54 protein-coding genes and 1 other annotated feature are annotated in these 57,671 nt (G+C 46.1%); of the genes, 19 read left to right on the top strand and 35 right to left on the bottom strand.

The window, feature by feature from the left end; all coding sequences use genetic code 11:
- Positions 1-96 precede the first annotated feature (96 nt).
- The 11 genes from ABEQ74_RS14490 to ABEQ74_RS14440 form a co-directional block, all read right to left on the bottom strand.
- Positions 97-1,317, bottom strand: coding sequence for an MFS transporter (locus tag ABEQ74_RS14490; protein ID WP_430122867.1), 1,221 nt, complete (start codon positions 1,315-1,317; stop codon positions 97-99).
- 26 nt (positions 1,318-1,343) lie between these two features.
- Positions 1,344-1,757 carry a hypothetical protein gene (locus ABEQ74_RS14485; RefSeq protein WP_430122866.1) on the bottom strand — a complete coding sequence of 138 codons (414 nt, stop codon included), beginning with the start codon at positions 1,755-1,757 and terminating at the stop codon, positions 1,344-1,346.
- Positions 1,758-1,870: 113 nt separating this feature from the next.
- Positions 1,871-4,378, bottom strand: a complete 2,508-nt coding sequence (locus tag ABEQ74_RS14480) for a WG repeat-containing protein (protein ID WP_430122865.1) — start codon at positions 4,376-4,378, stop codon at positions 1,871-1,873.
- Between the two features lie 176 nt (positions 4,379-4,554).
- On the bottom strand, positions 4,555-5,016 hold the full coding sequence (locus ABEQ74_RS14475) for a DUF2269 family protein (protein ID WP_430122864.1): 462 nt from the start codon (positions 5,014-5,016) through the stop codon (positions 4,555-4,557).
- Entirely contained in the window at positions 5,013-5,639 is a 627-nt protein-coding gene (locus ABEQ74_RS14470) for a TetR/AcrR family transcriptional regulator (RefSeq protein WP_430122863.1), read from the bottom strand. The genes ABEQ74_RS14475 and ABEQ74_RS14470 overlap by 4 nt, the downstream gene beginning before the upstream one ends.
- A 29-nt stretch (positions 5,640-5,668) precedes the next feature.
- Complete coding sequence (locus tag ABEQ74_RS14465; protein ID WP_430122922.1) at positions 5,669-6,121, bottom strand: DoxX family protein; 453 nt, start codon at positions 6,119-6,121, stop codon at positions 5,669-5,671.
- Between the two features lie 185 nt (positions 6,122-6,306).
- Entirely contained in the window at positions 6,307-7,554 is a 1,248-nt protein-coding gene (locus ABEQ74_RS14460; protein ID WP_076326062.1) for an MDR family MFS transporter, read from the bottom strand.
- A 342-nt stretch (positions 7,555-7,896) separates the two neighbouring features.
- Positions 7,897-8,301: an NUDIX hydrolase gene (locus ABEQ74_RS14455; protein WP_430122862.1), complete on the bottom strand. Its 405-nt coding sequence runs from the start codon at positions 8,299-8,301 to the stop codon at positions 7,897-7,899.
- Positions 8,302-8,328: 27 nt separating this feature from the next.
- Positions 8,329-8,793, bottom strand: a complete 465-nt coding sequence (locus ABEQ74_RS14450; RefSeq protein ID WP_430122861.1) for a DMT family transporter — start codon at positions 8,791-8,793, stop codon at positions 8,329-8,331.
- Positions 8,794-8,834: 41 nt separating this feature from the next.
- Entirely contained in the window at positions 8,835-9,536 is a 702-nt protein-coding gene (locus ABEQ74_RS14445) for a Crp/Fnr family transcriptional regulator (protein ID WP_430122860.1), read from the bottom strand.
- A 52-nt stretch (positions 9,537-9,588) separates the two neighbouring features.
- A complete protein-coding gene (locus tag ABEQ74_RS14440) occupies positions 9,589-10,014 on the bottom strand; it encodes a DMT family transporter (RefSeq protein WP_430122859.1) in 426 nt (141 codons plus the stop codon).
- Between the two features lie 381 nt (positions 10,015-10,395).
- Between ABEQ74_RS14440 and ABEQ74_RS14435 the strand changes: the two genes are divergently transcribed.
- On the top strand, positions 10,396-11,259 hold the full coding sequence (locus tag ABEQ74_RS14435; RefSeq protein WP_430122858.1) for a pentapeptide repeat-containing protein: 864 nt from the start codon (positions 10,396-10,398) through the stop codon (positions 11,257-11,259).
- Positions 11,260-11,405: 146 nt separating this feature from the next.
- Here ABEQ74_RS14435 and ABEQ74_RS14430 read toward each other — a convergent pair whose 3' ends face one another.
- The 4 genes from ABEQ74_RS14430 to ABEQ74_RS14415 form a co-directional block, all read right to left on the bottom strand.
- A complete protein-coding gene (locus ABEQ74_RS14430; protein ID WP_430122857.1) occupies positions 11,406-13,094 on the bottom strand; it encodes a glutamine--tRNA ligase/YqeY domain fusion protein in 1,689 nt (562 codons plus the stop codon).
- Positions 13,095-13,173: 79 nt separating this feature from the next.
- Positions 13,174-13,431 (bottom strand) — a binding site (T-box leader).
- Between the two features lie 91 nt (positions 13,432-13,522).
- Positions 13,523-14,011, bottom strand: coding sequence for a translation initiation factor IF-3 (infC, locus tag ABEQ74_RS14425; protein ID WP_430122856.1), 489 nt, complete (start codon positions 14,009-14,011; stop codon positions 13,523-13,525).
- A gap of 36 nt (positions 14,012-14,047) precedes the next feature.
- Complete coding sequence (locus ABEQ74_RS14420) at positions 14,048-14,812, bottom strand: metallophosphoesterase family protein (RefSeq protein WP_430122855.1); 765 nt, start codon at positions 14,810-14,812, stop codon at positions 14,048-14,050.
- A gap of 185 nt (positions 14,813-14,997) precedes the next feature.
- Entirely contained in the window at positions 14,998-15,441 is a 444-nt protein-coding gene (locus ABEQ74_RS14415; RefSeq protein WP_430122854.1) for a GNAT family N-acetyltransferase, read from the bottom strand.
- A 282-nt stretch (positions 15,442-15,723) separates the two neighbouring features.
- Between ABEQ74_RS14415 and ABEQ74_RS14410 the strand changes: the two genes are divergently transcribed.
- Together ABEQ74_RS14410 and ABEQ74_RS14405 are read left to right on the top strand one after the other, a co-directional pair.
- Positions 15,724-17,670 carry a GTP-binding protein gene (locus ABEQ74_RS14410; protein ID WP_430122853.1) on the top strand — a complete coding sequence of 649 codons (1,947 nt, stop codon included), beginning with the start codon at positions 15,724-15,726 and terminating at the stop codon, positions 17,668-17,670.
- Between the two features lie 228 nt (positions 17,671-17,898).
- Positions 17,899-18,768, top strand: a complete 870-nt coding sequence (locus tag ABEQ74_RS14405; protein WP_430122852.1) for a cation diffusion facilitator family transporter — start codon at positions 17,899-17,901, stop codon at positions 18,766-18,768.
- 85 nt (positions 18,769-18,853) lie between these two features.
- Here the strand turns inward: ABEQ74_RS14405 and ABEQ74_RS14400 are convergent, their stop codons facing one another.
- Together ABEQ74_RS14400 and ABEQ74_RS14395 are read right to left on the bottom strand one after the other, a co-directional pair.
- On the bottom strand, positions 18,854-19,966 hold the full coding sequence (locus ABEQ74_RS14400) for a hypothetical protein (RefSeq protein WP_430122921.1): 1,113 nt from the start codon (positions 19,964-19,966) through the stop codon (positions 18,854-18,856).
- 188 nt (positions 19,967-20,154) lie between these two features.
- Positions 20,155-20,763, bottom strand: a complete 609-nt coding sequence (locus ABEQ74_RS14395; RefSeq protein ID WP_430122920.1) for a sugar O-acetyltransferase — start codon at positions 20,761-20,763, stop codon at positions 20,155-20,157.
- Positions 20,764-20,890: 127 nt separating this feature from the next.
- On the opposite strand from ABEQ74_RS14395, the gene mraY reads away from it, so the two are divergent.
- Complete coding sequence (mraY, locus tag ABEQ74_RS14390) at positions 20,891-21,841, top strand: phospho-N-acetylmuramoyl-pentapeptide-transferase (protein WP_430122851.1); 951 nt, start codon at positions 20,891-20,893, stop codon at positions 21,839-21,841.
- Between the two features lie 88 nt (positions 21,842-21,929).
- On the opposite strand, the gene ABEQ74_RS14385 is transcribed toward mraY, so the two are convergent.
- Positions 21,930-22,871 (bottom strand): aminoglycoside phosphotransferase family protein, encoded by a 942-nt coding sequence (locus ABEQ74_RS14385; RefSeq protein ID WP_430122850.1) that lies wholly within the window; start codon positions 22,869-22,871, stop codon positions 21,930-21,932.
- A gap of 114 nt (positions 22,872-22,985) precedes the next feature.
- Complete coding sequence (locus ABEQ74_RS14380) at positions 22,986-23,300, bottom strand: DUF1904 family protein (protein ID WP_430122849.1); 315 nt, start codon at positions 23,298-23,300, stop codon at positions 22,986-22,988.
- Positions 23,301-23,541: 241 nt separating this feature from the next.
- On the opposite strand from ABEQ74_RS14380, the gene ABEQ74_RS14375 reads away from it, so the two are divergent.
- On the top strand, positions 23,542-24,456 hold the full coding sequence (locus ABEQ74_RS14375; RefSeq protein ID WP_430122848.1) for an aminoglycoside phosphotransferase family protein: 915 nt from the start codon (positions 23,542-23,544) through the stop codon (positions 24,454-24,456).
- A 93-nt stretch (positions 24,457-24,549) separates the two neighbouring features.
- Here ABEQ74_RS14375 and ABEQ74_RS14370 read toward each other — a convergent pair whose 3' ends face one another.
- Positions 24,550-24,951, bottom strand: a complete 402-nt coding sequence (locus tag ABEQ74_RS14370) for a hypothetical protein (protein ID WP_430122847.1) — start codon at positions 24,949-24,951, stop codon at positions 24,550-24,552.
- A 231-nt stretch (positions 24,952-25,182) separates the two neighbouring features.
- Between ABEQ74_RS14370 and ABEQ74_RS14365 the strand changes: the two genes are divergently transcribed.
- The gene (locus ABEQ74_RS14365; protein WP_430122846.1) at positions 25,183-26,403 is read left to right on the top strand and encodes an RNA polymerase sigma factor; all 1,221 of its coding nucleotides are present in this window, start codon (positions 25,183-25,185) and stop codon (positions 26,401-26,403) included.
- A gap of 37 nt (positions 26,404-26,440) precedes the next feature.
- Here ABEQ74_RS14365 and ABEQ74_RS14360 read toward each other — a convergent pair whose 3' ends face one another.
- Entirely contained in the window at positions 26,441-27,004 is a 564-nt protein-coding gene (locus ABEQ74_RS14360; protein ID WP_430122845.1) for a VanZ family protein, read from the bottom strand.
- Positions 27,001-27,903 carry a M15 family metallopeptidase gene (locus tag ABEQ74_RS14355; RefSeq protein WP_430122844.1) on the bottom strand — a complete coding sequence of 301 codons (903 nt, stop codon included), beginning with the start codon at positions 27,901-27,903 and terminating at the stop codon, positions 27,001-27,003. Before ABEQ74_RS14355 ends, ABEQ74_RS14360 begins: the two co-directional genes overlap by 4 nt.
- Before the next feature lie 185 nt (positions 27,904-28,088).
- Here ABEQ74_RS14355 and ABEQ74_RS14350 point away from each other — a divergent pair, with 185 nt between their 5' ends.
- A complete protein-coding gene (locus ABEQ74_RS14350; RefSeq protein WP_430122843.1) occupies positions 28,089-29,825 on the top strand; it encodes an ABC transporter ATP-binding protein in 1,737 nt (578 codons plus the stop codon).
- Positions 29,818-31,662: an ABC transporter ATP-binding protein gene (locus ABEQ74_RS14345; RefSeq protein WP_430122842.1), complete on the top strand. Its 1,845-nt coding sequence runs from the start codon at positions 29,818-29,820 to the stop codon at positions 31,660-31,662. Before ABEQ74_RS14350 ends, ABEQ74_RS14345 begins: the two co-directional genes overlap by 8 nt.
- 345 nt (positions 31,663-32,007) lie before the next feature.
- Here the strand turns inward: ABEQ74_RS14345 and ABEQ74_RS14340 are convergent, their stop codons facing one another.
- On the bottom strand, positions 32,008-32,856 hold the full coding sequence (locus tag ABEQ74_RS14340; RefSeq protein ID WP_430122841.1) for a GNAT family N-acetyltransferase: 849 nt from the start codon (positions 32,854-32,856) through the stop codon (positions 32,008-32,010).
- 113 nt (positions 32,857-32,969) lie between these two features.
- Complete coding sequence (locus ABEQ74_RS14335; protein WP_430122840.1) at positions 32,970-33,587, bottom strand: LysE/ArgO family amino acid transporter; 618 nt, start codon at positions 33,585-33,587, stop codon at positions 32,970-32,972.
- 142 nt (positions 33,588-33,729) lie between these two features.
- On the opposite strand from ABEQ74_RS14335, the gene ABEQ74_RS14330 reads away from it, so the two are divergent.
- The 5 genes from ABEQ74_RS14330 (at position 33,730) to qoxD (ending at position 39,953) form a co-directional block, all read left to right on the top strand.
- Positions 33,730-35,202, top strand: coding sequence for a PLP-dependent aminotransferase family protein (locus ABEQ74_RS14330; protein ID WP_430122839.1), 1,473 nt, complete (start codon positions 33,730-33,732; stop codon positions 35,200-35,202).
- 857 nt (positions 35,203-36,059) lie between these two features.
- Positions 36,060-37,064, top strand: a complete 1,005-nt coding sequence (gene qoxA, locus ABEQ74_RS14325) for a cytochrome aa3 quinol oxidase subunit II (RefSeq protein ID WP_430122838.1) — start codon at positions 36,060-36,062, stop codon at positions 37,062-37,064.
- Positions 37,065-37,127: 63 nt separating this feature from the next.
- A complete protein-coding gene (gene qoxB, locus ABEQ74_RS14320; protein WP_430122837.1) occupies positions 37,128-39,071 on the top strand; it encodes a cytochrome aa3 quinol oxidase subunit I in 1,944 nt (647 codons plus the stop codon).
- Entirely contained in the window at positions 39,068-39,664 is a 597-nt protein-coding gene (gene qoxC / locus ABEQ74_RS14315; protein WP_054402039.1) for a cytochrome aa3 quinol oxidase subunit III, read from the top strand. Before qoxB ends, qoxC begins: the two co-directional genes overlap by 4 nt.
- Position 39,665: 1 nt before the next feature.
- Positions 39,666-39,953, top strand: coding sequence for a cytochrome aa3 quinol oxidase subunit IV (gene qoxD, locus ABEQ74_RS14310; RefSeq protein ID WP_053493738.1), 288 nt, complete (start codon positions 39,666-39,668; stop codon positions 39,951-39,953).
- Positions 39,954-40,085: 132 nt separating this feature from the next.
- On the opposite strand, the gene ABEQ74_RS14305 is transcribed toward qoxD, so the two are convergent.
- The 5 genes from ABEQ74_RS14305 to ABEQ74_RS14285 all read right to left on the bottom strand — a co-directional run bounded on the left by ABEQ74_RS14305 (position 40,086) and on the right by ABEQ74_RS14285 (position 45,796).
- Positions 40,086-41,279 (bottom strand): cell wall-binding repeat-containing protein, encoded by a 1,194-nt coding sequence (locus tag ABEQ74_RS14305; RefSeq protein ID WP_430122836.1) that lies wholly within the window; start codon positions 41,277-41,279, stop codon positions 40,086-40,088.
- 42 nt (positions 41,280-41,321) lie between these two features.
- Positions 41,322-42,572: a DHH family phosphoesterase gene (locus tag ABEQ74_RS14300; protein ID WP_430122835.1), complete on the bottom strand. Its 1,251-nt coding sequence runs from the start codon at positions 42,570-42,572 to the stop codon at positions 41,322-41,324.
- Between the two features lie 170 nt (positions 42,573-42,742).
- Complete coding sequence (locus ABEQ74_RS14295; RefSeq protein WP_053494272.1) at positions 42,743-43,081, bottom strand: antibiotic biosynthesis monooxygenase; 339 nt, start codon at positions 43,079-43,081, stop codon at positions 42,743-42,745.
- A gap of 145 nt (positions 43,082-43,226) precedes the next feature.
- Entirely contained in the window at positions 43,227-43,613 is a 387-nt protein-coding gene (locus ABEQ74_RS14290) for a rhodanese-like domain-containing protein (protein WP_430122834.1), read from the bottom strand.
- A gap of 257 nt (positions 43,614-43,870) precedes the next feature.
- Entirely contained in the window at positions 43,871-45,796 is a 1,926-nt protein-coding gene (locus ABEQ74_RS14285; protein WP_430122833.1) for an LTA synthase family protein, read from the bottom strand.
- A 178-nt stretch (positions 45,797-45,974) separates the two neighbouring features.
- Between ABEQ74_RS14285 and ABEQ74_RS14280 the strand changes: the two genes are divergently transcribed.
- A complete protein-coding gene (locus tag ABEQ74_RS14280) occupies positions 45,975-46,892 on the top strand; it encodes an NAD-dependent epimerase/dehydratase family protein (protein ID WP_430122832.1) in 918 nt (305 codons plus the stop codon).
- A gap of 211 nt (positions 46,893-47,103) precedes the next feature.
- Here the strand turns inward: ABEQ74_RS14280 and ABEQ74_RS14275 are convergent, their stop codons facing one another.
- From ABEQ74_RS14275 to ABEQ74_RS14265, 3 genes are all read right to left on the bottom strand, one after another.
- Entirely contained in the window at positions 47,104-47,430 is a 327-nt protein-coding gene (locus tag ABEQ74_RS14275) for an AzlD domain-containing protein (RefSeq protein WP_430122831.1), read from the bottom strand.
- On the bottom strand, positions 47,421-48,158 hold the full coding sequence (locus tag ABEQ74_RS14270) for an AzlC family ABC transporter permease (RefSeq protein ID WP_430122830.1): 738 nt from the start codon (positions 48,156-48,158) through the stop codon (positions 47,421-47,423). Before ABEQ74_RS14270 ends, ABEQ74_RS14275 begins: the two co-directional genes overlap by 10 nt.
- 155 nt (positions 48,159-48,313) lie before the next feature.
- Positions 48,314-49,237 (bottom strand): DMT family transporter, encoded by a 924-nt coding sequence (locus ABEQ74_RS14265; RefSeq protein ID WP_430122829.1) that lies wholly within the window; start codon positions 49,235-49,237, stop codon positions 48,314-48,316.
- An 80-nt stretch (positions 49,238-49,317) separates the two neighbouring features.
- On the opposite strand from ABEQ74_RS14265, the gene ABEQ74_RS14260 reads away from it, so the two are divergent.
- Positions 49,318-50,670, top strand: coding sequence for a TrkH family potassium uptake protein (locus tag ABEQ74_RS14260; RefSeq protein WP_430122828.1), 1,353 nt, complete (start codon positions 49,318-49,320; stop codon positions 50,668-50,670).
- 95 nt (positions 50,671-50,765) lie between these two features.
- Here the strand turns inward: ABEQ74_RS14260 and ABEQ74_RS14255 are convergent, their stop codons facing one another.
- A complete protein-coding gene (locus ABEQ74_RS14255) occupies positions 50,766-51,041 on the bottom strand; it encodes a hypothetical protein (protein WP_430122827.1) in 276 nt (91 codons plus the stop codon).
- A gap of 157 nt (positions 51,042-51,198) precedes the next feature.
- Between ABEQ74_RS14255 and ABEQ74_RS14250 the strand changes: the two genes are divergently transcribed.
- From ABEQ74_RS14250 to ABEQ74_RS14235, 4 genes are all read left to right on the top strand, one after another.
- Positions 51,199-52,431, top strand: a complete 1,233-nt coding sequence (locus tag ABEQ74_RS14250) for an aminopeptidase (RefSeq protein ID WP_430122826.1) — start codon at positions 51,199-51,201, stop codon at positions 52,429-52,431.
- Between the two features lie 166 nt (positions 52,432-52,597).
- Complete coding sequence (locus ABEQ74_RS14245) at positions 52,598-53,827, top strand: aminopeptidase (RefSeq protein ID WP_430122825.1); 1,230 nt, start codon at positions 52,598-52,600, stop codon at positions 53,825-53,827.
- A gap of 205 nt (positions 53,828-54,032) precedes the next feature.
- The gene (locus ABEQ74_RS14240; RefSeq protein WP_430122824.1) at positions 54,033-54,623 is read left to right on the top strand and encodes an RNA polymerase sigma factor; all 591 of its coding nucleotides are present in this window, start codon (positions 54,033-54,035) and stop codon (positions 54,621-54,623) included.
- Entirely contained in the window at positions 54,601-55,425 is an 825-nt protein-coding gene (locus ABEQ74_RS14235) for a DUF4367 domain-containing protein (protein ID WP_430122823.1), read from the top strand. Before ABEQ74_RS14240 ends, ABEQ74_RS14235 begins: the two co-directional genes overlap by 23 nt.
- 83 nt (positions 55,426-55,508) lie before the next feature.
- On the opposite strand, the gene ABEQ74_RS14230 is transcribed toward ABEQ74_RS14235, so the two are convergent.
- Both ABEQ74_RS14230 and ABEQ74_RS14225 read right to left on the bottom strand, forming a co-directional pair.
- Complete coding sequence (locus tag ABEQ74_RS14230) at positions 55,509-56,006, bottom strand: hypothetical protein (protein ID WP_430122822.1); 498 nt, start codon at positions 56,004-56,006, stop codon at positions 55,509-55,511.
- Between the two features lie 155 nt (positions 56,007-56,161).
- Complete coding sequence (locus tag ABEQ74_RS14225) at positions 56,162-57,481, bottom strand: hemolysin family protein (protein ID WP_430122821.1); 1,320 nt, start codon at positions 57,479-57,481, stop codon at positions 56,162-56,164.
- Between the last annotated feature and the right edge of the window lie 190 nt (positions 57,482-57,671).

Raw genomic sequence — 57,671 nt, 5'->3', positions numbered from 1 at the left:
GTACATTTTGTCGCTAAAGTGGAAACGTCATTCGAGGGATATTTTGCATATTACGATGATCCATTTATGTTCAAATATGATGTTCGCCGGTTCTAATCAAGCCTCGCTTTTCCTGCTTTGATAAAGGATCCGGTTCACTTTCTCGGAGCTGAGCAGCATGATCAGGGCAAACAACAGAATGACGACGGGGAATAAACCTATCGATATTTGAGCCGCAACGATACCAAACAGTGGGGGTAAGATCGTGGTGCCGGTATAGGCAACAGCCATCTGATAACCCATGATTCTGGATGATTGAGCTTTGCCGAAGCGGGCTGGCGTTTCATGCAGCAAACAAGGGAATATGGGTGCAAGCCCGAGTCCGATAACAATGAGACCGATGAGAGAAAGATAGGAATGCAGCGGCAGCAACAACAGGACTGCACCGGTAATAGCCGTCACTTGTCCAGCACGGATGAGCGTCCGATTGTTCAACCTCAGCGTTACGAATCCTGTAATGAATCGGCCGAATGTGATGCCTCCATAATACATGGACACCCATACTGCTGCTGTTTCCGGGGACAGATCTCGGGTTCCTACGAGAAAGCTCGCGCCCCATAAACCGACGGTCGCTTCCACTCCGCAATAGAACAAAAACGCCAACAGGGTTATCTTTACCCCTCTAATTTGGAGCGGCTTTCCATGCTTCTGGACAATGGCTTCATCGTTGTTCGTTGATTCATTTCCCGTTTGTTCTTCAATCATGCCTTCGGGCTGCCGATGCTGACTTGCCACGATCCTCCAGAGTGGGAGCGTGAGCAGCAGGATGAAGACCAGAACGAACTGCAGCATGGATACGGTAAAATATCCGTCTCTCCATGTATCGTTAGCACCCATGGAATAGGACATGATAATCGGCCCTAACGTTGCGCCCACGCCCCAGAAGCAGTGCAGCCAGCTCATATGGTGGGCCTTATAATGGTTTGCTACATAGTGGTTCAGTCCCGTATCGACCGCGCCTGCGCCTAAACCCAGCGGAATCGCCAGCAGAATGAGCCAGAACAGCGATGGCGCATACGCAAAACCGAGCAGCGCACTCGCCGTCAACAAACAGCTGATAAGCGTAACCATACCCGTTCCGAAGCGTTCGATCACGCTCCCGCTAATCAAGCTGGATACAATCGTGCCTCCGGTTACGACCATCGACAGCAACCCTGCGGATTCGAAGGCAGCACCGATATCCGGCTGCATGGCCGGCCAGGCGACCCCGAGCAAGGAATCCGGAAGCCCTAAACTGATAAAGGCCAAATAAATAATTAGAAGAAAAAATGTTACCACAAATAAGGGTCCTTTCTACGCCGTGATCATTCAGACAATGGGATGATATAGGAAGTAATCTCCTTAATTTTGGCAGCATTAAGGGTGCTGCTAAACCGGTATACGTTACAAAATGCCAGGCGCTTCCGGTCATCGAATACAAGGATTCCGTCCGCTGCACCGGTGCTGCCGTGCGTTATCAGATGATGAATATGCAGTTCGGCTGTCTTGCCATACTTCACCTGACATAACGATTCAATCACTTGATCCTTCCCATGAACGATTCTTTCCCCAACGTAACTCATCTGAATCCCATCCGTGAAATTCTCATTCATAAATTGTGTATCCATGCCAGCCAAAGCGATGTGGAGTCTCTTCAGCAACTCCTTCTTCGGTGCGTTCCCGCAATCCTCCTCGCATGTGATAACGAAATCTTCTTTGCCTGCAATACCATCTGCCATAACCAAACCTCCTAATCCCAGCTGTGTATGTAAGGGAAGTTTTCCATTTATTTTAAACCTTGTTTGGTCATATGGAAAGACTATGCACGGCTTCTATTCCCGAAGATGAAAGGTTAGGGATGAAACGCCTTCCAGAACTCCCCTTCGGTATCAATCATGCCCTTGATCTGGGCAAAAGGAATTGTGAACGTCGGAAAACCCGCTGCGTAAGGGGCGATCTCATACGGTGCAAACACCAGATGTAATGCGTCCTCGGTTACATAGAAGGGCTGGTTTGCTGCAATTCCCTTATAGCTATCCGGGAATACATACGAATACTGCGGATCCTCTTGAATCTGCTTACCAACAATGCGGCTGAGCTCCTTCACATAATCGCTGCCCGGCTTAAACAAGTCCTTCAATTCATACATCCTGCCGTTCTCAAGATTGATCACGGCGTAAACTTTCGTTGGCATGCCGTGTGCGGCACCAGAGGGATAGTTATAACCGTTCAACTCCAGTTCAAGCAGTTTCTGCTTGTAGAAAATGACGTCAAAATCGCCTGTATAAGTATAATCAAGCTGTTGATTCGGAGGAATGAATTTCACCTGTGACATTTCTTTAAGCTTCGTATTCAGCGTGTGCTGAGCTGCTTGATCCCTCATTCCATCGATCTGTGGATAATAGACTAAGTAGTCCGGATTGGGTTTATACTTTTCTTCCATTACTTTATAAGGAGGATGCAGCGGAATCACCGTGTTCTGCTTCCATATGACATGACCCGACCGTTCCAGGTAAGACAGACGCTGATCAACCAGGGCCTTAATCAACCCTCCTGCTTCCAGCGTAAGCGAACCGCTGCCGTTCACTTGGGGATACCCCGGCGCCGGTCTGCCGGTTCGATCAATAAAATACGTCTGTTTCGCATCATAAACCGAGGCCAATCCATGCTTGTAATCAGAAACTTCCCGATATACAAAATCAGATAACCTCTTTCCGTCCCAATCTGCAATGGCATACATCGAACCAATATACGGCTGTTCAGGATTAATCGCACTCCCAAGCGCAAACCGGTCTTCATTCAAGTCCCGGATATCGTTATATTCCGGCTGGATTACCCACTCGCCCTGCTTATTAATGACGCCATACTTCGACTTGTAATCTTCTGCCGTGTTAACGATCGCTCTGTCATGATGAAAAGGAAATGCCGAAGTATAGGTCGGCGGAATGACGATGTTCCCCTGCTCATCGATATATCCGTATTTGCCAGTGCTATCCTTCTGAAAGGCCAGCAAGCCATCGCCAGGCGGTCCGACGTAGGCGAACGGATAATTGGCCAATCGGCGTCCATAGAGATCAATGAGCGCGTAAAGATTGTCTTTTATTTTCACAACAGCTTTGCCATTGACAAAATCATTCGCTTCCTCATATTGCGCTGGGATCACCTCTTGGCCCGCGGAATCGAGGTAGCCGTATCGGCTGTTCGCTCCATCTCCACTGCCATTATCAGTTACATAATAAACCGCCCTTCCTTCTCGAAGCCCTGCTATATACGGAAATCCTCGTCGTGTTAGCACTTCCCCTTGTTCGTTAATCATCTTAAAACCTTGATCATCGATCACGGTCGCTCGATGCTCCGAGAACGGGCTGATGGACTGATATATAGGCTTCACTACGAAACGGTCAGACCTGTCAATAAGGCCATACTTACCGTTCACGCCTACGATGGCAAGACCATTGTCCTGGAAATCCTGTGCATCATCATACTTTGGCTCAATGACCATACTTCCGCTGCGATCAATGTATCCCCACTTCGTTCCGTCCGTCGTCTTCACGGATGCCGGAAATAAACCGGCATGCTGCTGCGGCTGCCCTCTGCCTGCTAGCATCTCCTTGATTCGCCTCTCAAGATCCAGCAGCGTTTCACGCGCCGGGTAGGGTTCTGCGAACGTAAGTGCTTTGCGGACTGACACAAGGGCTGCCTCCGGCATCCCGGCCCGATATTGTGCATCCGCCAGGTAATACCAGTAATAAGAATAATCCGGATGTTCTTGCGTCAATCTCTCGTAGTACCTTACAACGACAGGGAAATAATAGGGGTATACATCCGGTGCAGTCACTAACGCCCCTTGGCTCCATCTGACGACCTCGACTCGATAAGCTTCGCCTGTATCGTGAATCCAAAGCGCGATTTCAGCCTGACCATCCGGACCCGAAGCACCCGGCATATCCGCAATATCGATATAACTGTAATATATATCAGCAGGTGCGATATCTTGAAGACCCTCTGGCGTCCAAGCGTAGATCGACAATTTTGACCAGATGGAACCGAGTTGCCAACCTACGATTAATTGATTCATACCTGGGTTCAACACAGGGGCCGCCGTCAATGAAGTAACCCCATATCCCTGCCCCAAGACGTTGGCAACGACCTCATATCCGCCATTGCGGTAAAGCAGCACAAATAAATAAAGATCATGATTCAATCGGGACACACCGACAATCTCTGGGATGTGATCTCCCGTGATGTCGACTGCGACAACTGCAGGATGTTCTGCAGGCTTATCGATTCGTACAAGTTCAGCACCGTGCGGCAGAAAGGCCATACCGATTTGTGCCAGCTGCTGATCATTAACGGACATTTGGGCACCCTCCCTTATTCAGAGCTTTCTCGCCTAATCGTATGCAGACGATGGTTAAATATGCACCTGCGGGCGGGGCGGAGAGCATTTCTTAAGTCCCATGTTTCCATTGGCGGATGACCGCAAAACAAAAAAACGGCCTGATCACGTTAGGCAATCAGATCGTTCTCTTCGCTTCAAAATGGTTTGCTGACCATGAAATACAAAATAACGACCGGCAGCAGCGTGGCTATCGTCCCGCCTACCGCCCAATACGCCGAAGCTCTTTTATAACCTGCTGTAATGACCCCATCCCTAATGGATTGTTTACTATGCCGAATCATCCCTTTTTGCAGCGGAATCAATAAACCAGCCCACAGGATCCCCGTCATACCAAACAGAATCAATGAAGCCATCAGCCAGCTCATTCCGCCCATTCCATATCCGGCTTGGACAGCCATCACAACGCCTGAAATGATGATCAGCAGCAAACCTGGCAGGGTAAATACCATATCGGCTGACATGACATTCTTAACCGTGTTATGGATTTCTGCCGGATCCCCTTTCAGATCAGCTCTTACTTTCCAGAATGCCGCCGTAATGATATTGCCGAGGAATAACACACATCCGGCGATGTGCAGAAATAACCACAATGTCATAAGCCATCCTTCCCCTCTTCCCGGTGCCCGGGCCGAAGAATGTCGATGATGAAATCCGCATATTCCTTCGTGCCGAATACATGACTATTTACGCCGATTAGTCCCCGCATCCGCAGTCCGAACGACAACAGCTCAAACAGCTCTGCCGTCCGTTCCGCATCGATGGATTCCGGTATGACCCCTGCTTCCTGACCTGTGACAATCCATGTCTTCGAAGTTTCTGTCGCTTCCCTATAGAAGCCAGCCACAATGTCGGCGATTTCGGGCTGATCGCTTTTTCCAATAAGGTACATGAAGATCAGGTTGCTCACATCGTCACGGCTTTCCAGTCTCGACATGCTGTTGGTAATGGCAGTCATCGGTCCGTCAAACTGTTTAATGTCCCCTTGCTTGTTCACTTCGCTCATAAACTGCTCGTTCTGCTCAGCAAGCTTAGCTCGTAATACGTGCACAAACAGCTCATCCTTACTTGAAACATAATGAAATATGGCCCCTTTGGACAAGCCCGAACGCTTCATGATGTCATTAAGGGTGGTTTGGCTGCAGCCTTGCTCCCTTATCAAGTCTTCTGTGGCTTCAAGAAGTATTCGCTTGGTTTGCTCTCGCCTTTCTTCCTGCTTCATCTAATAACTCCTCCTTGATGATAAGTTGGTTACCCCTGAGGTGGAAGCCAGCCCGCCATGAGAACCGCTGCCAGGAACACGATTTGCAGAACCGTTCTCAGCCCGATTGGAGTGACCGGCTTGCCGCCAAGTGACAAATGGCGATTCGCTGCGTATACATTGGCAGGAAACATGGCTATCAGCATCAGTGCGAGACCTGTTGATGCCAAAGCTGTGGTAGCCGGAATCAGGATTAGAATAGCGCCAGCAATCTCCAGCAGCCCGGTGAAGGTAACCATGAACGGGGCATTCGGTATTCCCGGGGGGATCATGGTGATTAGATCGGGTCGTCGTTTTCCCCAGTGGGCAGAAGCTGTTACCAAAAACATGACTGCAACCGCAAACCTGAGCGAAATGCCCCAGTCATTTACATACTCCCAGCCTGTAAAGCCCAGCGTCCGAAACAATAGTAGCGAAACCATCATCGCGACAAATGGGATCATCAACCTCACCAACCTTCCGAATTTCTTAACCTCATTATATATACCGACCATCGGTTTGTAAATGGAGAATTCCAAATTTATTCCTTTAGAGACTTCAGGCACATTCAGTATCTTATTAAAAAAGAGAGCAAGCGTGCGGCTGTATTACAACCAGGCTTGCCCTCTACTCTCATAACATAGGTCAGCTATGCTGCGCTTTTTTCTTCTACATACATTCGAAATAGCAGGATATACAGCGCCACACTGATTAATGCCGATAGCAAGATGATGCTGAATATACCCATAGGCGGCAGCCAAGTGGACAGAAATACCGTCATCGGAGCCAGAAATCTTCCGATCGTAAACTGTAAACTGTCAGCTCCCATATACTGTCCTCTTGCATGCTCTGGAGCATAACGGCTAATAAAGCTTTGCGTCACTGGGGAACGAGCCATTTCGCCGAAAGTAAAAATAATGGTTACAAAGAATAAGAACCAGATGTTCGTATTCAGCCCGAGTGCAAAAGTACCTACTCCGGATAACAAGGAAGATAGTACGAATACATCACGCTCCTTCCAATTCCGAAACCACTTGGTGACTGGCAGAATAAAGAGAACAAACAAGAGACCGTTGAGCCCAAGCACCCACCCTAATATCTCTGTGCTCGATAGCATAAGCGAATGTCCGTTCCAGGAGAACAGCGCCTGGGATGGTACATAATCGATCACATATACCGCCAAATACAAATCCAGCTGCATGATCGCCACAAGGGCAAAAATCCCCGCCAGTATGTACACCAGAAACACTTTATCTCGAAAAATGATGCCATATCCCTTCCACTGTTCCTTGAATACCTGAAGAATCGACCCCGTTGCCTTTACACTTTGGGCAGGCCCCGGCAGGGTTTCATGAACGATGAAGTAAATCGCGATGAAATAGATCAGCAATACGAAGGAACATGACCACAGAAGCTCTTGCCGATACTGAAAAAAGAAAATGGCTCCAAGTGCCGGACCAAGCACGGCACCCAAGTTGTTCGCTGTCGTAAACGTTGCAAATACTTGCCGCCTTTCTTGAACCGGAACCAGATCGGCTACCATCGCTGAGCTGGCAGGTCTATAGATGGCTCCCCCGAATCCGATGCCGATAAAAGCAGCATAATCGATCCAGTGCGAAGGCGATAAGGCGAACATCGCAAACATGACCGTCTGCAGCGACGCGCCAAGCAGCATGATGGGGCGACGTCCCAGCCGATCGGCTAAAGCACCGCCGAGTAAGCTGCCGATAATGCTGAATATCGGAGGAACCGTCATGAGGATTCCCGCGATATGATTGCCTAAAGCCGCTCCGAAATAAACCGTTATGAAGGGGAAGTACATCCAAAACAGCATATTGAACAGCGCTTCACCCAATAATCGAACCTTTAAATTGTTATCCCATAATCGTATTTGCACAAGACTCCCTCTCTCTATGTCGCAGCAGCACAAAAGTTAAAAATCGAACGATATATCACGTCCCCCGGCCGGGTATTACAAACTATAAAACATTTCCCTGGCAAAATATAGACTTATAATGAGCGCTGAGCTATACTAATAATATGAAAGCCGAATATCGACCGATTCAATTTAGATGGCCCACAAAACGAACATTTGTTCTAAATATGAAAGACGCTCCCGTGGGAGCGTCTTTTTTCGGTGCATGGATGTATTGATTTATCCTTCCGTTGGACCAGCATGGATATTGAATACGCTCGTTAGGTTGGTAGCCTGGACGCAGGATACTTTTCCCAATGGGGCTTAATCAGCCAGCTTCTTCAATTCATGCAGATGATCGAAGATCATCTGGCAAACCTCAGAGACCCGATCCCGATCCTTATACGTTAACCAAGCCAATTCTTCGATTTCCGAAGCCGCACTTAGCTCTCCTTCATACTCCGCCGTGTAACAGGACATCGTTACTCGAACGCCCTCCGATTTGCCGTGAGCGCCAGCACGGAAGCTGCCTGCATTCGCCGCGGTCTCCGGTTTGATTCGAACGGACAGCTCCTCCTTAATTTCCCGCACCAGCGTATCGATATCGGATTCTCCCGGTTCCCGTTTTCCTCCCGGCAAATAGTACGTATCCTTGCCCTTGGAACGAGCGCATAAGATACGACCCTCGACGATCTGAATCCAGGCAACTTTGTCAATCTCCTTTATCATAATGAATTCCTCCCTTGTCATATGAACTCAGTGAGAAGCTGTTTCCTGTTGTTCCTGCTTCCCGCCTAATTTGAATACCAATATCCCTCCGACAATTACAAGAACGCCGATCAGCTGATTCATGGTAAATGGTACCTTTTCGAGCCCTATCCATCCCATGGTATCAAACAGCAGTGCAAATCCGAGCTGCGAGGTCATGACAATGGATATAGCGAATGTGGCACCCAGCAGTTTTGTCGCCTGTACCAGGCATATCACCACACCGACCCCGATCAATCCGCTTATCCAATACCAGGGCTGCATGTTGTGAAAAGCGAAAGTTCCCTTACCTTCTACAGCAAGACTCATGCCGAACGAAGCGATAAAGCCCATCCCTAACACTAACGTCGTTGTAGACCAGGAGCCTGTCCTTTCATTAACCCTGTTATTAAAAATGTTTTGCAAACTAACCAAAGAACCTGCGAATAGCGCCAATATCAGTCCTGCTAACATATTCCATCTCCTTACTTCATGCCTTCATCATCATTGTGGTTTTATTCCTCGTAAATATTGCCTCCTGCTACATGTGTTAACGCATTCCGATCTTTAATTAGAATGTACCCTTTATGACGCTCAATCAGTCCTTCTTGACTGAATTTCAGAATTACCCGGTTCAAATGCCGGTAGCTGGTCCCTAACAAATTCGCGATATCGGTCAAGTTGAATGCGGCCGAGTAATCGGTAGCAAGTGTATCCGTCTCTCCATCCGAAACGGACAATAAATAGCTGGCCAGCCGTACCTCCACCGGATGGAGCAAATTGAAACTTAAGAAATTAGATTTAATATAGAATTTCCGTGTAACAATCCGAAGCAAGAACTGAAGCATAGGCGCATGGTCGTGTCCGTATTTACGAAGCCAGCGGTAAGGCACACCGATCATATAAACAGAGGAAACGGCCTGTACCGTATTGATCAACGGATTGCCTTGAATATATTCAATATCTCCGATTACCTCAAGCGGTGTTTTGAAAGATAGAACAAGCGCTTTCCCTTCCGCAGAGGTAGTGAAGATTTTGATCTTCCCTTGAACCAGAATATACAGCGTCTCGGCCGGTTCGCCTTGCGTACAGACGAGTTCTCCTTGTTCGAAGTGATACAGTACCACATACGGCAATACGTCATCATGGAAAACGGACTGTAGCTGGTTGCTCAGCAGAAAATGCTGCATAAGCTCCGCATTATGAATTTCCTTCACGCCCTCTCTCCTTTCCGATAAACCCTATACTCCTGTACCGCGTGTTTCGCTGTCATAGTTTCATAATCACAACACCGGCAATCATTATGCCGATCCCAATGAATTGAGGCAAGCTCATCCTCTTTTTCACTACGCCGAACCAACCATTGCTGTCAATCAGAAACGTCAAGAATAACTGGGCAATCAATAAAGCAGATATCGTGAGTGTAACACCTACATTCTGAATCGCTGTTACCTCACTGAAAATGATGGGAGCTCCCAAGGCTCCTCCGATTAGATAAAGCGGGTTCACTTTTCTAAATCCTTGTCTGCTTCCATCCCTGACGAACAGAAGAATAATGAAGGCCATTATAAATCCGGTTAACTGCGTAACCGTAGCCGCTTGCCAGGTGCCCATATCCTGACTAATCCGTGCATTAGCCACACCTTGAAGCGTAATGCAGGCACCAGCAACGAATGCAAATAAAATTCCTTTCATGTTTTACGTACTCCTTATCTAAATAGGTCTGTATACTATTAAAAGTGAATTTCCTTCATACAGGAAAGGACATATGTCCTGAATAGATACGAATTTCATTATATACTATCGGTCGGCTTCGCATGCAACATACAAATAAGCCGCCCAAACTTCCAGGTGGCTTAAAGGAATCGCCTATAGGCGATGATATATTCGGATTATTATGACCTATGTCTTTAGCTCGCTTAGCAAGGTCTATATTTTCTTATGTAATTCCATTCGCAAGGTAAAGAACACTTTAAACCAATATTGTATCTATGCTTCTATGTTCATTTTGTTTTAAAATAATGATAGATGTCACTTTATGGACGAACGCTGACTGGAAGGAGCACTTATTAACTTATGCAAGACAAACAACAACAAATTCCAGAAGCACAAGGCAGTAACCCATTACAAGCAGATTGCGCAAGCTGCTTTGGACTATGCTGCGTAGCTTTACCCTTCGCTGCTTCAACAGATTTCGCCATGGACAAAGATGGCGGAAGTCCTTGCCACCATTTGCAATCCGACTTTCGCTGCGGTGTGCACGGCAGCTTGAGGCAGCGAGGTATGAGAGGCTGTACCGTTTACGACTGCTTTGGGGCAGGCCAACAGGTATCGCAGGTTACTTATAACGGACGAGACTGGCGGCAGGCCCCTGAGACGGCAAAAGAAATGTTCGAGGTCTTCCCGATCATGCGGCAGCTTCACGAGCTGTTATGGTATCTGAACGAGGCTCTTACTTTACAACCCGCTCAAGACATTCATACCGATCTAAGATTATCGATGGAAGAGACAAAACGGTTGACCCAGCTTCCTCCTGAATCCCTGTTACAGCTGGATGTGGCTGCACACCGGGCAGAAGTGAATCAACTACTGCTCCGAACCAGTGAGCTTGTGCGGGAGGATGCACGCAAGAAGCACAAGGGGCCTCCAGTACGTCAGAAGATCGGAGGGCGCGGTGCAGACCTGATGGGAGCAAAGCTTAAAGGAGCAGATCTAAGATATGCAAGCCTAAGAGGAGCTTATCTCATTGCCGCCGACCTTAGAGGAGCAGATCTCCGGACTGCCGATCTGATCGGTGCTGATTTCAGGGATGCGGACCTGAGGGGGGCCAATCTAATGGACAGCCTCTTCCTTACTCAGTTCCAGGTTAACGCAGCGAAGGGAGACGCGAGCACCAAGTTGCCTCCATCTTTAAATCGACCTGAACATTGGACGAATTAATCCTCAATACATCAGTAACTAACAAATCACAGTACTGAATCACAGAAAACAGCCAGCTGCACAACCTTGCAGCCGGCTGTTTGGTATTTGCTGGTGAACGATAGCATCCACAATGGCACGAAAAGTTTTGGTTTACGAAATGTATCTTAACTTTCCATAGACCTCTTCCATGAATCCTTCAAAGAAACAATACGGTTAAATACCAGCTTGCTGTCTGTACTATATTTAGAATCCAAGCAGAAATAGCCATGTCTGATAAATTGGTATGTTTGATTCAAAGTGGCTTCCAGCATGGAGGGCTCCAACATGGCATTTTCGACTCGAATCAACGATGCAGGATTCAGCAGCTCCTTCCAGACATTATCCGACTCAGACAACTCGGCCGATTCTTTCAGCAGCTGGTCATACAAGTGAAGTTCTGCCGGAATCCCGTGCTTCGCTGACACCCAGTGCAGCGTTGCTTTCACCTTTCGCTCATTAAATCCGCTCCCGCTCTTGGTAGCCGGATCATACGTACAATGAATTTCTGTGATTTCGCCTGTCGAGCTGTTCTTCACGACATGTTCGCACTTGATAAAATAGGCCCCTTTCAAACGCACTTCCTTGCCAGGAGATAACCGATGAAATCCAGGAACAGGCTCCTCCATAAAGTCCTCTCGCTCGATGTACAGCTCTCTTGAAAAAGGTACCTCCCGCTGACCCATGGATGGATTATGCTCATTATTCGGTATGACAAGCTGCTCGGTCCAATCCTCAGGCATATTGGTCAAGATCACCTTCAGCGGCTTTATCACAGCCATCGCATTCTGACAGCACTCCTTCAAGTCTTCGCGGATGTAATGATCTAGCATGGCTGGGTCCACCATGCTGTTGCTGCGAAACACGCCAAGCTCAGCCAGAAAGCGCCGGATCCCCTCTGGTTTCACGCCTCGCCGTCTCAGGCCTCTTAAGGTAGGCAGTCTGGGATCATCCCATCCATCCACGAAACCTCCCTCCACTAATTCCCTAACATATCGTTTACTCGTTACCGATCCCGAAATATTCAATCTCCCGAATTCCCGCTGCTTCGGAGGCTCTGTCACTTCCAGCTCTGTAAGCACCCACTCGTATAACGGACGATGATCTCTGAACTCTGATGAGCATAGCGAATGGGTGATGCCTTCGATCCAATCCTGTATAGGGTGGGCAAAATCGTACATCGGATAAACACACCATGCTGTTCCCGTACGATAATGCTCTGCATGAATGATACGATACAGGACGGGATCTCTCAGATTCATATTGGGGGAAGCCATATCGATTTTGGCTCGGAGTACTTTTTCCGACGTTTGGAATACACCCGCGATCATTTGCTCGAACAACGACATATTTTCCTCTATACTGCGCTCTCTATATGGACTGTTCTTGCCTGCTTCGATCAGTGTCCCCCGGTATTCTGTCATCTGTTCAGGCGTAAGATCGCACACATAAGCTTTCCCTTTAGCAATTAGTTTCTTCGCCGCTTCAATAATTTGATGCGCATAGTCCGATCCGAAATAAACGTCCGTCTTCAGTCCGAGCCACTCGATATCCTCTTGAATAGCTTGCACATATTTCATATCTTCCTTCAGTGGATTTGTATCGTCAAACCGAAGATTAAATGTTCCTTGAAATCTTCTGGCGATCGAGTGATTAACGCAAATCGCATAAGCGCTGCCGATGTGCAAATAGCCGTTCGGTTCCGGCGGGAATCGCGTAGCTACAGGTCTGTTGTACACGCCTTTTTCTATATCCTCCTTGATGATCCTGGTCAAAAAATCCACCGTTTCTTCTCCTCTGTTTTTGTTTTCGCTCATGAAAATCCCTCCTCTTCAACTGTTGTAAATCGTCCTAACATTACGAAAAACAAAAAAATCCCGTCTCCAAGACATTAGTCTTGGGGACGAGATTGGTTTCGCGGTGCCACCCCTATTCGCCGATATTTCACAATACCAGCCTTGTCAGGTACGGCCATCACGCGATTGCTTATACCCTAGCTCTATAACAGGAGCTCCTGTCGCACCATCCCTAAACATAAGTTCCGATGCGCCGCTCAGAGGCTTGGTTCAATGAGTGACTTCCCACTCCTTTTCAGCTTACCGGAGCTCTCTGTGGGGATTCCTGTTCATCTACTCTTCTCTTCATGGCGTTTATAATTTGATCCATAGTATCATCTGAAATTTCAAATGTAAACCCTAATTCTTGATATAGCTTGAAAAGCCGGAGTGAAATCCGACACCACATATCAGATCGGCAACAGCTTCACGGTCGCCTGCTTGCCGCTGATCTGTAGGCCTGTCTCCTTCTTCCCTACCTCAGCCAAATCTTGAACGAGTTGTTCAAGCAGCTTACGGGCAGCCTCGCCTTCCTTGCCTTGTATGCGAATAACAGGCTGGACAGCTTTACCCGCTGCCAGCAGCTTACGCATTTGCGACAGCTTGGTATCGTAATCATGCTCCTCAATATGTGCGGACAAACGAAATTCCTTCACTTTAATCGGAGCGGATGAACCTTGCTGGCCCTTCTTCTCTTTAACCGCATCCTGCTTCGCTTGCCCCCGACTTACGAGCTTGCATGGCGGGGGACTGCTGAATAGCGAGGTACACACCAAATCTGCTTTGTGTTTCTTCGCCAGAGCAAGTGCCTCATCCTTCGAAATGACACCCAGATCTTCACCGTTTAGGCCGGTCAGCTCAACTTCGCGAGCCTTAATCTTTTCATTCATAATCAGCATAGTCAGATCCTCCTGATGAAAATAATATATCAAACATCATTTGTGCATGAGCGGAACAGAATGTGTTCTGTATTCCTGCTCGTCCGTGATCTCCAGACAGTTCAATTGCTTACCGTACACGCACGCTCCGTCTATGCCGATTTTATCCTCTCCATCACAGAACCAAATCTGCTCCGAGTCGTGCAAGTTCATCGTCGGCGTATGCCCGAAAACCACTGTTTTGTTAAGACCAGTTGGGTAATTATAGAATGGGTCGCGAATCCAGATGAAATCGTGGATAGACTGCTGTTTCCAGTCATCAACCCCCGGATTGATCCCTGCATGAACGAATATGTGAGTGTCTGTTTCATAATAGAGAGCTAGCGTATCAAGAAAGGAAATATGCTGCTCAAAGTTTTGTTTAATATAGGCTTTGCCTTCGTTATATCTGGCGCGATCCATTTCACCATCAATAAAATCAGCGCCGCAGTAGCTTTCAATCGTAGACCTAGCTCCATTGCGAATCCAGCGTGAATTCACTTCATCCGTATCCACCAAAATGGCATCCAGCATCATTTGATCATGATTTCCCCGAAGAGTGATGGCACCTTCATTCCGCAATTCCATCACTTGCTCCAAGACTTCCCTGCTCCTTGGCCCGCGATCTACATAATCCCCTAGCAAGATCAGTTGGTCATGAATTGGATTATACTCTACATCAGACAATAACTGATTGAACTCATCGTAGCAGCCATGAATATCGCTAATCGCTAATATTCGAATCGTTATCCCCTCCCCGTCACTTCTCACGAACCCGAACAATTCAAAGACATCGAATCCGAACCACTTTACTATTTAGGTATATTAGCACATTCTCATCCTTAATCGTATATATCTATAAAACGAGTAATGAAATGATTAGAGATGTTCGGAGCTCACATAGAATTGCGCTAAAAACCGTGCATTTCGCCATAGAAAAATGGTTGAACGCACGGTTTTAATTTTGACTATATAAAACTATATCTAGCCATGATGTCCCCCCAAGGGGCAATCCCGGCTTCTTTAAACCCTATTTCGGAATATAGTCTTTCCGCACGCTCATTCTCAGGTTTATAGCATAACATAATCTCGTGTGTTGAATCGGATGATGAGTTTCGAATCTCTTCGAGAACCAATCGAATCGCGGGTTTGGCATAATGCAATCCCTGGTACTTACCGTCGATCATAAACCGGTATATCCAGTAGTTATCTTCGCGGGGATGCAGGCCATACATCACAAATCCAATCATCTCTTCATCATGGTAAATCGCACGCGTCTTCAAACCCTCCATGAACTGAGCTTCCGCTATCGAGTATAGATTGGGAGCAATCCACTTCTCCTGTCCCGGTGTGGGTTTAAGACGTATGCAGTCCTCCCAATTGTCCTTATCTATGGTATGAAGTGTTATCAAATACAGGACTCCTTCATATATGGTATATTCCTTTATCCTAATCCAATGACGACCCGTTTTCACGGTATTAAATATCTAAACTCAAAAAAGTCGCCCCACAAATGCTAGAAGTGGATCAAGATAATGAATGAATATAAACGTTTATTACATATTCCGAGTCTCTTTAAGTGGATAAACTAGAAGTAACTTTATTTTATTTGGAGGCGATATGAATGCGGCAATTAAACCACAACAATCAACCGAAAGGACTACAACTAATGAAACGAATGAGGGTTAATATATATGAAGAAAATATTGAATATTGGAGTTTTGGCCCATGTTGATGCCGGTAAAACTACCTTAACTGAGCAAATCCTGTTTAGATCCGGCATTATTGATCAAGCGGGCTCCGTTGACCAAGGCAATACCATCACGGATTCGCTGGACATTGAACGGAGACGAGGAATCACGATAAAATCCGCTGCGGTATCCTTTGTGCTGGGCGATCTAAAAGTCAATCTGATCGATACACCAGGACATGCCGATTTCATCTCGGAGGTTGAGCATTCACTGAGTGTGCTGGATGGTGTCATTCTGGTGATTTCCGCGGTTGAGGGCGTACAGGCACAGACTCGGGTGCTTATGCAAACATTGAAAGAACAAGGGATTCCCACCCTTCTATTCATGAACAAGATCGATCGGATGGGTGCGAATTACCAAAATGTCTATACCATGATACGGAATCTGCTGGATGAACATATTTGCGAGATGAGCACTGTAAGTCAGGAAGGCCGTACAACCGCTCGGGTAAATGTCGCCGATCCCCATAAAGCCGGGTGGATCGAAATGTTGGCACTGGCCAATGACGATCTGCTGAACGACTATGCCCAGGATATTCCTATATCTCACGAGCGACTACAGGAGGAATTACACAGGCAAACCCGACAAGGTAAAGTGTACCCCCTATTTGCAGGATCAGCAGCCAAAGGGATCGGCATCGAGCCCCTGCTTCATGCGCTCGGAGAATGTTTCCCTGTTAATGACGCCTTGAAGCTTCAGCATGAATCGTTATCCGGACTTGTGTTCAAAGTAATCAAACTTCCGAATGGAGAACGGAACGTATACCTCCGGCTGTTCGCTGGCAGAATTCAGGCACGAGATGAGATTAAGGTGATAACGCAGAACGGAAACAGCACTATGTTCAAGGTAAAACACCTAAATGCTCTGGATCATGGCAAATCTATTCCGATGAATCAGATCGATGGCGGAGACATTGCGATTATCATTACCGATGAACTCAAGGTGGGCGACGTCATCGGTGCTGTATCCGACAGGATGAAGAGGATTCATTTTCAGAAGCCGCCGATTCAAGTCCAGGTCTCGGCCAAGAATTCCGCCGAAGATCATCAACTTCACACTGCCTTAAGCGATCTTACCGAAGAGGATCCGTTCTTACAATATATCCGGGATACGCAAACCAGGGAAAATATCATTCACGTCTTCGGTAAAGTCCAGCAAGAAATTCTGCTGGAAACCATCCAGCAGCAATATGGCATCGAAGCTGTTTTTTCAGCTCCACGGGTCATTTGTATCGAGAAGCCGTTAGATGTCGGAGAAGCTGTTGAATATATTGAGGAGTGTCCTTTTTATGCAACGGTAGGCTTGCGAGTTGAACCTGGTGAGAGCGGAAGCGGACTCCAATATCGTTTGGAAGCGGAACTGGGTTCTCTTCCCCTATCCTTTCAGAAAGCAATTAAAGACACGGTGATTGAGGTGCTTCAAGAGGGATTGTATGGATGGTCCGTGACTGATATTATCGTGACGCTGACGCATACCGGTTACGCAAGTCCAGTTTCGACGGCAAAGGATTTCCGCAGTCTGACCCCGCTTGTCCTCATGGCAGCGCTCAGCCAAGCCGGAACGGAAGTATATGAGCCCGTGAACAGAATCCAGTTTATTCTGCCGGAATCCAGCCTAAGCAAAGTGTTATCCAAACTGGCGGCTCTGGAAGGGACCTATCAAGAACCGATATTCCACAACAATGCTGTCCACGTTCATGGTACCATCCCTGTACGGACGACCGACTTGCTGAAAGCCGAAGCCCATTCTCTGACAAGCGGCGAGGGCATGCTCTCCGTTAAACCGGGTGGATACGTGAAGGTGCATGCCACCGCTCCTGTAAATAAACGGCGACAAGTCAATCCGCTCAATCGCGGTGAATATATGCTTTACTTGAACAAGATCATGTAGAAGTATACGGGTGTGTGCCTATAGCGGTGCCGAGAGAAGATCTCGCCCGCTATTTTTATGCGCCAACATCCCAACTCGTTTTATTATTTCTTAGTCTGGGGCAACTCTTTTTGCCCCTTGTCACTTATTGAGCAAGAGGAAACAACGTTGCTCTAGACCCACCCTTGCTCTGCTTGGTAATATAGTCAGGTACTATTTTTTGGGGTATGCGGAAGGAGTCGACAAGATGTGGAGCAACAACGTTATCATGATTTAAAATTGGGTGAAAAAGGTGCCATCATCAGCATCATTGCTTATGTCTGCTTATCAGTGATCAAATTATGGATTGGTTACATCGCTAACTCGGAGGCCCTGAAGGCGGACGGATTAAATAATGCTACAGACATCGTGGCCTCAGTTGCCGTATTGATCGGACTTCGATTATCGCAAAAACCTGCAGACCGGGATCATCCCTACGGTCACTGGAAAGCGGAAACGGTAGCCTCCTTAATCGCCTCTTTTATTATGATGGCTGTGGGGATCCAGGTCTTGTTCGGAGCTATATCTTCCGTATTCGAAGGAAACCATCAGTCGCCTGATCTTATATCCGCTTGGACCGGCATTGGCTGTGCCATCGTGATGTACTTTGTGTACAGGTACAATAAGCGCCTTGCTACCAAAATAAACAGTCAGGCTGTCATGGCGGCGGCAAAGGACAACCTTTCGGACGCTTGGGTAAGCATCGGTACCGTCATTGGAATCATCGGTGCCCAATTTCATCTTCCATGGCTCGATCCGCTTACCGCCGTGTTGGTAGGATTTCTAATATGTAAAACCGCCTGGGATATATTCCGCGATGCTTCGCATCATTTAACCGATGGATTCGATGAGAACATTGTCCAAGACTACAAAGAAACCGTCAAACAAGTATATGGAGTAGCAGGTGTCAAAGATATTCGAGCAAGAAACTATGGCAGCAACACCGTTGTTGATATTGTAATCCTTGTCACGTCGAATTTGGATATACGGGTCGCCCATGACATTTCTGACCAGGTAGAACATGAATTAAAAGAAAGACACGGCGTTTATGACGTACATGTCCATATTGAACCGAAATAAGCTTCTTCAAGTATCCATAATCATTACAAAGGTCCGACCACTTCTCTCATGGTCGGACCTTTCTTCGATTATTCAATATCTTCGATCATTTAATATCCTCGATCGACTGTTCAAGACTGCGCTTCAATTGCTCCAATGATTCATAACGATTAATGGTAACGCCTTGATTAAGGAGATATTTCTCCAAATTAGACTCCAGTTGGATGACGGCTTCATGAAGGGGGGCGAAGTCGTGCGGATCAAGCACGGATACCAGATCCGGCATTCCTGCGCCGAGATAATAACGCTGATAATCCAAGCTGGGTTCTAGCGAGGTTGGCCAGTATCCTCGTTCTGCATAGTACATAAAGCGTGCAATTTCTTCTTGGACACCCATCGAGCCAAAATAAGCAATCTGATAGTCTCTCACTTCACAAGCGGTTTTGAGCTTATCCAGGTTACCTTTTATTTCTTCAAAAAATCCTGTCATTCGTTCCGAATAAGATGGCGTCTTCGCTAACGCAGTTCTTTCTTTCATCCACAACGAAAGCATATTCTCAGTGAGATGTTCGCACGCAGCGCGAATACTTGCCGGCGTATCGGCCTGCATAATCGAATCGATCTGTTCCTTCAAAAGGGGTGGCTTAAGCGTAAAGTTCAAAATCTGGTTTATGTTCTTACCCCAGCCACTTTTGATGTAGGATCGATTTAGCAGCGCCAGGCAGGAAAGAACATGGATTAACACATCGCTTGCTGAAGTGTGATAATAGCTGATGTCTTCGTCCAGTTTGGCTTTGCTCAGCTTATATAAATGCAAATATGCATGTTGCAATTGTTCTTCTGCCCTATCCAGAAATAACTCCTGGTTCTTTGGCAGATCGATTATCGTTTGCTGCAGGCTCCGAAATCTTGCCAGATCCTCATCACTGCGTGAATACAGGAGGATGCTATCCGCAATAATAGAAGTTTTCGATTCTTGGTAGGCTGCCATGCGTTCGGCACGTTCCCAGCTGATCGGCCAGAAATCAAAGCTAATATCCTGCAAAATAAACTGAATACTCGCTTGATAACCTTTAGATGAAGCAGGTATGAAGTAAAAATCCAAGTCTGACCGCTCAGTAGCCGTACCTTGTGCATAAGACCCGTAATAGGCAACGATGGCAATCTCCTGAGGATAATGAGCTTTTATATGATCGACCAACGTATCAGCTACATTCATGACATTCAACAAACGGGGTCTCCCCTTTCAACTTCGGTTAGGTCTGCTTAATGATAACAGAACCCAACTGAACATCTTAAGGGAAACTTCAAATATAGTTGAAAATTACACTCTGCAACTGGGTTCAAGATACATTACTCTTTTGCCAGGGGTTATACTTAGCAATCACTCATATCATTGCAATACGATCAGTAATCATTAACGTCAAATTTTCTGTCTTTATAGTAGTATGGTCGATCCTCGTCCGTGATTGTTCTTAGAACCCTGCATGGATTTCCGGCTGCTACAACATGATCCGGCAAATCTTTGGTGACGACACTCCCTGATCCAATAACTACATTATGACCAATCGTTACACCCGGATTGACGACGGTATTAGCACCGATCCAGACACTATTCCCTATTGTGATGGGGATTCCGTATTCATAGCCGGAATTTCTGGAATCTGGATGAATAGGATGTCCAGCTGTGAGTATGGATACATTAGGACCGAACATTACGTTATCTCCTATGATGACTTTGCCTACATCTAAGATCGTACAATTATAGTTGGCCATAAAATTTTGCCCCACTTCAATATTCTTGCCGTAATCACAATAGAAGGGAGCTAATATATTGAGATTGGATCCAGCTTTGCCCAGAATGCTTCTAATGATGGAATCTATTTTCTCCCTCTCCTGGGGAGGACAGAGGTTATACTCATGAATCTTCTCTTTGTTCTCTAATTGTTCTTCTGCAAGTCCATCCATCCAGGCTTTATATGGAAGCCCTGCTAACATTCTTTCTTTATGGTTCATCATGATTTTCTAGTCTCCTTTGTAGTTACTTATATATTGGCTACTTATTATCAGAAGGAATAATTGTCTATTTAATCGAAATACAATAAAGTAAACACGATTTAAAATAGAAAGAGATGTGTATGCTATGAATGGAATTCTGGGGGTATCCGGTCTATCGTTCCTGCTAGTCGCATTATTCACGCCCCTGCTTATCTGGGGGCTGCGCACGTTGAAACTTACGCAGCCAATCCGTACCGAACTGCCTCCAGATCATCAAGCCAAACGCGGGACGCCATTAATGGCTGGTCTTATTTTACTGGTAGGTGTTGCAATGTCACTGCAGTTTCATCCTGCGCCACTTACCGTATTTTTATGCTCAACCTTTCTCTTGTTCAGCACCATCGGGTTTATGGACGATTTCAAAAAGGCAGCATGGCAGGACCCCTCCGGAATTTCAGGTCGCATGAAGCTTGTGCTTCAGTTCCTGTTTACCGGTGCATTACTATATGTTCTGTTTCATTCCTTCTCACTAACAAGTGATATTACGCTCTTCAATGGACTCCAGCTTCATCTGCCGGTTAGCGTGTACATCATCATTATGCTGCTGTTCATCGTGGGCTCGGCTAATGCAATCAACTTTACCGATGGTTTGGACGGACTATTGATTAATGTAGCCATACCCACCTACTTTTTCTTCTTCTTAATCTCTGAAAAACCAGAGGTTCAGATCTTCTCGCTGATTATGATCGGCTGTCTGCTCGGCTTGCTGCTCTATAATATTTATCCTGCCCGGGCTTTTATGGGTGATACAGGCTCCCTTGCCATTGGCGGTTCCCTTTCATTCTTAGCGGTTATTGAAAAAGTTGAAATTCTGATTCCTCTGCTGTTCCTTATCTATTTGGCGGAGCAATTTTCGGTGATCCTGCAGGTGTGGTATTACAAGCGGACCAAGCTGCGTCTGTTCCGGATGGCACCGATTCATTACCACTTCAGTCTCAAGTACGGCTGGAGCGAGAACAAAATCGTTATGATATTCGGCTTTGTCTCCTGGTTTATGGCCCTGCTCTGCTGGGTGCTGGCAAAATACGTGATGTAAAACAATGAGACAAGCAAGATATAAGCCTCCTGGCAGATGTACCGAACACTACCAGGAGGCTTATCTTTACATGTTGGACCCCACGCCCCTATTGGGTGAGCGCTATCTGTTCAAGTTCTTGTCGTAGACTGCTAAGCGTCGACCTACGTTCCTCGTCATTTAAGACATCATAGAGGAGCTGCTCCGTGAATTCCCAGACGTCTTCCAATCTTCGCCTACCTTGATAAAACTTCAGCGCCTCAAAGTTCACCTCGTAATAATGGTGCGTATCGGTATAAATCTTCATGAATTCTGAAAAGTAGGGTTTCTCTGCAAAAAACATCATATCAGCTTCGACCGGTGCTAGCTTCATCCCCTCCCAATCAATCAGCTTCAATTGCCGCCCAGCAGACATTAAATTCCATCCATGAATGTCGGTATGGCATAATGTCATTCGCAGATTGCGACCCTTTAGCTCTTCGGACAATGATTCGACTTCATCCATTAATTCCTTCAAGCGATCAGTATGATGAAACATCACTTCTCTAATGTCAAACGGCATATCCACATCCAGAATGCTTCTTAACGACCCAAGAAACGGGACATCAAAGCTTTCCTTCATGGCACTTGTCACCATCGGAATCTCTTCCCCATAGCGATGGAGTTCCGCGACTATTTCTGCCAGCTGCCTCACCTGATCCTTCGTCAGCTCATGATCTGCAATCGTGTCCCCAACGATATATTCATATAATAGATAAATTCCTTTATCATCCTCGCATTGATAACATCCGTCCTGTGTAAGTATTGGGACAGGGATTTTCCCCCTTAAAGCACTATGATCCTCAAGCCACAACAGGACAGGAACGTAATCATTAATCAGCGCAGTCCATTTTGGGGTGGATGCACGGCTTTTCTCATATACTTTCAAGAAATAGGTCTGTTTGTCAATTTGAACCCTGTATGCGAGCGCGGCCCATCCACCCTGCTGTGGTATAACTTCAGTATGCTCCAAGCCGTAAAAATCCTTTAATACTCGAGGTAACTGGTCCATAGATCCTCCATTCATGATACATAAAGTCTGGACGCGTTCTATCACATTATCATAATTTACTCCATATAAAAGAACAAGGATACCTATATATGCACCCTTGTTCTAGCTCGTTTTTTATTCTAATGGCCTGCCTTCTTTATAATAAAGATTCCGCTGAAGAATCACGAAGAAAATATGTACATTCCGATACCCGTGTTCCGACAGGATGTTATGAATGCAGGAAGCGATCGCATCATGAATTTCCTGAGATCTCTGGAACATCAGAATTTCTACAGATAATGGCGTATTCGTAATGATCTGATAAGGAAGCTGCTCGATTTTCACAATTTCCTTCGGGATTTGGACAATCTCCGCGAATTCATCAACAACTTTTGGCGTAAGTTCTTCAAGAAAGACTTCTGGAAATCCCTTAAAACGTAAATATGGCACTCTAATCCCTTCATTTCGTCGATTTATTGTCTAGTAGCTGTCATCAAGTGACTTTTGTCTCCTTATCTACTATACAATAATGTTTATGTGAAAGGAATCACTATGATTTAATATTCAAATTCATCTGAAGTTCTTGGTTATACTTATCAGTTCACTTGCTGTGTACGGAGCGAAGCTATAGACTTGATAAGTGTTCCACTTCATCCAACAAATATTTTAGCTTAAGGAGTTGAAACCTGATATGGGCCGTCAACTATGGGATGCGGATTGGGAAATTACTAAGCCATTAGTCCAGCAATTGATTCACCACCAATTTCCGCAACTTTCCTCCCTCCCGATCCAAGAAATTGGGAACGGATGGGACAATTCCGTCTTTCGTATCGGCGATGATTACGTGTTTCGTTTTCCCAGAAGACAAATAGCCGTCTCTTTATTAAGAACCGAAGCGAGAATTCTCCCCCAGCTTGAAAACTACATAACGATTCCTTATTCTAAGCCTCTCTTCTTCGGAGAAGAGAGCGAAGAGTATCCATTTCCCTTTCTCGGATATACCTATCTATCAGGAAAGTTTCCGATTGGCGTATCGGATGAAGCTCGGAAGCAATCGACAGTAACGCTCGCTCGCTTCCTGAAGAACCTGCATGCATTTCCAGTAACAACGGCGCAGCAGGAGGGGGTATTGTTTGATCAGCGCAATCTGACAGATCTCGCTGAACGCAAAGAAAAGATGCTGAGTTTTCTAACTCATCTTACCCTCTTTATTACTCAAGAGGAATTGAATGAAATCGCAGAATATCTGCATAGCATCACCCTGGATCGGGTGAAGCCTCAACATGTCCTTATCCATGGAGATCTCCACTTTAAAAACATGCTGGTCGACGATACCGGCAAGCTCACGGGAATCATTGATTGGGGTGACGTTAACATTGGGCATCCTGCCTGTGACCTGAGTATCGCGTACAGCTTCTTGCCCCCGGCATCAAGGCATGCTTTTTATGAGATTTATGGGGAAGTAGACGAAGAGACTCAGATACTGGCGCGGATGATCGCTGTATACATCCCCATGTTAATACTCATGCAGGCCATCAATGACAAAGAAGAAGCCATTGCATTGGAAGCTAAATTGATTATACAGCGTGCCATCGCCAATTCGTGAGAATGGGTATAGCCTTGGTCACGTCTCATATAAAAAAAGAAGCTTGAATGGACCGTTCAAGCTTCTTTTGCACACGTGCTAAAAATGCCATGATTATATTTTAAACATCGCCATTAGCGGCATAATGGTTTTAATCACGTCCATCCCAAGTTTGATATGAGGCACGATTTGTCCAAGAAAACCAAATCCGCTTGGAGCGGCAACCGCTCCCCCTTCCGCAGCAGCTCCTGCTATTGGTGCACTGGGTGGCCCCCCAAACAAACCGCTTAAAAAACCGGATATTTGCGCTTTGTCTCCGCTGCCGGCAACTGAAGTGGGCATTTTTTTGTTGGCGAGAAGGCCCGATATCATCACCTCACGGTCTTGAATCTGAGTCAGTTCTCCAAAGTAGCAGCTGCCATCCTTGAGAACGACTATGACCGGTTGACCCACCCATTGCTGCGGGGCTCTGGTCTTGGAAGCAGTTCTGGACTTCCTTGCGCGATTTGAAGCCATTATAGGATCACCTCGCTTCCCATGCTCTTGATGATGACATCATATGCAATTACGCCTTTTTATCCTGTGCCTTTACCAGAGATTTCATATAAATTGCTTCATTAACCTAGCTCTGGCAGCACAGTACATTAACACAATAGTTTGCTTTAGAAATCTTTATACGGTCGAATGTGGCTTTTTAACTTCTTCCGGTGTCTAATGAATTGTAAGGTCAAGAGGAGGTTCTTATCCATGTCACGAGCTCATGACAATCTCCCTGTTTATCCGGATAATCAGGGAACCAAGCGCATATTTGAAGATGTGTATGATGAATACCACCTGAAGATTCGCCATTATCTCGCATTGAAAGTAAATCCGATGGCTGCAGATGACTTAACACAACAAGTGTTCATAAAGGTAATGAAGAATCTCGATACGTTTAATCGAAACTCCAGTCTGTTCACTTGGATCTTCAAAATAGCCCAGAACACTGTTAAAAATGAATATCGAAGCATATCACGAAAACATGAGACGCCTTATGACTTTACAAGCTATGAATCACAGTCGATCTCCCTTGATTTTGCTAGATATGTTGATATTCGAATTGATATTGGCGCTGCACTTAAGCAGCTAAGTGAGCTTGATCAGCAGATTATATCTCTACGATTTTTCGTGGATTGTACAATATCGGAAATATCCAAGATCGTGGGCATGCGTGAAAGTGCGGTAAAAAACCGATTGTACCGTGCTTTTGAAAAGTTGAAAAAAGAATTAAAAGAATGGGGGGACATCACCATGATGTCGATTCTCGATTTGATATCCATTGAAAGCAAAATTGAAGGCAGTCATCGCCAGAGCAAGGTACATCAGGACCTCTTTCAAGAACTTAAGAATCATGTAGAATTGATCGCAGCGAAATATAAACATCAGCCTTCAAGCAAGATTGTTATTGAAATATATCCCGATCTGCCAACGTTTCATCAAGCAGTTGGAGAATCAGATGCACCTGATTGGTTCATGGGCACATTCGATAACAACATCTTGAAAATCGTCTCGCCCTTGAACCCGGGGCCCGAGCATACGTATCAATCCATCCTAAGGTCCACGCTGCACTTGTATACGATGTGGTTGGTTAGCGACATTAATCCACTCACACCCAAATGGATCCGCCAGGGTATCGGTGGGTACGAAGTTCAGCAAATGTCCAAAGATGTCATACGAAATACGACTTTCGAAGCGATCCGTAAAGGTGACATTCCCAGCTTTGAGAAACTCAACGATGATTCCTGGGATAGTAGCAAGACGGTATTCCATTTTTCCTATCAGTTCGTAGAGTTCATAACCAAGGAATATGGACTAGATCTGTTAAATCAATTCATCCGAAATCTGGATGATTATCACGGCATCTTTCACCTGACTAAGGAAGAGCTTCATAAGCAATGGGCGGAAGCGTTACAAAACCAACTAATTTAGCGTGATAAAGAAACCCAGCCTGGAGGCCGGGTTTCTTTTATTTTTCTTGCCGTATATGCATCGGTTTAGATCTACTCCCCGTCTCATGCTCTCCTGCCTTTACTGGTCCGATAGACGAAACTGCTGTATAAAGTCCTCTAAGTATAAGGAACACCAAATATCCAAGGACGCCGCCCATCGTATTAAGAATGAGATCATCCACGTCGAAAGTTCCCATTGTGAACACGAGCTGTGAGCACTCCAGTCCCAGGCTCAATGCGAATGATATCACACAAGAGCCAATGAACCCGAGGAGCTTGCTCCTGAACGTAAGACCGACGAATATACCGGTGGGCATGAATATGGCGATATTGCCAAAGAGATTAATCACATCATGCGGGCTCGAAAGGTGCTTCAAATTCATACGAATGGATTCAAAGGGCGTCAAATTAGCCAGCTGCAATTGGTTCTGGATACGATGCGGGTTATCAAGCGCTCGATTCAGCTGCTGCCACAGAAACGATAGATCTACGGAACCGAACTTAAACAAAATCACCTTGAGCAAGAAATAAAGGTACAACGCACATGGTATGACAAGGAACCATTTATACGATGATTTCATTTCTTTCCATCCTTGTTTAACCGGACCGTCACAATAATTCCGTCGCTATTGTTTCCCGATATCTCATACTCGCTTTCAGCCGGTATCCCAATCTCCATATCTTTGGACGTAACAGGGACATATTTCACCTCATATTCATCCCCTTCCACAGTCGTTCTATAGCTGGATTTATCCTTCAGGTAATCAAGATATTCTTCCAAAGTAAGATTCAATTCCTTCATTATCATGCTGTGCGGCTGACCAACATAACGAAAATGCCAAGGTTCATATTGAATACCTGTAATCTCTGTCTTGTCTTGAGGATAACGCAGAATGAATCCGTGCGCCCATGCATGCTCCTTCAGCCACGTCCCTTCGGGCGATCGATCAATGGACTGCTGTGTCGATCCGATATCCATCGAAAGCCCGAGATTATGTTCGCTGTAGCCTGGAGGCAGGGCATAATCGGAACCTTTTTCTCGATATAGCTGTTCTTGCTCGTCTTCATCCCGATACCCGCTGCTGATCATGAAGTGATTGACTCCGTCTTCTCCTGCGGCTTCGATCATATCACGGAAATGTTCCGCCACACCGCGGGATAACCGGATTTTGTTGTCCAGAACTACATAACCATGCATTAAATCTTGATTCTCAAACAATGTTACGATATCCTCCGGAACCGCCTCTGGATCAAGCGGATGATCCTTATTGACGAGGACCAAATTTCCACGTGTCACTTGTTCATCTGTTACATGTATCGATCTCGTACCTGATGGTTGATTCGATTGCGTGCCGGAACCCACTTTTAATTCTTGTCCATCTCTATTTTCCACTCTATCATTCGCGTTCGGCGTCTCCGTCAGGATGGAATCGCATCCGACCAAAATAAATATAACGAGCATGATCAAACCCTTTTTCAACTTCAACAACTCCCTCTAGCTTGGTCTCTCTAGGTTAATGAATAGAGTTTAAGGAAAAGTAGAGAAAAGTTAAATTTTTTCTTAAGAGAGGTAAGTAGGCTTATCTCTTTTCCCTTTGACAAGATTGAAGTCGATGGCTTACCTTGGTAATTAGACAAAATAGAATAAAGAAGGTGCCAGTATCTTTGCTCAAACTATTTCGTTATTTACGTCCACACTGGGCCGCGGCCCTGCTTGCACCCTTGCTTATGCTGCTGGAGGTAGCCATGGACCTGCTGCAGCCCATCCTCATGGCAAGCATTATTGACCAAGGCGTCATGCAAAATGATACTTCACACATTCTGAGGACCGGTCTGTTCATGCTGGGGGCGGCTGCCATCGGGCTTATCGGAGGTGTGGGATGTACCATTTATTCTTCGATTGCTTCTCAGCGTTTTGGCGCCGATCTGCGCCGGGATTTGTTTCGCAAAGTACAAACTCTATCGTTTCGCAATCTCGATGAAATATCTACCGGCTCACTCATCACAAGATTAACCAACGATATCGTCCAGCTGCAGACGATGGTCCAGATGCTGCTCCGCATCTTCGTACGATCTCCGTTTCTGGCGATTGGCAGCATCATCATGGCGATTATCATCAGCCCCAAGCTGGCGATCATTCTGGCTGTTGCCGTTCCGCTCTTATTCGTAGTTATGTTTTTTTTAATCCGAGCCACCCTTCCTTTATTCGCCACCGTTCAGAAGAAGCTTGATAAAGTGAATACGGTGCTGAAGGAGAATTTTGCAGGGATCCGTGTTTCCAAAGCATTCGTGCGGGCGGGGTATGAAAAGGAACGGTTCCATCATGCCAATACGGACTTTACGCAGGTTTCGGTGAAGACTCAGCGCATCGTTGCCCTAAATATGCCTATCCTGACGATGATCCTGAATATTAGCATCGTGATTGTCCTGTGGCTAGGCGGAAAAAATGCCATCGATGGCTCATTTGAGGTCGGACGTCTGGTAGCTTTCATTAACTATGTAACGCAGGTGCTGTTCTCTGTTTCCTCTGTCGCGATGATGCTGGTTCGAATCTCGACAGCCAAGGTTTCTGCTGATCGTATCCAGGAAGTTATGCAAACGGAATCCGAAATCGTGAACGAAGCCCATCCGACCAAGGATTCCTCCAAGCAAGGAGAGATCATATATGACCAGGTGACCTTTTCCTATAATCCCAAGGTACAGAAGCCTGTGTTGCAAGATGTGAGTTTCAAGGTACGGCCGGGGCAGACTATTGCGATTATGGGAGCCACCGGTTCTGGAAAAACTTCACTAGTATCCCTGCTCCCCCGTCTATACGATGTTACATCCGGACGGATATTTATTGATGGAACCGATGTGCGGCATATGGAATTATCTGCACTGCGTGAGCAAATTGGTATCGTCCTGCAGGAGTCCATTCTCTTCTCAGGCACTATCCGCGACAACATCCGCTATGGAAAGCCGGATGCTGCTGATGAAGACGTCATTGCTGCGGCTAAGGCTGCACAAGCGCATGAGTTTATATCATCCATGCCGGAAGGTTACGATACCCTACTTGGACAGCGCGGTGTCAATCTCTCCGGCGGACAGAAGCAGCGGATATCCATCGCAAGGGCCTTATTGCTGCGCCCCTCGATTCTTATTCTTGATGACAGCATGAGCGCCATCGATATGGGAACAGAATCGAGGCTGCAGAAAGAGCTGGCCAAGCTGATGATAGGACGCACCTGTCTCATGATTGCCCAGCGGATTTCGTCCGTGATTGATGCCGATCTTATTTTTGTCCTGGATGATGGGAAGCTGATTGCGCAAGGAACGCACAACGAACTGCTTGCTACATGCGAGCTGTATCAGGATATTTATCAATCGCAATTCGGCAAGGAGGTATCTTCCCATGGCTAAATCGGATCAGCAATCTCAGCATGGCAATACAGCAGCCCCGGACCTTAGCTTGCGTGGCGGCAGTCCCGTACGCGGTATGACCATGGCGAAAGCCAAGCCGAAGAATACAATGGGTACGATACGCCGGATCTGGAGTTATATTCGTCCGTTTAAGGGCGGAATGATTGCTGTATTCATTTTCACGCTTATATCGACAATACTATCCCTGATCGCTCCCTATTTGCTTGGGACAGCTGTGGACCTTTACATCATACCTGGTGATTTCAAAGGACTCATTGGACTATGTGCCGTTCTTCTTGCCGTTTATGCGGGTACTGCTCTCTCTGCATGGCTGCAGCAGCATGTGATGGTTAACGTGTCACAGCAGTCCATACGGGCGATGCGGAGAGATATTTTTGCAAGACTTCAGGTCCTGCCTCTTCGTTTCTTCGATAGCAAGACGCATGGAGAATTAATGAGCCGGACAACCAATGACATCGAAAACATCTCCGGGACGCTGAATCAAAGTGTGACTCAGTTAATTTCAAGCGTACTGGCTCTGGTTGGATCGCTTGCCATCATGCTGTATCTGAATGTATGGCTCACACTCTTGAGCATGGTCACCATTCCGCTCGTTATGCTGTTCACGAAGACGGTGGCCAGCCGGACAAGAAAGCACTTTGCTAAGCAGCAGAGCACTCTTGGTGAACTTAATGGTTTCATTGAGGAAACCGTTTCGGGTCAGAAGGTTGTCCAGGTATATCGCCGAGAGCTGCACGCCGCTGCGGAGTTCGACGAGATGAATAAGAAGCTGACCGATGCCAGCATTCAAGCCCAGATCTATTCAGGAACCGTCGGTCCTGTCATGAACGTCCTGAATAACGTAAGCTTCGCCTTGATTGCCGCAGTTGGTGGTTACATGGCTTTCTCAGGCCATACCACTGTGGGCATCGTCGTTGCCTTTCTGAATTATTCAAAACAGTTTCAACGCCCACTGAACGATTTGGCGAATCAGTTTAACCTTGTACAATCCGCCGTAGCTGGAGCTGAACGGGTCTTTGAAGTCATCGATACCGAATCCGAATATCAAGACAATCCCGAGGGACAGCAAGCAGATGATATGTTTGGCGAAGTTCGATTTGACCATGTCAGCTTCAGTTATAAAGAAGGCGTGCCAATTCTCGAGGATGTCTCGCTTACTGCCAGGCCGGGTGAAACCATTGCGCTTGTAGGCCCGACAGGTGCAGGTAAAACCACAATCATCAATCTTCTTACCCGATTCTATGAAATCGATGCTGGTCAAATTACGATAGACGGTACCGATATCCGTCTGCTGGACAAAGACGATCTGCGAAGTAAGCTCGGTATTGTCCTTCAGGATGCCTACGTATTCTCTGCTTCGATTCGGGAGAACATTCGCTACGGCCGGCTTGATGCCTCAGACGAGGAGATTGAAACTGCTGCCAAGCTTGCCAATGCACATGACTTTATCATGAATCTTCCTGAAGGGTATAATACGGAGCTTCTCTCAGGTGGAGGGAATCTTAGCCAGGGGCAGCGGCAGCTCTTGACGATTGCCCGCGCAGTGCTGGCCGATCCGGTTATCCTCATCTTGGACGAAGCAACAAGCAGTATCGATACACGGACGGAAATGCATATTCAGACCGCCATGCGCACCTTGATGCAGGGCCGAACCAGCTTTGTTATCGCTCATCGTCTAAGCACCATTCGCGAGGCTGATCAGATCCTTGTCATGAATCAAGGCAGAATTGCTGAAAGCGGTACACATGAGGAACTACTGTCTAAACGCGGTTTCTACTATGAGCTGTATAACAGCCAGTTTAAGATGTCCAGTTAAAGCTAGGCAGTTAAAGGGAATGTTCTTATTCTGTAGGATAGATAAGTTGCTGACTGTAATCATAGACAAGAGAGCCGATTCTACTAGAATCGGCTCTCTTTTTCTAAAAACCTATGAACTATATTACTGCCCGAGCGGGCGAAATGCAGTGGTTCCTTTTTTTATCCAGCAACTTTATGAAGTGAAAAGTGAGAGCCTGGCTGAACAATTATTTCTTCCGGGTTTGACTTGCATCTTATAAAAAGAATAGCCGCCAATCGATAAGTTCACTGCCTTAACCTCCTACTGAAAAGGATGAAATAGGGGTACAATTTTCAGCTTAGCATGACAATTACTCTACATTTCTTACTCGATCGTATATTTATAATGATGATATTCCCCACCGGAGAGGAAACCTTTCTTCTTATAGAGCAGCTCCGCTTGATTCCCCCTTGTAACAAAGAGACGCAGCACAGGGTAATCAGGTTCCAAGACCGTTAAGGCTTTATCCAGCATCGCGGTTGCCAACCTCTCTCCTCTATGCTGCTGAAGAACGGCTATACTGTAGACGAGCGGTAAGCCTTCCCACATAGAAATCAAACACGCACCCGCGATTTCTTCCGTTGTTCGATCGTATATTACGCTAGATGCTTCCAGCAGCTTCTCGGGCACCTGGTCAAAATATCGAATCAAATCTTCAGCATAACCCCCTTCTTCTCTCTCATCCGGACCATTGGCGTAAGCTTTGCTAAACACCTCTACAATTCTAGACATATCTTCGATGGCTGGTTTTCTGTCTACATAATTGATATTCATCGATGCTTTCAGCTGCTCGGTAGGCCGAAGCATGCATTGCCTCGATCCAATCCATACAAAACCAGTATCGCGATAAGCGCTCTCTTGCTCATCCAGAACATTATTTGCTTGCAGTTCCTTCGTCAAATTCCAAGTTGTAATGGCATATCCCTTCAAGAAATGGATCAGCTCAGTCGTAATCGAGTAAGGGGGAATGCCGAATACAAGACCGATGGAACGGTCAGGCATATAAACTCCAGCTGCTTTATCCTCACCTGCATAAACCCAATAACCATCATCCGAATTTGAAAGAACCTTGGTTAAATCGTCCCAGCTCGGTCTAAACCAGTTATTTCTATAATAGGTAGCAAAATATTTTGAGAACATCGTCCGATCAGACTTTACCAATCTATATTCCATAACTCCCCCTCCTTATACTCTCTTTAGAATTAGGTTCATTATAAAGGTTGAAAAAAGTGCTGACAAAGAGATTAATCATCTATAATTAAAAATTCACACCCAAATCTTTTTAACTAAGATAGTGTTAGGCTCCACCCCAGGTACCCGGCTGTTCCCCACATAATCAATGCCGATATACGGTTCAACACGGATAACAATTTCCCTGATGGATCCATCCTTCCCATAGCCCTGCCGGCGATGCCCAGGCCCAAGAACCATAACCACGAGACAGCGATACAAACAGCCGCAAATATGGCTTTCTCTGTCCCTGAATATTGCAGTGAGCTTGTACCAATAACTCCTATCGTATCCAGCACAGCATGAGGGTTTAACAAGGATACGGACATGGCAAACACGATCTGCTTCTTCGGGGTAAATGAACGAGCCTCTTCTTGCGCTTGACCCGAAGATTTGCTCTTCCAGGTCACCATCCCCATATAGACGAGGAAACAAATCCCTAATACAAACAGCACAGTCCGAAACCACTCGTATTCCAGTACGACAACGGAACCCCCCAGAACTGCTAAGGAGATCAGCAGTGTATCACATAACGATGCGGTAATTATGACAGGTAGTGCCTTGGCGAAACGGGTTTGTACCGCTCCCTGATTAAATACAAACACGTTCTGCACGCCTAAAGGAAGAATAAGACCTAAAGCTAGAATGAATCCATGGACGATGACGCCTATCATATGTAACCATACCTCCAGCGAATATTTCCATCATTGTATAGGAAGATATTAGCTTCGTCTCCAACCAAATGGTTGGCACCTCACCCAACCAATGCGTTATACTGAGGCATACAACTATATGGAAGTGGGATTATCGATACCTATGACTGAAGATTGGAAGTTAAATAAATCCTCCGATGTACCGCTGCATCGGCAAATTTATGAATATATCAAACACAGAATCATGAACGGTGAATGGCCTGTCGGAATCCGGATTCCTACGCAGCGGGATCTGGCTGCCAAGTTTCAAGTTAACCGCAGTACCATTGTCTATGCGCTTGGGGAGCTCGCCGCAGATGGTTTGGTCGAATCCCGCGTGGGACAAGGGACCCTAGTCATCAACAACACCTGGAGTTTACTCGCTGCCACGCCCCCGCCTGATTGGAATCACTATGTGAAATCCGGCTCTTATCAACCTAATATCCATATGATCCAGCAAATCAATCGTGCAGAAACCGATTCGAACATGATCCGTCTCGGCACAGGCGAGCTTTCGCCAGATCTTCTGCCGACCGACCAAATGCGGCAGGCATTTAGCGGCAATATGGCCAGCCGTTTCACTTTGGGCTATTCGGAACCGAAAGGCAGCCTATACTTAAGGGAAATCATCGGTGAGCATCTGAAGAAGAAGGGGATTATGGCCTCCCCCTCCTCTATTCTTATCGTCTCTGGTGGGCTGCAAGGCTTACAATTGATCTCATTGGGACTTCTGGAGCAAGGCTCTTCCATTTTGGTGGAGAATCCCTCTTATCTAAACTCCATCCATGTGTTTCAATCTGCTGGGATGCATTTACACGGCATTCCGATGGATGAGCAAGGGATTCGTTTGGATACCATTGATCGACTTAAGCGCCAGCACAGTGCTGCCCTGCTCTACACGATTCCTTCCTTCCAGAACCCTACGGGCACGCTCATGTCTTCAGACAGGCGAGCGGAGCTGCTTCGGGTTTGTGCACAGGAAAGGCTCCCTGTTATTGAGGATGATGTGTACGGGGACATTTGGTTTGATACGCCTTCTCCACCGCCACTGAAAGCATTGGATAAACAAGGACTGGTACTTTATATGGGAAGCATGTCCAAAACGCTCGGACCCGGACTCCGCCTCGGATGGATCGTTGGCCCTGAACCGGTCATTGATCGATTGTCCGACATCAAAATGCAAACCGATTACGGCTCCAGCTCCCTCTCCCAACATGCTGTCGCCGAATGGCTCTCAAGCGAATTATATGAGAATCATCTCGATCATATCCGGGCAGAGCTGTTGAAACGCCGAGATTTTATCCTTTCTATACTGGACCAATACTTTGCCGACATTGCATGTTGGAATATCCCGCAAGGTGGATTTTATATTTGGCTTCGCATCAAGAACCTCCTCTCCATTCGTCCGTTATTTGAACAGGCGCTGAAGGAGAGTATTTTGCTTAATCCCGGAAATATATATGATCGTAACGACCAGCAGCATCTGCGCTTATCCTATGCTTATGCCTCATTCAATCAGATGGAGAGCGGGCTTATCCGGCTTGCGGAGCTTATCCGCCTCCAACTTGGTAAAGAAAGGCTTTCCCGAGATCTTTAATCCATAGGGAGAGCCTTTATCGAAGGTGTTTCAGATAATATTGAACAGCTGAAAGAGTCATATGATTCCAAACTACAATATCGCACTAGAAATTCTGGATAACAGATATTGGGCTTCTTTTTGACAGATTCACGAGTAACTTTATAACGGATGTCTAATGTAACTTGCAATTGATGACCTACACGTGATCGCGAAACATACCGATGGGCTAAATAGTGTGACAAATGGCATAGCGGTAAAGTCCCAGTATAATAACCTGTATTAACCTGCCTAAAATGCAGACAATACTCCCGTGTCTTAGCAGCCTGCTCACCCACCTGAAAGCAGGAATTGATAACCATTCACCAATCAAATGCCAGGTCGTCTCTTTCCTTTCGTACCGCGTATTTAAGTTTTTTCTATGCATTTTAAAATACCTTTTTTTGATAATCTCACATTCAGAAACATATTCTGTCGAATGTGATTTTATTGGAGCACATCATTTATTAAGTCGTTTTATCCTTGTGAAAAAAATTACATATTAGTCTAAGTCCTTATAAATAAAGGGATTTGTATGGAAAATGGAGGATGATGCCCCGTCAAAAACAGCCCAAATTTGTGACGAAACCAGTAATTCTCGTGAAAGTTTGAACAAAGTATGAACTGCCCGGAAATCGCGCCACTACAATGATTTCGCTCACACGACGTCCCTTCTGTAACAAATTGAACACATAATAGTACATGATTTGACACGAATATGGATTTATATGTAATTAAATCTAATTTATGTGTTTTGCAAAGGAGATCGGAAATTCCTAGTATAGATATGTCAGTAAAAAATGATTCGAATGAAGCCGTTTCAAGGAAAGGGGTACATCATGAACAAAAGAGGGCCGTTATTTGCAATGTTATTAAGCTTCACCTTGCTCTTATCGGGATGCAGCTCGCTCACTGTGTTAAATCCGAAAGGACCTGCTGCTAGAACCCTATCCGATACAATCATTTTTTCCATATTAGTGATGGTCGGAATTTTAGCCGTGGTTTACACGCTCTATATTGTCATACTTACCAAATATCGAGCCAAAAAATCAAACGAAGGCTATGAACCACCGCATGAAGAGGGCAATAAATGGCTGGAAATACTATGGACTGCCATCCCGATTCTGATCGTTGTCGTCCTCTCGGTTGTTACCGTGAAAACAACGGTGGCCGTTGAGAAGGTGCCTGCAGGCTATGAGGACCAGAAGCCTTTGGTTATTTACGCTTCCTCTTCCAACTGGAAATGGCACTTCAGCTATCCTGAAGAAGGCATCGAAACGGTAAATTACGTCAACATTCCAACCAATCGTCCGATTGAATTTAGACTTTACTCTTTCGGTCCGATCACAAGTTTCTGGATCCCGCAGCTTCATGGTCAGAAATACGCGATGAGCGACATGCTCACGAAGCTGAACATGGTTGCCGAGGAACCAGGATCTATGCTGGGCCGCAATGCGAACTTTAGTGGTGAAGGATTCGCGCACATGGAGTTTGAAGCACTTGCCATGACTCCGACCGAGTATGATAAGTGGGTTAAGGATGTAAAGGAAACTGCGCCTGAACTGAAAGAAGATGAGTTCAATAAACTGCTCGAAACAGAGCATGTTGGACGAATGACCTTCTCGAGCAACCACTTGGAGTTCAGTCCTCCTCCAGCCGAAGGCCACCATCATGGTGGGGATGCCCATGGCAATATGGAGGGTATGGACCATAATGAATTACATCCGGATCCTGCCACTACAGAAGAATCCGAGTTTGACAACGTACCAAACGTTGATCCGAACAAACCAGTTCCAGATTCATCTGTAGATGAAAGTTCAAATCATCAACATGAAGGACATTAATTCGGCGAGTCAAGCGTACTTAATCCGAAATCCTTCATACATCCAGAAAGGAGCTAGGCCTTTATGAAATGGGACGAATTTTTCGTTACCGGTGAGCCGTTGATTTATGGTGCCATGGTAAGCATCGTACTCGTCTCGCTCGCAATCCTCTTCGGTTTGACCTATTACAAGAAGTGGGGATATCTGTGGCGGGAATGGCTCACAACCGTGGATCACAAAAAAATTGGTGTCATGTACATCATCTCTGCATTGATCATGCTGTTCCGCGGTGGCGTCGACGCCATCATGATGCGCGCGCAAACCGCCGCTCCAGATATGAAGTTTCTGGACGGTCAGCATTATAACGAAGTATTTACGACGCATGGCGTTATTATGATATTATTTATGGCTATGCCATTCATTTTTGGTCTTATGAACGTTGTTATTCCGCTCCAGATCGGTGCACGGGATGTTGCTTTCCCTAAACTGAATGCGATCAGCTTTTGGCTGTTCTTTGCTGGCGCGATGCTGTTTAACATCTCCTTCGTTATCGGAGGATCGCCGGATGCTGGTTGGACCGCATACTTCCCGCTCGCAAGTATTGAGTTTAGTCCAACTGTCGGTAACAACTATTATTCACTGGCACTTCAGATTTCAGGGATAGGTACGCTGTTGACGGGTCTTAACTTTATCGTCACCATTCTGAAAATGCGTGCCCCCGGTATGACCCTGATGCGTATGCCGATGTTTACATGGGCTGTGTTGATCACATGTGTCATCATTATCTTTGCTTTCCCTGTACTTACAATTGCGCTCCTGCTCATGCTGTTCGACCGCGTTTTTGGTTCCCAATTCTTCACGATGGCCAATGGCGGTATGGATATGCTCTGGGCTAACTTGTTCTGGGTATGGGGTCACCCTGAGGTATATATCGTTATCTTGCCTGCATTTGGTATCTTTAGTGAGATTATCTCGACCTTCTCCAGAAAGAACCTGTACGGATATTCCTCCATGGTACTTAGTATGGTGATTATCTCGGGACTTTCCTTCCTGGTTTGGGCCCACCACTTCTATACGATGGGTCAAGGCGCTATGGTTAACGGCTTCTTCTCGATTACAACGATGGCCATTGCTGTTCCGACCGGGATCAAAATATTTAACTGGCTCTTTACGCTGCGTAAAGGCCGAATAAGCTTCACAACACCGATGCTCTACTCACTCGCATTTATTCCGATCTTTACGATCGGTGGCGTAACAGGCGTTATGCTGGCGATGGCAAGTGCGGACTATCAGTATCATAACACCATGTTCCTGGTTGCCCACTTCCACTATGTGCTCATTCCAGGCGCTGTATTCGCCGTTATTGCAGGTTTCCATTACTGGTTCCCTAAAGTATTCGGCTTCCGTCTGAATGAGAAGCTCGGTAAACTTGCTTTCTGGTTCATTGCCATATCGTTCAACGTGACTTTCTTCCCGTTGTTCTTCCTGGGATTGAAAGGGATGACCCGCCGTACGTACACCTACTCGGCTGAGACTGGCTTTGGTCCGCTGAATATGCTGTCGATGGTCGGCGCGATTGGACTCGCAATCGGATTTATTATCTTGGTATACAACATCTACTGGAGTACACGTTACGAGCCTCGCGACAAAACAGGCGATCCATGGGACGCACGCGCACTCGAATGGTCTACACCAAGCCCTGTCCCTGTTTACAACTTTGCCGTTACACCAAAAGTTAAGGGACGCGATGCTTACTGGTTCTCCAAGAAGAACAACGAACCGTTGTCGGATGAGAAAATCACCAAGATTCATATGCCTAGCAACACAGGAAAACCGTTTATTTTGGGTATCGCCTTTTTCTTCCTTGGCTTCTTCCTGGTATTCAGCTGGTGGATTCCATCCATCATTGCCGGTATTGGGGTCCTGATTATCATGGCAACCATGTCCTTTGATCGGGATAATGGCTATTACATTCCGGTTGAAGAGATTGTGCAAACTGAACAGAAACTGCGGGGTGATACGGTATGAAAATAGATGCCACTCAGCCGCTGGAATATGGTACAGAAGAAAACCGAAATCGAATTTTCGGATTCTGGCTGTTCCTTGGAGCTGAAATTGCGCTCTTTGCCACCTTGTTTACAGTCTATATCGTTCTCGCTAACCGCTTTGCCAGCGGACCGAGCGGAGCAGAAATTTTTGAAATAACACCTGTTCTGCTAGAGACATTCCTTCTCTTAACGAGTAGCTTCACGATCGGTCTGGCTGTTCATGCGATGCGTCTGGGCTTGAAAAAGCAAATGATGATGTTTATGATCATCACCTTGCTGCTGGGTGCAGGATTCCTTGGAATCGAAATCTTCGAATTCTTCACCTATGTGCATGAAGGAGTAACGCTCTCAACCAGCGCCTTCTCATCCAGCTTGTTTACATTGCTCGGCACTCACGGAGCTCACGTTACCTTTGGTCTTCTGTGGGGAACTGCTATTCTGATTCAAATTAAAAAGCATGGACTCGATCATTCCACAGCTAACAAGTCCTTCATCTTCTCGCTTTACTGGCACTTCCTGGACGTTGTGTGGATCTTCATTTTCAGCTTTGTATATCTGAAAGGACTGATGTGACATGATAAAACAGCTGTTTCCAATTAAGCATGTAGCGGGTTATATCTCATCTCTCGTCCTTTCAGCTGTCGCACTCGTCGTTCTGCTGGATATGCCGGCAGCTTCGAAAATGGCCATCCTGTTTGTTACTGCGATCTTGCAGGCATCTGTTCAGCTAATGCTGTTCATGCACGTCGGAGAAAGTGATAACAAGAAGTCCATTTACATCAACATTGCCTACGCACTGTTCGTAGGACTGGTGACCATCTTCGGTACGCTGTTCATCTTCGTATGGGGCTGGTACTCGTAATGAAGTAACATTCCATGCATAAGCATCACCGGATGAAGAACTTTAAGTAGAACTCTTCATCCAGATGCAGAAGCCTCCTTCTCATGAAGGAGGCTCTTTATTTTGTCATCAGTGTCATCACACGATGGATAGCTAGGATTCATAATGCCCATGCTCAGCCTTGGTATCCAGGATCTCATCAAGCTCACTTTGAAGCTTGGTCGTCAAATTATGCTCATCACCGATAATCCAGGCATGATTGTTTAGGCTCTCCATTGCCGATGGCTCCGTGGAAGGTTGTTGAATCGATTCAATATACTTCACGACCGGAAGTGACACCCCGTTTCGTTCTGTATACAGAAGAGGTGCATGTCTTCCCATATGGGATAATGAAGCGGCTGCAATCGACAAAACAGGTGACTCTGAGGTCGTGATAGAGAAACTATAGCCTGCCCTCTGTATCCCCCAGCCAAAGCTTGTCCCTGGGTCTTTGAACTTAGCAAAATGAATTGCATTCTCAACAGGATTGCTACCGGATATTCTTGTCACTTTTCCGTACTGTTGCAGTTTCTGTTCCACAGACCTAGACACAGCCTTGTAGGGACCTATGATATAGATATGAGCGTCTCCTTGTCGCTTCTCAAGCGCTTGGATCGTCTCTTCGGGTACTTCCTTCTCGCTGACATACAGAAGCGTTTCCGGTTTATGAGCAATCCAGCTTACCGCTGGCAGCGTGTAATCGGGATGCTCCATCGACCCGACAATGACTGCCCCCGATAACTTCCCGGTTACTTTGGCTGCATATTGATCAATCACAGCAGCGGCTTTCGGGGCTTCCTTAACAGCAATATGTTCGACCTTATAATCGAGATCTTCCAAATCCTGTAGTACCCTCTCCGAAATTGGCCCTACCGTAATGATCTCAATCCCCTTGTTATTCTCGGCTCCTCTGGGCTTTAATCGTCGCAGTTCTTCCAAAGTCTCCTTCGGAATCCCGTCATGATTCACATACAGTAAAGGTCCCTCGCTAAGTTGTGTAAGTTTGGCACTAACGGCGGCTATGGACCAATCTGCAGAATCCACAAGAATCACCGATTGCGGTCGGCTATGGTCACTTGTAGACTGCCATAATGTCTTGGAGGTCAGCACGGCTGCATTTACAGGGTCAGACGTATTGAGCCGAATGGTATTTTTAGTAGCAGACCAAGGAACAGGAACATTCTTTATCAGCCCTTGACTGTGAGCCGCCTTTGCAATGGAAGGCTCCGAATGATTCTGAGCATGAGTCCATGCCAGAATACTTGCTGTTAGAAGGGCTAAAGCCCAACCGGCCAACGTTTTCTTCACGGTTTATTCCTCAATTCTTCTTTAGATCCCGGTTAAAAAAGTCTACAGATCTTCCATTAATTTTTCTTCTTCCAGGTCAGTAGGAAGGCCAAGGCCTCCATGAGTACGGTTTCGCATCCACTGTTCCTTTAACATGGATACAAACACATCATCACGAGACAACCAAGCGCCATACTGCCTTTTCATATGCCGCTCCGCCTCCTCAAACGAATGAAAACGAAAAGATAAAGGCTCGCCGTTCCATTCAACTACCCATTCCCCTGCACTAGCATAAACAAATAGCAGATCATCACCTAAGCTTTCGTATAGAACGCCAGTTTCGGTACCTTTGATGTTGAACCGATTTCGCTGGGCATCAAACCGAATCGGTTCAAGCTCAAACGGATCTGCTGCGAATAACTCATACACTTTCTCTGTTATTGTGCATCCTGCTGCTTTAGCATGACCGCCCCCGCCATAGCGTGCAGCGACTTCGGAGACATCCACCTTATCGTGGATCGTACGAAGGCTCATCTTCCTGCCACCCATGTTCAGTATGGCTATATAATCGAGGTGAGGATAGGTAGTCCCGAGCTCGCTTGCAAGTTCCGAATGATATGACTCAGCGTATACAATGCCTACACAATGCTCATCGACAAAAGTTTGAACCAACTCATGCTGCTTGCGCCGTATATAACGCTCAATTTTATTCTCTTCCATATCCAGAATTTTCTCTTCGAATTCATCAAAGAAAAAGCCCCCTGATTCCCGAAGACGCTGCATCATCTTGGCCTCGAATTCATCGATGGACAACATATAGAACAAATCATTCAAACGCTTGGCCTGAATCTTTTGTTCCTCTTCCCACTCCCAGGTATCATAGAGCCGAACCAGTTCCACGAATTGGTCTAGCGTTTCAGTCCTGTATAAATGGCCATGTTCAATTAAGTATTCATAGAAAAGCGAGGTAGCTGATGCCAAGCGACCATCGCGATGCGTGACCTCCACGATTCCCCAACTGGTATCATTCAAATGAAGAGCCGTCTTATGGTGATCGATTAGCTGCACCTGACCACCCTCATCAACAAACACATTTAACGCTTTCTCAATTTCGGGATCAACTGACAAATCCGTAATGAATAGAACATCATAGGGATGTTCCTGCAAGGAAGCACGCTTAAGAAATCTGGCAACTTGTTGATTCAACCCATGTATAGAGTTATAACGAACATCCGTCCCTTCACCAAAGGCATATTTAGCAATGATACCGCAGCTGACACCATCCAGATCATTATGGCTATATACATGATACATCAGTGACTTCCTCCCAACTGAAGGTGGACTTATTCGTAGTGTGGCAACATGTTTACCACTTTATCGTCCCCTAAAATCTGCTGTTTAAACCGACACAATTTCGATTTGCGGGAACTCATAAAAAAAGAAGCGGCTATTAGCCGCTTCGTCGTAAATACATAGAATATAGATTATGCCTGCTGAACAGGTCTTGGTCCTTTGGAAGCCATTACCTCATACATACCGTGGCTTGAACTGACAATATGTTCAGGTTGTGGCTTGCCGCGCTTCTCACGATGTCCTTGGATATGCGCAGGACTGGTTTCCCAACGCTTCCATGCTTCCTTAGACTCCCAACGAATCATAACAACAACTTCTTCAGTTTCATCTGTACGCTTTGCTTGCTTTACAAGCACATTCAAATCGATAAATCCTTCAATTTCTTCAATCGGTCCCGGTTTACTGAATCGTTCTACAACCAGGTTCGACGTGCCCGCTTTGACAATGATCGTTTTTGTTTCAATTAACATATTCAATAAACACGCTCCTTAGTGATATCGTCCTAAAATGAACTACCAACTACCCCCATTCTAAATGATAACGATTATCATTGTCAAATTCTCACTCCACAAAAAAAACTGACCAGCATACATTTGCTGATCAGACTAGAATTAATTAATATAATGCATGTTTCATGGAATCGCATGCTGTGCAATCTTCCTGTAAATAAAACAGCGATGTAAAACCTGCTTTCTTCAGCTTGCGTGCAGCCAAGATCCCATCCGAACGCTTGGGGCTTACGATGACTACCGCATCATCGGGATTCAGCTCTTTCTCCCAAACATATGACAATCTTCCAAGAGAGATATTAATGGTCTCTTTCCTAGGATTCGCCATATATTCAGACCCATCCCTTACATCAAGCATCTTCAGATCCGGACATTTCTTCTGGGCTAGTCGAAGATCACTGCACTTCATGAAGCGCAGTCCGGATATCGGCACATGTCTTCGGTAATACAAACCGATTATACTTATCATGACAACGGCCAACGCAATCAGCACGAAGCATTCCCCCATTAAAAGTCTAGTGCATCTAATAAATCGAAAATTCTTACCCCTACGGGTATATAGTATGTGGAGCAAGAAAGAATGTCAATACCAGAAATACTGGATGCATGATCATACCCCTCGCCAAAGCTTTATCTCAGAATACCGGACCAATCGCTTTCATTTTAAAGAGATTGCTCAATGAATGAAGAGGACCGTGCATCAAAGCCTGGTCAGGCCATGATCATCCGGTCCTCTTCCTTAGCGAGATACTATGGTGCCCGCTTCGGCAGCATCTTTACATATTCATCGGACAGCTTCATCAACTGAAGGATATAGTCATAATCACTTCGGTAAGGAGTAATATCCGTTATGGGCTCAAGCGTTTGTAATGAGACCGCCGTGCCATCTTCAAATCCATCTCCTGGCACGAATAGAATGTCATTATTGAAGAAAGAACCTGTCGGTAAATAATATCTCATGCCGATCACATTACGATCCACATTCAACAAATCGTGACCAAATGCGTTAAAACCTTCCTGATCAAGTGAGATCCCCAGTAGGTTCGCCACGGTCGGCAGAATATCAACCTGTCCTCCCACCTGCTCAATTACCTTCCCTTTCTCCATACCGGGAACATGTATGATCAGTGGAATATTAAATCGACTTACCCGTTCATGGTAAGGAATACCCAAAGTGGATGAGATCAGTTTAGCATCTGCCTCCGCTGGGTTGATACCGAAATGATCCCCATACACAACCAGAACGGTATCATCCCACAGGCCATTTTGTTTAAGGTGATCAACCAAAGTCCCCAGAGCATAATCAGAGTAGTTTACCGACTTCAGGTAATTTCCCAGATGAGTGCCTTCCAGCTCGGAAGGTAAAGTAATCTTCGCATATTCATCCTTTACACGGTATGGAGAATGATTGGAGACGGTAATGTAGTGGGCGTAAGTCAATTGGTGCTGCTGTTGATTCTCCAGCAATTTCTCCACGCCAACTCGGAAAAGCTCCTCATCCGAAGGTCCAAACTCATTAAAGTTGTCGTTCTTAAAATACGGTTTATCATAAATATGCTGAAAATCAAGCGCCGGGTACATTTTGTTACGGTCCCAGAACTTCACGTCATTCACATGGAAAGTGCTCGTAACATAACCATGCTGATTCAAGAGCCGTGGCAGCCCCGGCAGCTCCTTGCTCCCAAAGCCAGTAGACATGGCAACCGTCCCTGTAGGATAAATTGACGTATTTACCGCAAATTCAGCATCCGATGTATTCCCTTGCCCGATCTGCTGGAAGATATGTGGGAAATACAGTCCTTCGCTCGCAAGCTGGTTCATCACCGGAGTAAGTTTCTGGCCGTTCAAGGATTGACCAACCGGAAAGTTCTGCAATGATTCCATTTGAACGATGATCAGATTTTTTCCTTTTGCAGCACCGAAATAGGATGGTTTATCCTTTGGTTCCTTTATATAAGGATAGGTAGCCATCAGCTGCTGAGACCGCAGGATAGTGTCTTGCAGATTCCCTTGTGCGAGTGCACGATTCTCCTGAGTGTTTCGAACCACGGCAGACACCTGATAATTCATGAATCCCATTTGTTCTGCCCTGACGATTTCGTTCTCAATCCCCCAATCTTTTCGAATGATGAGCACGCTTAGAGTAACGGTCACAAGCAGAACAATGATCATGGACACTCGCCATTTCATGCCAAGCCTGCGCGAGTAAGTTAAGGAATAATCGGACCGAGCTCTACCTAAGTGCCACCCTCTTCGGGAGCGCGAACGAAGGCTTCGAGCTGCCCATACGACCAATAGAACAAGCAAATCCAGGAAGAACAGAAAGTGTTCGGGCTCTAGCAAGGCCGTAATGCTGGCTCTCACCTGGTTAACCTGTCCGATACCAGCCAAAGCGGTATATGTCGGTATCGATCCAAAGTGGACATTATAGACTGCAGACGCAAACATGATGAAGGATAAAACGACATTCACGGCTATATACACGGCTCTTTTGCCTCTAACTGGCAGTATGAGCTCCATAAGACTAATCAGAGCGAGCAGGGATAATGCATCCGTAAGCACCCTTCCCCATGCGACTCCATTAAACAGAAACACTCTTAAAAGAATGAACTTCAATAAGAGCGTCAAAAAAACGGTTATGCATAACTTCAACCTTTGTTCAAGGTTCTGTTCCATTCTCCATTCCCTCTTTGTATCAATGTAATGTTGTTTTGCCGTTTTTTATTATAACAGGAATGCAAACATCAATCTAATCCGCCCATTCCTCGATCACCCCTGTCAAATGTCTAATGCATGAACCTCCCGTATGACGTAGGATAGAGCATCCCAATCAAAAAGGCTGGAGGGTTGATACATGAAGATGGTTGTAACAGGCGGGGCAGGTTTTATCGGCTCTCACTTGGTGAACGGACTCGTAAGTGTAGGTTATGAGGTTCATGTGATTGATAACCTGACAACCGGTGATCCGGGCCGCCTTCATAGCGAGGCGATATTGCATGTAGCCGATGTGAACAGTCAACAGACAACCGCTTATATATCCGTACTCAAGCCTGAGGTCGTCTTTCATCTGGCGGCACAGGAAGATGTCCAGCGATCGATTAAGGAGCCTGGGCTTGATGCCGATGCCAATGTCATGGGCACTCTGAACATACTCGAAGCTTGCCGTAAAGCAGGTGTTCGCAAAATCGTGTTTGCTTCAACGTCTAGTGTGTACGGAAATCCGAAAAAATCTCAACTGACGGAGGAAGATGAGGTTAACCCGAACTCCTTCTACGCCTTATCCAAATTGACGGGCGAACGATATATTCAGCTGTACGAGCGCTTTTTCGGCCTGCAATACACCATACTTCGTTATGGAAATGTCTACGGCCCAGGTCAGGCTGCGAAGGGGGAAGGCGGAGTTGTTGCAGTATTTGGCGACCGTCTGCGTCAGGGGGCGCCATTACACGTATTCGGTGATGGTCAGCAAACCCGGGACTTCATTTACGTAAAAGATGTTGTGGAGGCTAACATCGCTTCTATTCATCACGGAAACGGGAGTATTCTCCATGTCAGCACAGGTACCAGTCATACGATCAATACAGTTGTCGATTTTTTCGGCAAACTGCATTCCTCCCCGATAGAGGTCAATTATCTCCCGGCTAAGAACGACGATATTCTGCATAACTGCCTTAACAATGCCAGAGCTCGGGAATCACTCCAGTGGGCTCCTCTATTCAGCCTGGAAAAAGGGATTGAAGAAACCTATCGCCACTGGCTTCGTTCCTCCTGATATAAGCCAAATCATGGCGGCATCCATGCCAGAAAAACAGCCTTCTTCCCTATATGTGCTTTAGGAAGAAGGCTGTTTTTTGTTGATACATAGAACCACCAATGGAGATACCCCATCCAAGTCGGTTGTCAGCATGGAAGAATTGCATTCCTTCTTCGCTTTAAGAAATCATAGCCTGTCGGTCTTACACATTATTTAAATATAAGGTAAGTTAGAATAACATGCGCAGACCTACCAGTGTCAGAATGCCCACAATAACGGTTGCAAATAGACTCTTTGTCAGAAAGGCGGTCAGAAATGCAGGAACCGCCGCAATGAGCTCCAGTGTATGAGCTCCCGGGTTTACACGCCCATCTGATACAAGCAGCTCTTGAGCAAGGAGCGCACCCATCACCGCTATGGGAACATGATCCAGCCAGCGGATCATCAGGTCTGGAATACGAAGCTTACTAAATATCATGAGTGGCAGGACCCTCGGAATGAGAGTGACCACGGCACAGCCAATGATCAGTATAGCGATATGCCATCTTATTTCCATCGTTCTATCACCATCCCTGCAGTAGCCGCAGCTATAATCGCGATAATTACAGCCGCACTTCCAGGCAGAACCGTGCTGACAGCCATCAGTGTAACGGCCGCAGACACAACCACCATGAAATCGAGTTTGTACTTCTTGCGGCTAATCCACTGAAGGGCCAATAAACCAATAAACATCCCCGGCAGTGCAAAATCCAAGCCTAATTTCTCAGGTTCGGCGATCCAATCTCCGACCAAACCGCCCACGACGTTGGCCGCACACCAGAAGAGATACGCCGTAATATTCAAACCCACCATCCATTTATAACCAAGCCTCTTCTGCTCGGTCGCCTTGGCAGCTGCAACACCAAACGTCTCGTCCGTCAACAGGGAACCGATGAAGAAACTTTTGCCTAGAGACAGACCTTTAAAATACGGAGCAATAGCTGCACTTAATAATAGATGCCTGGCATTCACGAAAAAAATCGTAACAATGATGGATAGAATCGGGCTTGCGGCCGCAAGCATACCAGCTGCAATAAATTGCCCCGAGCCGGCATAAAGCAGCAATGAGATTAATCCAATTTCGAGCAGGCTGAATCCGGCGGTACGCTCAACCACGCCCGCTGCAAAGCCGATACTCAAGTAGCCCAGCAGTGTAGGGATACAATCTTTAAACCCTTGAAAATAGGAATTACCCACACTATCCTCTATACCTTGGGCAAGCTGTTGTTCTGTCTTGGTGCTCATCTAAGTACGTTTCCTCTCTTACTCTATCATTTCTATTTTTAACTACTATGGATTCTACCGGAAGTCTTGTCAATGCTTCTCTACCTTCTCCATTGAGAAAGTGTTTTTCTGTAAAGTAGACGACTCAAACAAACGTTTCAGTAAAAGCCGGGACTTCAGCCGATTGCTTCAGCTTCAGGCTGTATGTCTACTGGCTGTTTCTTCGGTCTTCGGACTTTCAAAAATAATACCAGTCCCAACAGGACAAGCATTCCTCCAGCAGCCTGCATCGAGCTCATCGACTCATTCAATAGAAGAAACGCCAGTACACTCGCTCCCACAGGCTCCCCGAGTACACTCATTGATACGGTTGATGCCGATGCAAATTTCATCAGCCAATTAAACAAAAGATGACCGAACACGGTAGGCACGATGGCCAATAATGCAAATATCCCCCACTCACGTCCGGAATACCCGGTCATCGGAATATCCATTCCGAGATTGTAGAATGCCAGTACAACAGCTGCCACAGCAAAAATAAGCCAACTGTATAGGAAGGCTGGCAGGCGTCTGAGCAGCAGTTGACCAAGCAGCATGTGGACAGCGACCGCTGCTGTTCCCAGTAAAGACATTAAATCACCCGTTAGATGTCCTTGCCCCCCGCTTAGACCGCTGCTGCCGATCAGGAGAAATACGCCGAGAAAGGCGATGGCCATGCCACCTATTGCCGCTGGTGAAGTCTTTTCCTTAAACCAGATATAAGCACCGATCATCACGAACACGGGCTGCAGGGCTAGAATGATCGTGGAGCTGGCTACGCTGGTCCATCGCAAGGAGCCCATCCATAACAAAAAATGCAGGGCGAGCATCGTTCCGGATAATAGGAGTAACAACCATTCGGATCGTTTAAGCGACCGGATGAACGGCAGATGTTGTTTTGCGAAGGGAAGCATAATCAGGATGGTGATCGCCAGTCTGTACATCGCCTGTATGGATACGGGACTGCTGGACCATTTTACGAAAATGGAAGAAAAAGATATGGCGATAATGCCGATAAATAAGGGAATAAATACGGGAATCGGGGCTCTGTTTGAATTCATGATGGTTAAATGATTCACCTTTCGTGTTATATTAGAGAATGATTTTAAATTTAACTCTCGAAAAAAAGGAATTAATTCGTATGAAAAAGAAAGACCTTCGCAATCAAATGACTCCTCCCAAGTTTCTGGCGATTGGCTTTACCTCGATTACACTGGTAGGGACGATCCTGCTTAAACTTCCCATCGCAACTGCGGATGGAACATCCACTCGATTGATCGACGCTCTCTTTACGGCGGTATCCGCCATTAGCGTGACGGGGTTAACTGTCGTGGACACGGGGACCCATTGGTCCATATTTGGACAAATCGTGATGCTCCTGCTCGTTCAGCTAGGCGGATTGGGCTTCATGACCTCAGCCACCTGGGTTGCCTTAATGTTCAATCGGCGTATCTCGCTGCGAGAGCGCATGATTCTCCAGGAAGCCATGGGACAATACCAAATTCAGGGCATTGTGGACCTGATCCGTAGAGTGCTTGTATACACCCTCATCATAGAGGGCGCAGGTGCCTTGCTCCTGACACTCCGGTTCTCAGCCGATATGCCTCTTCCGCAAGCAGCCTACTTTGGCATATTCCAGAGCATTTCCGTTTTCAACAACGCCGGATTTGACCTGTTTGGCCAGATTAACGGAGCATTCTCAGGATTTGCAACCTATGTAGCGGATCCCATGATCAATATAATCGTGATGGCCTTGGTTTTCCTTGGCGGAATCGGTTTTATCGTCATTTTCGATCTTATCGAGTATCCGAAGTGCAAGAAACTGTCGCTGCACTCCAAGGTCGTCTTGACCGTGACGTCTCTTCTCATCGTTATCGGTGCTGTCATGATCTTTATCCTGGAGCACAGCAATCCCAGAACACTCGGCCCGCTTTCCTATCCGGTGAAGATTATGGCTTCCTTCTTCCAATCCATCACGCCGCGATCGGGCGGCGTCAGTACCTTGGATATCGCGGGTCTGGAGCAGTCCTCGCAGTTCTTGCTGATCCTTCTGATGTTCATCGGAGCTGCGCCGGGATCAACAGGCGGCGGCATTAAAGTAACCACCTTTGCAGTACTCATTGGAGCGGTCATTACGATGATTCAGGGTAAACGCGATGTCGTTCTCTATCGCAACCGAATCTCCCAGGCGCTGGTTTATCGTTCCATTACATTAACCATCCTGTCGCTGCTCCTATTGGTGGGGGCCTCGATGTTCCTTTCTGTAACAGAATCCAGTGACTTCTTGGCAATTCTGTTCGAAGCTGTATCCGCGTTCGGTACCACCGGGCTATCTATGGGCCTTACTACGGAGCTCTCCGGTGTAGGCAAGGTTACCGTCGCACTGCTCATGTTCCTCGGCCGGTTGGGTCCCTTAACCCTTGCTTATGCACTAAGCCGCAAGAGCAATAAAGAGCTGTACCGCCATCCAGAGGGGCGAATCACGATCGGTTAAGTCATTTTCCTCAATTGGCACATAAAAACAAACCGTACGTCCCTACATTGGGTGGCGCACGGTTTGTTTACGCTTGGGATATATAAGGATCTTTCTTATTCCCCAAATTTGCCGGCATCAATGGCAGCATCCAGCAAATCATCAAACAGCTCGTCATCCGTTTCAATCCGTTCGTCGATCTGGAGAAACTGCTCTTCCCCACCCGGTTCGCCGGCAAAGTTTAACGCATAATCCCAATCTCGCCCATTCTTGCTCAAGAATGTGATCTCATAAGACGATGCATGTCCATCTATTGAAAATACGGTATAACCCACGAATTGATCGCTCTCATCCCGTTTCATATCTGAATGCTCGATTCGAACTTGTGACACATCTTCACGCTCCTTCACTCACGTTCTATAACACACGCTGTATACTCTCATGACTCAGTATATCACTTTTCGTGGCAGCTGATTATTGTTTTTCTTATGCAGCGTGATCTAGTATAATATGGTTTGGTTCATTAAACTTTGCATTGGAGGGTACCATATGTCCGATTTCAAAACATCCTTGGACAAATATGCCGAGCTGGCTGTAAAAGTTGGAGTTAATATACAGGAAGGACAAACGCTAGTGGTGCATGCTCCTGTTGATTCTGCGGAATTCACTCGCTTGATTGCCACTAAGGCATACGAAGCGGGGGCCCGCCTGGTTAAGATTGTATGGGCTGACGAAACCATCACAAGACTTCAATTCGAACATGCAGCAGATGACGTATTTACTGATGCGCCGAAATGGTATGCTGGCGAAATGACAGAATTGGTCGAGAACGGTGCAGCCATTCTGCACGTGCTTGCCGAGAATCCGGATCTGCTCAGCGGTATTGATTCTGAACGGATCAGTAACTTCTATAAAGCTCGCGGCGAGGCACTGAAGCAATATCGCGCTTATCAGCAATCCGACAAGTTTAGCTGGTGTCTGATCGCTGTTCCTTCGGCAGCGTGGGCAGCCAAGGTATTCCCGGATGCACCTGAATCCGAACAAGTCGAGAAGTTATGGAATGCGATATTCCATACCGTTCGGGTCGATCAGGATAACCCGGTTGAAGCCTGGAATCAGCATCTTGAGGTGCTTGAAGCGAAATCCTCTGTGCTGAACGCCAAAAAATATAAAAAACTCCACTATATCGCTCCTGGAACCGATCTGACCATTGAGCTGCCTGTAGGGCATATCTGGGCACAAGGTGACAGCATCAACGAACGTGGACATTCTTTTGTGGCGAACATGCCAACTGAGGAGGTATTTACTGCGCCTCTTAAAACAGGAGTTAATGGAACCGTACATAGCACCAAGCCATTGAGCTATGCCGGTAACATCGTGGACAATTTCTCTCTGACCTTCAAGGATGGCAAGGTGGTCGATTTCACGGCTGAGCAAGGCTACGAGACGCTTGAGCGGCTCTTGAACATGGATGAGGGTGCCCGCTACTTGGGTGAAGTAGCGCTTGTACCACATCAATCCCCAATCTCCGAGTCAAATATCCTGTATTACAACACGTTGTTTGACGAGAATGCATCCAATCACCTCGCCTTGGGCAGCGCTTATGCCTTCTGTCTTGAAGGCGGTAAAGAAATGACTCAGGAACAGCTAATAGAACATGGACTCAATACGAGTGTCACTCATGTCGATTTCATGATTGGCTCTGGCGAGATGGATATTTACGGTGTGACCGAAGATGGCACGGAAGAACCGGTATTCCTGAAAGGAAACTGGGCATTCTAAAAATTAACATCTACAGCAGCTATTTCTTAGGAAGTAGCTGCTTTCTTCAAATTTTACGGCCATTAATTGACCTCAGGTTGATTTACAAATGGAAATAATATGCGATAATCAAGAAAACCCAAAAAGCTGCCTATATAGCAGCTCTAATGAAATGGAGTGTTACGTCATGTCCAGCTTTGAACAAAAATTGGAACGATATGCCGAGCTTGCAGTCAAAGTCGGTGCAAACGTGCAGCCGGGACAAACATTGGTGGTCAACGCCATGATTGATGCTGCCTCGCTGGTGCGCCTGATCGTTAAGAAGGCTTATGAATTAGGTGCGAAGCAAGTAAAGGTAAACTATAGTGATGAAATCGTCAATCGGATTCGATATGATCTTGCCCCGGATGAGGCATTTCTGGAACCGCCGACTTACTACGCGCAGGAGGTCACCGAGCTTGCAGAGCAAGGAGCCGCTTTCTTGACAATCCTCTCTTCAAACCCGGATCTGCTAAAAGGCGTGCAGCCTGAACGCATATCCAATTACCAACGTACATACGGCTCGGCTATGTCCAAATACCGTCAATACCAGCAAGCGGATAAAATGAGCTGGACCGGAGTTGCTTTTGCTTCCCCTGATTGGGCCGCGAAAGTGTTCCCGGACGTTCCTAAAGACCAGCAGGTGAGTAAAATGTGGGATGCTATTTTCCATGCGGTTCGTGCCGATCTGGATAATCCCATTGCTGCGTGGGAAGAGCATATCCGCACACTTCAAGCCAAATCGGATGAGCTTAACGCCAAAAAATATCATAAGCTTCACTTCACCTCATCCGGAACGGATCTAACGATTGAGCTTCCAGAGGGTCATATCTGGGCACAAGCCGGCAGTCATAATGAAAAGGGCGAGCGCTTTGTTGCCAATATCCCAACGGAGGAAGTATTCACAGCTCCGCTTAAAACCGGTGTGAACGGCACGGTGCGCAGCACCAAGCCTTTGAGCTATGGCGGTAACATTATCGATAATTTCTCCTTAACCTTCGAGAATGGCCGCATTGTTGATTTCACGGCAGAACAAGGTGAGGATACATTAAAACGATTGATCTCCATGGATGAAGGCTCGCACTATCTGGGTGAAGTGGCCCTGGTTCCTCACCTCTCCCCGATCTCAGAAAGCGGCATCCTGTACTACAATACGCTTTTTGACGAGAATGCTTCCTGTCACCTGGCTATCGGCAGTGCCTATGCCTTCAATCTTCAAGGTGGCAAGACGATGACCTCTGAACAACTGCAGGCCAGCGGGCTAAACAGCAGCATAACTCATGTTGACTTCATGATGGGGTCCAAAGAACTTAATATTACGGGAATCACCCACGAAGGCAAGGAAGAGCCGGTATTCGTGGATGGAAACTGGGCATAGATGCCGATCCAGCCCTGATTGGGACACATCCTTGCATAATCATCACAGAGCAGCGGTTCACATAGCTGCTCTGTTTTGTTTTACACTAATACGGCTTGATGGCCGAGCATAAGAATAAGAAGTCAACATTGTAGGGCTTTTTTATTCAATATGTTGTAAAATAATGAATGAAATAGGATGGTTACACCAGAGAGGGGAATATTGCGTGTCCAACCGATTGCAACTCCTCCTTGCAGCAGATTTCGCTGATCTGAGCGAACCTATTCAGGAAGAGATTTATTATGAATTTTATGACCTCGTCTACGGTCAAATATTATATGTGGTTCGGGATCATGCTGCTGTTGAGGATATCATTCAAGAGTCTTTTATTAAAGTGATTACAAGTAAACCCAGCTTCGAACTGGAAAGCAAGATGCGAGGATGGCTGCGTGTCGTCGCCAAAAATTCAACCATGAATTATTTAAGAAAAAATAAAAAATACCGTAACCAAGTAGATGTCGATAGTGTTTTTATTAATGACGAGGATGTTCTGGCTTCCTCAACGAATGTTGAACATCAGGTAGAGTCCAACATTCTGGAGGAATCCATTGAGTATTACCTCGACAAGCTAAAGCCTGAATACAAGCTGTTGATCGAGTACCGCTGGAAACACAGTCTAACGTACAGGGAAATCGCGGAGCTGCTGAATACTCGCGAGGAAATTGTGAAGCAGCGCTTGTATCGGGCCAGAGAATCCGTAAAGAAAATGCTATATAGAGAGTGGGGTGAATTGGATGAGCAACGAAAGATACGATGATTGGTTTGATGAAGCCTTTGATGAAGCCTTTGATCGTGCGGCCTCACGTTCCTCACTCCCTACTGACAACGAATCCAAACGTCAATCATGGCAGCAAGTCAAACTGCAAATCGAACGAACAAACAAAAAGAAACAGCGCCTTCGCAGATTTCAGCTAGCCGGAGTTATTGCAGCTTCCATGGCGTTCGGAGCATTAATGTTCTCTCAACCTTCAATCACACAAGCCGTATCACCAATCTATCAGCAGATCGTTGATTGGGGCAACGGTATCACTGGCCAGATATTCGGTAAAAAAGAACCTGTGGATACGAGCAAGGCCCTTACAACCCCGCCACCGGATATTGCAACTCTCCCTGAGCAAGAAAATACAGAGCAATTACCACCAGCCGAAGTGGTGGAAACGAACGTAGTTCACTTTACGGATTCCGATGAGTCTTTAACGGAGTCGCAGAAGCGCGTATTATTTAAGATACCTGAAATCGGCTATATTCCAGACGGCTTTGAGTTCTATGAGGCAACGGGTATCGCGGATAGTGAACAAGCGCCACTGTTAGATCTTCACCTCCAATACAAAAATGCGGATGATAAATTCTTTTACATTGATTTAATGGATATGTCAACTGAAAGAGCGTTTGGCTTTGGAGGACAGATTCTCGAAACATTGACGTTGAAATCAGGAGCAGAAGCCTACCTGAATGAAACCAATCTCCGTTTTTTTCATGATAATGACAGTGTATTGGTGAATATCAGCGGATTCTTCTCCAAAGATGAATTAGTAAAAATCGCTAACAGCATACATTAAATGAATTTATACAAACAAAGAAGAGCACTTTGATAAAGTGCCCTTCTTTGTTGTTTATTGCTTTACCTAAATACATATCGATATTATTTTTCCACTAATAATGAATTTGTAAAATAAGTTCCATCCTCGTATGTACCGCTCTTATTAATCCAATGAATGGTCTTGCCACGGTAATAGTAGCCTGCTGTAACATTGAAATTCTTCACGCCGCTAAGGGAACTCCTATTCGTCCCGCTATCACTGGAACTACCAATATCCTGCCACTCTGACCCTGTCCAACGCTGAATAACATAATTGATACCAATGGTGTCTACTGTTTGTCCTGCACTTGTAAAACCACTAATGTTCACTTGGGTACTGCTTGCCTTACTAATCGAAGAAGAGTAGTTTAATAAATATTTATTCGCTAACAGGTTGATAGAAGAATTGAGATTCAATTCCACGGGTGGCGGTGGTGTTAACGCACCAGGTGCGATGTCTTCAGAGGAATCCGCATAAGCTCCTCCGGCTAGAGATAAACTTAAGAGAACGCTAACGGCAAGTGCTGCAGCAATACGTTTAGAACTGCGTACTTTTGGCATAACATCACCTTTCTTTCATTTATTAGGAACATCCATATTTTAACACGTAAATCTAGCACAAAAGTATCTGTTTTTTCACTATTTGATATAATATTTGAAATCTTTACAGACAAAAAAACGACGACAATAGATGTCGCCGCTTTTATCATTCAGCCCTACGCACCTGCTTCTTCTTGAAGCAGCTGCTGCTGTTGTTTAATCAATCGAATTCGCGAAATCCGCTTATTCTCCGTCTCCTCAATCACAAAGCAATGGTCTTCGTATATGACAGACTGGCCTATGTGAGGGAGCAGTACCTCAAGACGTGAAGATAACCATCCCCCGATGGTATCATAGTCTTCTGTATCCAAATTCAGACCAAACTGGTCATTAATTTCATCAATCAGCATCAATCCATCAATGGAGTATTCATCCTCCCCCATCTGTTCAATCCCGGGACGCTCTTCATCAAATTCGTCTTGAATCTCACCGACGATTTCTTCCATGATGTCTTCCAGGGTTACGAGTCCTGAAGTCCCGCCATATTCATCGATAAGAATCGCAATTTGTGTCTTGCTCCGCTGCATTCGTCGCAGCAGCTCGCTAATCTTGATCGATTCCGGAACTGCAATGATAGGTCGAATCAGAGAGAGATGGTCGCGAACATGTCCCCGCATGAGATCTTTAATATGGATAAAACCAATAATATGGTCCTTGTCTTCATCGCAGATCGGATAACGGGTTCTCATTCCCTCGCTTGCAATCTTCAGATTCTCATCCATCGAAAGATTGTTGTATAAGCAGATCATTTCCGTTCTGGGAATCATGATCTCCCTTGCCGTCGTATCGGCAAACTCAAAAATATTATCGACTAATGCCATATCCGTACTATCCATCAGACCGCTTTCACTGCTCTCTTTCATCATATCCCTTAGTTCTTCCTCGGTGTGAACATTGCGCTCGACCACCGGCTGCATTCGGAATAAACGAAGAACGTTATTGGAGAGACCATTGGCAAACCAGATGAACGGATACATGATCGTATAAAACACCCGCAAAGGACCTGCGGATAGCAGCGTGATTTGTTCCGCTTTACGTACGGCTACCGTCTTGGGCGCTAATGCCCCGAATACGATGTGCATGAGTGCTATCAGGATGAAAGCTAATACCAAGGACAAGATATGAACAGCTGAATTGCTCCAACCCATACCGTTGAACCAAGGCATCATGATGGCGGATATCATTCTTTCGCTGATCCAGCCAAGTCCGATGGACATGATCGATACGCCGAATTGGCATGCGGATATATATCCGTCCAGATTCTTCAGTATATCTTGCACAAGCTTCGCTTGGCGATGTCCTTCTTCAACCAGAGCGTCTATTCGACTGCCTTTCACTTTCACTAATGCTAATTCTGCTGATACAAAAAAACCATTTAACAAAACAAGAAACAATACCAAGGTTAAACTGATCAAACTCGGTAAGGGGTCACTCAATCGATCTCCTACCCGCCATACAGCATGCTATGGCGAATAGGAACACCTCCTTCGGTTATTAAAAATGTGTGGTGCCATGAAGCATAACAGCGTGTTCGGACTGCGCATCAACTTCCCAATGGACTCATCTCCTTATCTTATTCCGTCTTTATCATGCTATATAAGTAATTATATAGTACTACGATACACA

It is taken from the genome of Paenibacillus solani (assembly GCF_050475945.1).
GTDB classification, from domain to species: domain Bacteria; phylum Bacillota; class Bacilli; order Paenibacillales; family Paenibacillaceae; genus Paenibacillus_AQ; species Paenibacillus_AQ solani_A.
This window is presented reverse-complemented; position numbering and strand designations above follow the sequence as displayed.

What these genes read in the sequence shown, in the direction of transcription:
- ABEQ74_RS14485 (WP_430122866.1), bottom strand. Translation starts at nt 1,757, where the DNA reads ATGGCAGATGGTATTGCAGGCAAAGAAGATTTCGTTATCACATGCGAG.
- ABEQ74_RS14480 (WP_430122865.1), bottom strand. Translation starts at nt 4,378, where the DNA reads ATGTCCGTTAATGATCAGCAGCTGGCACAAATCGGTATGGCCTTTCTG.
- ABEQ74_RS14475 (WP_430122864.1), bottom strand. Translation starts at nt 5,016, where the DNA reads ATGACATTGTGGTTATTTCTGCACATCGCCGGATGTGTGTTATTCCTC.
- ABEQ74_RS14470 (WP_430122863.1), bottom strand. Translation starts at nt 5,639, where the DNA reads ATGAAGCAGGAAGAAAGGCGAGAGCAAACCAAGCGAATACTTCTTGAA.
- ABEQ74_RS14465 (WP_430122922.1), bottom strand. Translation starts at nt 6,121, where the DNA reads ATGATCCCATTTGTCGCGATGATGGTTTCGCTACTATTGTTTCGGACG.
- ABEQ74_RS14455 (WP_430122862.1), bottom strand. Translation starts at nt 8,301, where the DNA reads ATGATAAAGGAGATTGACAAAGTTGCCTGGATTCAGATCGTCGAGGGT.
- ABEQ74_RS14450 (WP_430122861.1), bottom strand. Translation starts at nt 8,793, where the DNA reads ATGTTAGCAGGACTGATATTGGCGCTATTCGCAGGTTCTTTGGTTAGT.
- ABEQ74_RS14440 (WP_430122859.1), bottom strand. Translation starts at nt 10,014, where the DNA reads ATGAAAGGAATTTTATTTGCATTCGTTGCTGGTGCCTGCATTACGCTT.
- ABEQ74_RS14435 (WP_430122858.1), top strand. Translation starts at nt 10,396, where the DNA reads ATGCAAGACAAACAACAACAAATTCCAGAAGCACAAGGCAGTAACCCA.
- ABEQ74_RS14430 (WP_430122857.1), bottom strand. Translation starts at nt 13,094, where the DNA reads ATGAGCGAAAACAAAAACAGAGGAGAAGAAACGGTGGATTTTTTGACC.
- infC (WP_430122856.1), bottom strand. Translation starts at nt 14,011, where the DNA reads ATGCTGATTATGAATGAAAAGATTAAGGCTCGCGAAGTTGAGCTGACC.
- ABEQ74_RS14410 (WP_430122853.1), top strand. Translation starts at nt 15,724, where the DNA reads ATGAAGAAAATATTGAATATTGGAGTTTTGGCCCATGTTGATGCCGGT.
- ABEQ74_RS14400 (WP_430122921.1), bottom strand. Translation starts at nt 19,966, where the DNA reads ATGAATGTAGCTGATACGTTGGTCGATCATATAAAAGCTCATTATCCT.
- ABEQ74_RS14395 (WP_430122920.1), bottom strand. Translation starts at nt 20,763, where the DNA reads ATGAACCATAAAGAAAGAATGTTAGCAGGGCTTCCATATAAAGCCTGG.
- mraY (WP_430122851.1), top strand. Translation starts at nt 20,891, where the DNA reads ATGAATGGAATTCTGGGGGTATCCGGTCTATCGTTCCTGCTAGTCGCA.
- ABEQ74_RS14385 (WP_430122850.1), bottom strand. Translation starts at nt 22,871, where the DNA reads ATGGACCAGTTACCTCGAGTATTAAAGGATTTTTACGGCTTGGAGCAT.
- ABEQ74_RS14375 (WP_430122848.1), top strand. Translation starts at nt 23,542, where the DNA reads ATGGGCCGTCAACTATGGGATGCGGATTGGGAAATTACTAAGCCATTA.
- ABEQ74_RS14370 (WP_430122847.1), bottom strand. Translation starts at nt 24,951, where the DNA reads ATGGCTTCAAATCGCGCAAGGAAGTCCAGAACTGCTTCCAAGACCAGA.
- ABEQ74_RS14365 (WP_430122846.1), top strand. Translation starts at nt 25,183, where the DNA reads ATGTCACGAGCTCATGACAATCTCCCTGTTTATCCGGATAATCAGGGA.
- ABEQ74_RS14360 (WP_430122845.1), bottom strand. Translation starts at nt 27,004, where the DNA reads ATGAAATCATCGTATAAATGGTTCCTTGTCATACCATGTGCGTTGTAC.
- ABEQ74_RS14345 (WP_430122842.1), top strand. Translation starts at nt 29,818, where the DNA reads ATGGCTAAATCGGATCAGCAATCTCAGCATGGCAATACAGCAGCCCCG.
- ABEQ74_RS14340 (WP_430122841.1), bottom strand. Translation starts at nt 32,856, where the DNA reads ATGGAATATAGATTGGTAAAGTCTGATCGGACGATGTTCTCAAAATAT.
- ABEQ74_RS14335 (WP_430122840.1), bottom strand. Translation starts at nt 33,587, where the DNA reads ATGATAGGCGTCATCGTCCATGGATTCATTCTAGCTTTAGGTCTTATT.
- ABEQ74_RS14330 (WP_430122839.1), top strand. Translation starts at nt 33,730, where the DNA reads ATGACTGAAGATTGGAAGTTAAATAAATCCTCCGATGTACCGCTGCAT.
- qoxA (WP_430122838.1), top strand. Translation starts at nt 36,060, where the DNA reads ATGAACAAAAGAGGGCCGTTATTTGCAATGTTATTAAGCTTCACCTTG.
- qoxB (WP_430122837.1), top strand. Translation starts at nt 37,128, where the DNA reads ATGAAATGGGACGAATTTTTCGTTACCGGTGAGCCGTTGATTTATGGT.
- qoxC (WP_054402039.1), top strand. Translation starts at nt 39,068, where the DNA reads ATGAAAATAGATGCCACTCAGCCGCTGGAATATGGTACAGAAGAAAAC.
- qoxD (WP_053493738.1), top strand. Translation starts at nt 39,666, where the DNA reads ATGATAAAACAGCTGTTTCCAATTAAGCATGTAGCGGGTTATATCTCA.
- ABEQ74_RS14300 (WP_430122835.1), bottom strand. Translation starts at nt 42,572, where the DNA reads ATGTATCATGTATATAGCCATAATGATCTGGATGGTGTCAGCTGCGGT.
- ABEQ74_RS14295 (WP_053494272.1), bottom strand. Translation starts at nt 43,081, where the DNA reads ATGTTAATTGAAACAAAAACGATCATTGTCAAAGCGGGCACGTCGAAC.
- ABEQ74_RS14285 (WP_430122833.1), bottom strand. Translation starts at nt 45,796, where the DNA reads ATGGAACAGAACCTTGAACAAAGGTTGAAGTTATGCATAACCGTTTTT.
- ABEQ74_RS14280 (WP_430122832.1), top strand. Translation starts at nt 45,975, where the DNA reads ATGAAGATGGTTGTAACAGGCGGGGCAGGTTTTATCGGCTCTCACTTG.
- ABEQ74_RS14275 (WP_430122831.1), bottom strand. Translation starts at nt 47,430, where the DNA reads ATGGAAATAAGATGGCATATCGCTATACTGATCATTGGCTGTGCCGTG.
- ABEQ74_RS14270 (WP_430122830.1), bottom strand. Translation starts at nt 48,158, where the DNA reads ATGAGCACCAAGACAGAACAACAGCTTGCCCAAGGTATAGAGGATAGT.
- ABEQ74_RS14265 (WP_430122829.1), bottom strand. Translation starts at nt 49,237, where the DNA reads ATGAATTCAAACAGAGCCCCGATTCCCGTATTTATTCCCTTATTTATC.
- ABEQ74_RS14260 (WP_430122828.1), top strand. Translation starts at nt 49,318, where the DNA reads ATGAAAAAGAAAGACCTTCGCAATCAAATGACTCCTCCCAAGTTTCTG.
- ABEQ74_RS14250 (WP_430122826.1), top strand. Translation starts at nt 51,199, where the DNA reads ATGTCCGATTTCAAAACATCCTTGGACAAATATGCCGAGCTGGCTGTA.
- ABEQ74_RS14245 (WP_430122825.1), top strand. Translation starts at nt 52,598, where the DNA reads ATGTCCAGCTTTGAACAAAAATTGGAACGATATGCCGAGCTTGCAGTC.
- ABEQ74_RS14235 (WP_430122823.1), top strand. Translation starts at nt 54,601, where the DNA reads ATGAGCAACGAAAGATACGATGATTGGTTTGATGAAGCCTTTGATGAA.
- ABEQ74_RS14230 (WP_430122822.1), bottom strand. Translation starts at nt 56,006, where the DNA reads ATGCCAAAAGTACGCAGTTCTAAACGTATTGCTGCAGCACTTGCCGTT.